Source organism: Rhizobium sp. 01T444, assembly GCF_056398305.1.
Genome location: NZ_JBFTPD010000001.1, coordinates 57672 through 113360, shown reverse-complemented (window position 1 = coordinate 113360; position 55689 = coordinate 57672). Strand labels below are relative to the sequence as shown.

54 protein-coding genes and 2 tRNA genes (2 of these 56 running past the window's edge) are annotated in these 55689 nt (G+C 60.4%); 33 read left to right on the top strand and 23 right to left on the bottom strand.

The window, feature by feature from the left end; genetic code table 11:
- Positions 1-1480, bottom strand: the 5' portion of a protein-coding gene (locus AC1DTN_RS00515; protein WP_477919546.1) for an AsmA family protein. 419 nt of this gene lie to the left of the window's left edge; the window shows 1480 of its 1899 coding nt (coding positions 1-1480); its start codon is at positions 1478-1480; its stop codon lies off the left edge, out of view.
- 162 nt (positions 1481-1642) lie between these two features.
- Here AC1DTN_RS00515 and AC1DTN_RS00510 point away from each other — a divergent pair, with 162 nt between their 5' ends.
- Entirely contained in the window at positions 1643-3595 is a 1953-nt protein-coding gene (locus tag AC1DTN_RS00510; protein ID WP_477919544.1) for an acetoacetate--CoA ligase, read from the top strand.
- Positions 3596-3871: 276 nt separating this feature from the next.
- On the opposite strand, the gene AC1DTN_RS00505 is transcribed toward AC1DTN_RS00510, so the two are convergent.
- A complete protein-coding gene (locus AC1DTN_RS00505; RefSeq protein ID WP_477919542.1) occupies positions 3872-7606 on the bottom strand; it encodes an ATP-binding protein in 3735 nt (1244 codons plus the stop codon).
- 215 nt (positions 7607-7821) lie between these two features.
- Here AC1DTN_RS00505 and AC1DTN_RS00500 point away from each other — a divergent pair, with 215 nt between their 5' ends.
- The 5 genes from AC1DTN_RS00500 to AC1DTN_RS00480 all read left to right on the top strand — a co-directional run bounded on the left by AC1DTN_RS00500 (position 7822) and on the right by AC1DTN_RS00480 (position 9681).
- Complete coding sequence (locus AC1DTN_RS00500; RefSeq protein WP_113324872.1) at positions 7822-8271, top strand: phasin; 450 nt, start codon at positions 7822-7824, stop codon at positions 8269-8271.
- 131 nt (positions 8272-8402) lie between these two features.
- Positions 8403-8479, top strand: a tRNA-His gene (locus tag AC1DTN_RS00495).
- A gap of 224 nt (positions 8480-8703) precedes the next feature.
- Positions 8704-8943: a helix-turn-helix domain-containing protein gene (locus AC1DTN_RS00490; protein WP_113324871.1), complete on the top strand. Its 240-nt coding sequence runs from the start codon at positions 8704-8706 to the stop codon at positions 8941-8943.
- Between the two features lie 111 nt (positions 8944-9054).
- Positions 9055-9492: a DUF4174 domain-containing protein gene (locus tag AC1DTN_RS00485; protein WP_477919540.1), complete on the top strand. Its 438-nt coding sequence runs from the start codon at positions 9055-9057 to the stop codon at positions 9490-9492.
- Positions 9493-9522: 30 nt separating this feature from the next.
- Entirely contained in the window at positions 9523-9681 is a 159-nt protein-coding gene (locus AC1DTN_RS00480) for a hypothetical protein (protein ID WP_192728093.1), read from the top strand.
- 59 nt (positions 9682-9740) lie between these two features.
- Here the strand turns inward: AC1DTN_RS00480 and AC1DTN_RS00475 are convergent, their stop codons facing one another.
- Together AC1DTN_RS00475 and AC1DTN_RS00470 are read right to left on the bottom strand one after the other, a co-directional pair.
- On the bottom strand, positions 9741-10622 hold the full coding sequence (locus tag AC1DTN_RS00475) for a LysR family transcriptional regulator (RefSeq protein WP_477919538.1): 882 nt from the start codon (positions 10620-10622) through the stop codon (positions 9741-9743).
- Positions 10619-10933, bottom strand: coding sequence for a putative quinol monooxygenase (locus tag AC1DTN_RS00470; protein ID WP_113324868.1), 315 nt, complete (start codon positions 10931-10933; stop codon positions 10619-10621). The genes AC1DTN_RS00475 and AC1DTN_RS00470 overlap by 4 nt, the downstream gene beginning before the upstream one ends.
- Before the next feature lie 173 nt (positions 10934-11106).
- Between AC1DTN_RS00470 and AC1DTN_RS00465 the strand changes: the two genes are divergently transcribed.
- The 8 genes from AC1DTN_RS00465 to AC1DTN_RS00430 all read left to right on the top strand — a co-directional run bounded on the left by AC1DTN_RS00465 (position 11107) and on the right by AC1DTN_RS00430 (position 19466).
- Positions 11107-12603 carry a CoA-acylating methylmalonate-semialdehyde dehydrogenase gene (locus AC1DTN_RS00465; protein WP_477919537.1) on the top strand — a complete coding sequence of 499 codons (1497 nt, stop codon included), beginning with the start codon at positions 11107-11109 and terminating at the stop codon, positions 12601-12603.
- Positions 12604-12768: 165 nt separating this feature from the next.
- Positions 12769-13248, top strand: coding sequence for an iron-responsive transcriptional regulator RirA (rirA, locus tag AC1DTN_RS00460; protein WP_113324866.1), 480 nt, complete (start codon positions 12769-12771; stop codon positions 13246-13248).
- A 347-nt stretch (positions 13249-13595) separates the two neighbouring features.
- On the top strand, positions 13596-15191 hold the full coding sequence (locus tag AC1DTN_RS00455) for an ABC transporter substrate-binding protein (protein WP_113324865.1): 1596 nt from the start codon (positions 13596-13598) through the stop codon (positions 15189-15191).
- 87 nt (positions 15192-15278) lie between these two features.
- Complete coding sequence (locus AC1DTN_RS00450) at positions 15279-16283, top strand: ABC transporter permease subunit (protein ID WP_113324864.1); 1005 nt, start codon at positions 15279-15281, stop codon at positions 16281-16283.
- A 9-nt stretch (positions 16284-16292) separates the two neighbouring features.
- Positions 16293-17183 (top strand): ABC transporter permease subunit, encoded by an 891-nt coding sequence (locus tag AC1DTN_RS00445; RefSeq protein WP_113324863.1) that lies wholly within the window; start codon positions 16293-16295, stop codon positions 17181-17183.
- Position 17184: 1 nt separating this feature from the next.
- Positions 17185-18036 (top strand): ABC transporter ATP-binding protein, encoded by an 852-nt coding sequence (locus AC1DTN_RS00440; protein WP_113324862.1) that lies wholly within the window; start codon positions 17185-17187, stop codon positions 18034-18036.
- Positions 18036-18875 (top strand): dipeptide ABC transporter ATP-binding protein, encoded by an 840-nt coding sequence (locus AC1DTN_RS00435; protein WP_439014132.1) that lies wholly within the window; start codon positions 18036-18038, stop codon positions 18873-18875. Before AC1DTN_RS00440 ends, AC1DTN_RS00435 begins: the two co-directional genes overlap by 1 nt.
- Before the next feature lie 45 nt (positions 18876-18920).
- A complete protein-coding gene (locus AC1DTN_RS00430) occupies positions 18921-19466 on the top strand; it encodes a gluconokinase (protein ID WP_477919535.1) in 546 nt (181 codons plus the stop codon).
- A 251-nt stretch (positions 19467-19717) separates the two neighbouring features.
- On the opposite strand, the gene AC1DTN_RS00425 is transcribed toward AC1DTN_RS00430, so the two are convergent.
- The 3 genes from AC1DTN_RS00425 to AC1DTN_RS00415 form a co-directional block, all read right to left on the bottom strand.
- Positions 19718-20965: an NAD(P)/FAD-dependent oxidoreductase gene (locus tag AC1DTN_RS00425; RefSeq protein ID WP_477919534.1), complete on the bottom strand. Its 1248-nt coding sequence runs from the start codon at positions 20963-20965 to the stop codon at positions 19718-19720.
- A 76-nt stretch (positions 20966-21041) separates the two neighbouring features.
- A complete protein-coding gene (locus AC1DTN_RS00420) occupies positions 21042-21545 on the bottom strand; it encodes an isoprenylcysteine carboxyl methyltransferase family protein (RefSeq protein ID WP_477919533.1) in 504 nt (167 codons plus the stop codon).
- The gene (locus tag AC1DTN_RS00415) at positions 21542-22594 is read right to left on the bottom strand and encodes a type III polyketide synthase (protein ID WP_477919531.1); all 1053 of its coding nucleotides are present in this window, start codon (positions 22592-22594) and stop codon (positions 21542-21544) included. Before AC1DTN_RS00415 ends, AC1DTN_RS00420 begins: the two co-directional genes overlap by 4 nt.
- Before the next feature lie 172 nt (positions 22595-22766).
- Here AC1DTN_RS00415 and AC1DTN_RS00410 point away from each other — a divergent pair, with 172 nt between their 5' ends.
- The 3 genes from AC1DTN_RS00410 to AC1DTN_RS00400 all read left to right on the top strand — a co-directional run bounded on the left by AC1DTN_RS00410 (position 22767) and on the right by AC1DTN_RS00400 (position 24811).
- On the top strand, positions 22767-23303 hold the full coding sequence (locus AC1DTN_RS00410; protein WP_113324856.1) for a tetratricopeptide repeat protein: 537 nt from the start codon (positions 22767-22769) through the stop codon (positions 23301-23303).
- Positions 23304-23414: 111 nt separating this feature from the next.
- Complete coding sequence (locus AC1DTN_RS00405; protein ID WP_113324855.1) at positions 23415-24020, top strand: RNA polymerase sigma factor; 606 nt, start codon at positions 23415-23417, stop codon at positions 24018-24020.
- Positions 24017-24811 carry an anti-sigma factor family protein gene (locus AC1DTN_RS00400; RefSeq protein WP_477919530.1) on the top strand — a complete coding sequence of 265 codons (795 nt, stop codon included), beginning with the start codon at positions 24017-24019 and terminating at the stop codon, positions 24809-24811. The genes AC1DTN_RS00405 and AC1DTN_RS00400 overlap by 4 nt, the downstream gene beginning before the upstream one ends.
- Before the next feature lie 30 nt (positions 24812-24841).
- On the opposite strand, the gene AC1DTN_RS00395 is transcribed toward AC1DTN_RS00400, so the two are convergent.
- The 3 genes from AC1DTN_RS00395 to AC1DTN_RS00385 all read right to left on the bottom strand — a co-directional run bounded on the left by AC1DTN_RS00395 (position 24842) and on the right by AC1DTN_RS00385 (position 27429).
- The gene (locus tag AC1DTN_RS00395; RefSeq protein ID WP_477919528.1) at positions 24842-25492 is read right to left on the bottom strand and encodes a hypothetical protein; all 651 of its coding nucleotides are present in this window, start codon (positions 25490-25492) and stop codon (positions 24842-24844) included.
- A 243-nt stretch (positions 25493-25735) separates the two neighbouring features.
- Positions 25736-26296 carry a hypothetical protein gene (locus tag AC1DTN_RS00390; protein WP_477919526.1) on the bottom strand — a complete coding sequence of 187 codons (561 nt, stop codon included), beginning with the start codon at positions 26294-26296 and terminating at the stop codon, positions 25736-25738.
- A 149-nt stretch (positions 26297-26445) separates the two neighbouring features.
- The gene (locus tag AC1DTN_RS00385) at positions 26446-27429 is read right to left on the bottom strand and encodes an aldo/keto reductase (RefSeq protein ID WP_477919524.1); all 984 of its coding nucleotides are present in this window, start codon (positions 27427-27429) and stop codon (positions 26446-26448) included.
- A 70-nt stretch (positions 27430-27499) separates the two neighbouring features.
- Here AC1DTN_RS00385 and AC1DTN_RS00380 point away from each other — a divergent pair, with 70 nt between their 5' ends.
- Positions 27500-27895, top strand: coding sequence for a MerR family transcriptional regulator (locus AC1DTN_RS00380; RefSeq protein WP_477919522.1), 396 nt, complete (start codon positions 27500-27502; stop codon positions 27893-27895).
- Here AC1DTN_RS00380 and AC1DTN_RS00375 read toward each other — a convergent pair.
- The 3 genes from AC1DTN_RS00375 to AC1DTN_RS00365 all read right to left on the bottom strand — a co-directional run bounded on the left by AC1DTN_RS00375 (position 27886) and on the right by AC1DTN_RS00365 (position 29958).
- Positions 27886-28914 carry an NAD-dependent epimerase/dehydratase family protein gene (locus tag AC1DTN_RS00375; RefSeq protein ID WP_477919520.1) on the bottom strand — a complete coding sequence of 343 codons (1029 nt, stop codon included), beginning with the start codon at positions 28912-28914 and terminating at the stop codon, positions 27886-27888. The two genes, AC1DTN_RS00380 and AC1DTN_RS00375, sit on opposite strands and share 10 nt — an antisense overlap.
- Positions 28915-28941: 27 nt before the next feature.
- A complete protein-coding gene (locus AC1DTN_RS00370; RefSeq protein ID WP_477919518.1) occupies positions 28942-29538 on the bottom strand; it encodes a TetR family transcriptional regulator in 597 nt (198 codons plus the stop codon).
- Positions 29539-29884: 346 nt separating this feature from the next.
- A tRNA-Gln gene (locus AC1DTN_RS00365) sits at positions 29885-29958 on the bottom strand.
- A gap of 246 nt (positions 29959-30204) precedes the next feature.
- On the opposite strand from AC1DTN_RS00365, the gene AC1DTN_RS00360 reads away from it, so the two are divergent.
- The 3 genes from AC1DTN_RS00360 to AC1DTN_RS00350 are packed head-to-tail and all read left to right on the top strand — an operon-like array spanning position 30205 to position 32920.
- The gene (locus AC1DTN_RS00360; RefSeq protein ID WP_113324851.1) at positions 30205-31758 is read left to right on the top strand and encodes a Ppx/GppA phosphatase family protein; all 1554 of its coding nucleotides are present in this window, start codon (positions 30205-30207) and stop codon (positions 31756-31758) included.
- Between the two features lie 2 nt (positions 31759-31760).
- Positions 31761-32480 carry an RlmE family RNA methyltransferase gene (locus AC1DTN_RS00355; RefSeq protein WP_113324850.1) on the top strand — a complete coding sequence of 240 codons (720 nt, stop codon included), beginning with the start codon at positions 31761-31763 and terminating at the stop codon, positions 32478-32480.
- Positions 32481-32536: 56 nt separating this feature from the next.
- A complete protein-coding gene (locus tag AC1DTN_RS00350; protein ID WP_113324879.1) occupies positions 32537-32920 on the top strand; it encodes a VOC family protein in 384 nt (127 codons plus the stop codon).
- An 8-nt stretch (positions 32921-32928) separates the two neighbouring features.
- On the opposite strand, the gene AC1DTN_RS00345 is transcribed toward AC1DTN_RS00350, so the two are convergent.
- On the bottom strand, positions 32929-34353 hold the full coding sequence (locus tag AC1DTN_RS00345) for a DHA2 family efflux MFS transporter permease subunit (RefSeq protein WP_477919515.1): 1425 nt from the start codon (positions 34351-34353) through the stop codon (positions 32929-32931).
- Positions 34354-34607: 254 nt separating this feature from the next.
- Here AC1DTN_RS00345 and AC1DTN_RS00340 point away from each other — a divergent pair, with 254 nt between their 5' ends.
- From AC1DTN_RS00340 to AC1DTN_RS00330, 3 genes are all read left to right on the top strand, one after another.
- Positions 34608-35600 (top strand): MBL fold metallo-hydrolase, encoded by a 993-nt coding sequence (locus tag AC1DTN_RS00340; protein WP_310378659.1) that lies wholly within the window; start codon positions 34608-34610, stop codon positions 35598-35600.
- 175 nt (positions 35601-35775) lie between these two features.
- Positions 35776-37260, top strand: a complete 1485-nt coding sequence (gene guaB, locus AC1DTN_RS00335) for an IMP dehydrogenase (protein ID WP_310378657.1) — start codon at positions 35776-35778, stop codon at positions 37258-37260.
- Between the two features lie 2 nt (positions 37261-37262).
- Positions 37263-37811 carry a hypothetical protein gene (locus tag AC1DTN_RS00330; RefSeq protein ID WP_477919512.1) on the top strand — a complete coding sequence of 183 codons (549 nt, stop codon included), beginning with the start codon at positions 37263-37265 and terminating at the stop codon, positions 37809-37811.
- A 64-nt stretch (positions 37812-37875) separates the two neighbouring features.
- Here the strand turns inward: AC1DTN_RS00330 and AC1DTN_RS00325 are convergent, their stop codons facing one another.
- Complete coding sequence (locus tag AC1DTN_RS00325) at positions 37876-38793, bottom strand: LysR family transcriptional regulator (protein ID WP_477919510.1); 918 nt, start codon at positions 38791-38793, stop codon at positions 37876-37878.
- 97 nt (positions 38794-38890) lie between these two features.
- Between AC1DTN_RS00325 and AC1DTN_RS00320 the strand changes: the two genes are divergently transcribed.
- The 4 genes from AC1DTN_RS00320 (at position 38891) to AC1DTN_RS00305 (ending at position 42068) form a co-directional block, all read left to right on the top strand.
- Positions 38891-39664 (top strand): SDR family NAD(P)-dependent oxidoreductase, encoded by a 774-nt coding sequence (locus AC1DTN_RS00320; RefSeq protein ID WP_477919508.1) that lies wholly within the window; start codon positions 38891-38893, stop codon positions 39662-39664.
- 100 nt (positions 39665-39764) lie between these two features.
- Entirely contained in the window at positions 39765-40181 is a 417-nt protein-coding gene (locus tag AC1DTN_RS00315; protein ID WP_477919507.1) for an MAPEG family protein, read from the top strand.
- Positions 40182-40297: 116 nt separating this feature from the next.
- Positions 40298-41173 (top strand): dienelactone hydrolase family protein, encoded by an 876-nt coding sequence (locus AC1DTN_RS00310; protein WP_477919505.1) that lies wholly within the window; start codon positions 40298-40300, stop codon positions 41171-41173.
- Positions 41174-41432: 259 nt separating this feature from the next.
- Positions 41433-42068: a TetR/AcrR family transcriptional regulator gene (locus AC1DTN_RS00305; protein WP_477919503.1), complete on the top strand. Its 636-nt coding sequence runs from the start codon at positions 41433-41435 to the stop codon at positions 42066-42068.
- Between the two features lie 6 nt (positions 42069-42074).
- Here the strand turns inward: AC1DTN_RS00305 and AC1DTN_RS00300 are convergent, their stop codons facing one another.
- A complete protein-coding gene (locus AC1DTN_RS00300) occupies positions 42075-43034 on the bottom strand; it encodes a LysR substrate-binding domain-containing protein (RefSeq protein WP_477919881.1) in 960 nt (319 codons plus the stop codon).
- A 206-nt stretch (positions 43035-43240) separates the two neighbouring features.
- Between AC1DTN_RS00300 and AC1DTN_RS00295 the strand changes: the two genes are divergently transcribed.
- On the top strand, positions 43241-43540 hold the full coding sequence (locus tag AC1DTN_RS00295) for a YjiS-like domain-containing protein (protein WP_477919502.1): 300 nt from the start codon (positions 43241-43243) through the stop codon (positions 43538-43540).
- Between the two features lie 86 nt (positions 43541-43626).
- On the opposite strand, the gene AC1DTN_RS00290 is transcribed toward AC1DTN_RS00295, so the two are convergent.
- The 5 genes from AC1DTN_RS00290 to AC1DTN_RS00270 all read right to left on the bottom strand — a co-directional run bounded on the left by AC1DTN_RS00290 (position 43627) and on the right by AC1DTN_RS00270 (position 48936).
- On the bottom strand, positions 43627-44499 hold the full coding sequence (locus AC1DTN_RS00290; protein WP_477919500.1) for a DUF937 domain-containing protein: 873 nt from the start codon (positions 44497-44499) through the stop codon (positions 43627-43629).
- A gap of 95 nt (positions 44500-44594) precedes the next feature.
- Positions 44595-45968, bottom strand: coding sequence for a glutamate--cysteine ligase (locus tag AC1DTN_RS00285; RefSeq protein ID WP_439014155.1), 1374 nt, complete (start codon positions 45966-45968; stop codon positions 44595-44597).
- A gap of 144 nt (positions 45969-46112) precedes the next feature.
- Complete coding sequence (locus AC1DTN_RS00280) at positions 46113-46850, bottom strand: 16S rRNA (uracil(1498)-N(3))-methyltransferase (RefSeq protein WP_477919498.1); 738 nt, start codon at positions 46848-46850, stop codon at positions 46113-46115.
- Positions 46851-46864: 14 nt separating this feature from the next.
- On the bottom strand, positions 46865-48361 hold the full coding sequence (locus AC1DTN_RS00275; protein WP_477919496.1) for an inorganic phosphate transporter: 1497 nt from the start codon (positions 48359-48361) through the stop codon (positions 46865-46867).
- A 62-nt stretch (positions 48362-48423) separates the two neighbouring features.
- On the bottom strand, positions 48424-48936 hold the full coding sequence (locus tag AC1DTN_RS00270; protein ID WP_007819215.1) for an NUDIX hydrolase: 513 nt from the start codon (positions 48934-48936) through the stop codon (positions 48424-48426).
- Positions 48937-49205: 269 nt separating this feature from the next.
- On the opposite strand from AC1DTN_RS00270, the gene AC1DTN_RS00265 reads away from it, so the two are divergent.
- A complete protein-coding gene (locus AC1DTN_RS00265; protein ID WP_477919494.1) occupies positions 49206-50084 on the top strand; it encodes a LysR substrate-binding domain-containing protein in 879 nt (292 codons plus the stop codon).
- Positions 50085-50175: 91 nt separating this feature from the next.
- On the top strand, positions 50176-51333 hold the full coding sequence (locus tag AC1DTN_RS00260) for an adenosylhomocysteinase (RefSeq protein WP_477919492.1): 1158 nt from the start codon (positions 50176-50178) through the stop codon (positions 51331-51333).
- Positions 51334-51453: 120 nt separating this feature from the next.
- Here the strand turns inward: AC1DTN_RS00260 and AC1DTN_RS00255 are convergent, their stop codons facing one another.
- Positions 51454-52440, bottom strand: coding sequence for a zinc-dependent alcohol dehydrogenase family protein (locus AC1DTN_RS00255; RefSeq protein WP_477919491.1), 987 nt, complete (start codon positions 52438-52440; stop codon positions 51454-51456).
- A 104-nt stretch (positions 52441-52544) separates the two neighbouring features.
- On the opposite strand from AC1DTN_RS00255, the gene AC1DTN_RS00250 reads away from it, so the two are divergent.
- Positions 52545-53396 (top strand): LysR family transcriptional regulator, encoded by an 852-nt coding sequence (locus tag AC1DTN_RS00250; protein WP_477919489.1) that lies wholly within the window; start codon positions 52545-52547, stop codon positions 53394-53396.
- 18 nt (positions 53397-53414) lie between these two features.
- On the opposite strand, the gene AC1DTN_RS00245 is transcribed toward AC1DTN_RS00250, so the two are convergent.
- Positions 53415-54311 (bottom strand): LysR family transcriptional regulator, encoded by an 897-nt coding sequence (locus AC1DTN_RS00245; RefSeq protein WP_113324150.1) that lies wholly within the window; start codon positions 54309-54311, stop codon positions 53415-53417.
- Between the two features lie 136 nt (positions 54312-54447).
- Here AC1DTN_RS00245 and AC1DTN_RS00240 point away from each other — a divergent pair, with 136 nt between their 5' ends.
- Positions 54448-55689: the 5' portion of an FAD-linked oxidase C-terminal domain-containing protein gene (locus AC1DTN_RS00240; RefSeq protein ID WP_477919488.1), read on the top strand. 198 nt of this gene lie beyond the right edge of the window; 1242 of the gene's 1440 nt are visible here — the first part of the coding sequence; its start codon is at positions 54448-54450; the stop codon falls past the right edge of the window.

The window sequence follows — 55689 nt, the reverse complement described above, 5'->3', positions numbered from 1 at the left end:
AGATCGCCTTCGGCGTCTCCAGCGAAAGATCGAGGGAGCCGGTCGCATGCGGCAGCGGCCCCTTGAGCTGCAATTTTTCGGCAAGTGCATTGAAATCCGCATCGCGGATCGAAAGCTGCAGCTTGCCGCCACCATCGAAATCGCGTCGGGTCGCCTCCAGATGGGCAGTCATTTCGCCGCCCTCGAACTGGCTGTCGCCAATATCGAACTTCGCTTCCTCGCCGGCGACGATCACGCTGGCGCCGACATCCGCAAGCGAAAAGATACCCATCTGCGCCTGTCGCGCGGAAAGCCGCACATCGAGATCAAGAAGTTGCAGCGGTCCAAGAGGGCTCGATAGCAGCAAGTCGCCAAGGCCGCCGGCGGCAAGTCTGAGCGCGAAGGCATCGAGGAACGGCTTGAGGTTCATCTGGTCGAAGGCAAGTGTCCCGCCGATCTTCGGTCGCTTGCCGGGTGCGACGGTGAAATCCATCACACCGGTGGCGCTCGCATCGTTCAGCGCCATACTGACATTGTTGAAGCGGAAACCGTTGGATACCGACGTCACATCCGAGGTCATCGACGCGCTCTTCAGCGACTCGATCCCCGGGATAGATCTGCCGAACCATTTCAGGAGGGCCTGCACATCCGGAAAGCTGGCGTTGATGTTGCCTGAGACCGAGGAGAGGCTCACCATGCTGCCGACACCCTGGAAACGCGCGGTCATCAGGTTGGAAGCGATCGAGGCCTTCATCTCGGCATTCTTGCCGCCGAAGACCAGCAGCGGCGCGGCAGAGGCAAAATCGACCTTCAGGTCCTCGCCGTTGAACCGGGCAATGAGGACGGCTGAAATGGCCCTCGACAGCTTCGGCCAGGCGATATCGGCTGCGACGCTGTCGAAGTGGTAGACATTGCCTGTCTGCGTATCGGTCAGGGTCAGCGTGCCATCCTCCACCGTCACGGCACCGATGTCGGCGTCGAGCTTCGGATCGAGAACCTCGGCGCCGTTGTCATCCCGCACGCCAACGATGGCTCGTGCCAGAAGGCCGGTATAGCTCCAGTCGATCAGGCCATTCTCATCGCGCGTCAGCGCGAGGCTGGGCCGCAGCAGGTGAAATTCGTGGAAGCGAGTGCGGCCGCGCAGCGCATCGATCAGGCTGAAATCGGCTGAAAGGCTCTCGATGCGGCCGAGCAGTTTGTCGCCGCTTTCGCGCGGTTGGCGGATGGTGACGTCGTTTAGCGTAATGCGTGGCGTCGGCCAGAATTCGAGGACGGGGTTGCCCTTGATCTCGGCGTGATAGCCCGTCCATTTCGATAGGGCATCCTCGATGCCGGAGCGCACGAAGCCGGTGGAAATAAGATAGGGAGCGGCGATCCTGAGCGCGAGGAAGAAGGCAAGCCCGATTAACAATAGGATGGTGGAGACACGGGCAAATGCCGGCAGCCAGCGTGAGACGGGGCCGATCCTTTTTCGCCATCTGCCTTGTCTTGACGTACCCATGAGCTCCGCCGGAACTTCAGCCGGTTACCCGTTATTTTCTGATTTTGCCGGATATATGAAATACCGGGCATATGCAAATCCCACGCGCGGCGGATCGCGTCGCTGCACACTTTATAATGCAATGCAGCATGCTATAAGTTCCGCATTGGGGAGGAGGATTGAATGCAGGAAAATCAGCCGCTTTGGAAGCCCACGGAAGATGGGATCGAAAATAGCCCGATCCATGCCTTTATGCAGCACTGCAATGGAGACTTCGGTCTCGCCTTGAAAGGTTTTGAGGATCTGCATGCCTGGTCGATCGCCGATCGGGAGAGCTTCTGGTCGGCCTTGTGGGATTTCTGCGGCGTGAAGGGAGAGCGCGGCGCGGATATTCTCGTTAACGGCGACCGCATGCTGGAAGCACGCTTCTTTCCTGAGGCGCGCCTGAACTTCGCTGAAAACCTGCTGAGCGGAAGCGGGCAGGGCGATGCCATCATTTTCCGCGGTGAGGACAAGGTCGAAGACCGCTGGTCGTGGGATCGCCTGCGCGCGCTTGTATCACAGCTGCAGCAGGGCTTTCGCGCGCTCGGCATCGGCGAGGGCGACCGTGTCGCGGCCATGATGCCCAACATGCCGGAAACGATAGCTGCCATGCTGGCGGCAACGTCGATCGGCGCCATCTGGTCGTCCTGTTCTCCGGACTTTGGCGAGCAAGGCGTGCTCGATCGTTTCGGGCAGATCGCGCCGAAGCTTTTCATCGCATGCGACGCCTATTGGTATAATGGCAAGCTGCAGGACGTGCAGTCGAAGGTGGCGAACGTCGCCAAGAGCCTCGGTGTGCCGACGCTGATGGTCCATTATGCCGGCAACGTCGAAGAGGTCGCGCGCGAAACCGCCGGCGGCAAGACGCTTTCAGAATTCGTTGCTCCCTATGCGCCGAAGCCGATCGAGTTCGTGCAACTGCCTTTCGCCCATCCGGCCTATATTCTGTTTTCCTCGGGCACAACAGGCGTACCGAAATGCATCGTGCATTCTGCCGGCGGCACGCTGCTTCAGCATCTGAAAGAGCATCGCCTGCATTGCGGAGTGCAGCCTGGGGACAAGCTTTTCTACTTCACCACCTGCGGCTGGATGATGTGGAACTGGCTGGCGAGCGGCCTTGCCTCCGGTGCCACGCTCTGCCTTTTCGACGGATCACCTTTCGCGCCTGATGGCAATGTGCTCTTCGACTATGCGGCCGAGGAGAAATTCGCGATCTTCGGGACCTCGGCCAAATATATCGACGCAGTGCGCAAGAGTGGGCTGACGCCGCGCACGAGCCATGATCTGTCGAGCTTGCGGCTGATCACCTCCACCGGTTCGCCGCTGTCGCCTGAAGGTTTCGCCTTCGTCTATGAAGGTATCAAGGAAGACGTCCAGCTTGCCTCGATTTCCGGTGGCACGGATATCGTGTCCTGCTTCGTGCTCGGCAATCCGCTGCAGCCCGTCTGGCGCGGCGAGATCCAGGGAGCTGGCCTCGGCCTTGCCGTCGACGTCTGGAATGACGAAGGCAAGCCGGTTCATCAGGAAAAGGGCGAGCTGGTCTGCACCAAGGCCTTCCCATCAATGCCGGTCATGTTCTGGAACGATCCAGACGGCGCCAAGTACCGCGCCGCCTATTTCGAGCGCTTCGACAATGTCTGGTGCCACGGCGATTTTGCCGAATGGACCGAACATGGCGGCCTGATCATTCATGGCCGTTCGGATGCGACGCTCAATCCTGGCGGCGTGCGCATCGGCACGGCGGAAATCTACAATCAGGTCGAGCAGATGGACGAAGTCGCCGAAGCGCTCTGCATCGGCCAGGACTGGGATGACGACGTGCGCGTCGTGCTCTTCGTCCGCCTGGCGGCAGGCGTCACCTTGAGCGAGGATCTGATCAAGGCGATCAAGACCCGCATCCGTGTCGGCGCTTCTCCCCGCCACGTGCCGGCCAAGATCATCGCGGTCGCCGATATCCCGCGCACCAAGTCCGGCAAGATCGTCGAACTTGCCGTGCGCGAGGTCGTCCACGGCCGGCCGGTGAAAAATCAGGAGGCGCTCGCCAACCCCGAGGCACTCAAGCTTTTTGCCGGACTGGAAGAGCTAAAGGTCTGATAGCGGCTGCTAAACTACAAGCTTTTGCCGTTGATCAATTCCGCGTTTTGGAAACCTTTCGTTAAGAAAGGTTTGTCAAAGGTGAAACCAACTTGGAGACCATACATGAAGAGATGGTCTGGAACTGCGGTTCCCGAAACATGACGTTGATCGACTAAGCTCTTGTTTTACCAGCACCAACTCTCGAAGGCAGCCATTGGCTGCCTTTTCTTTGGCGAGTAATTCCAGCAAAAGTGTCCAGTGGTTTTGCGTCCGGAATTGCGCAAAAATAAGTGCTTAGCCCGCCAGCACGCGTTGCGACGGGAAGGTGATTTCCACCAGCGTGCCTTCGTTCGGCGCAGAATTGATCGAGAAAATCGCCCTGTTGGCATCGACCATTGCCTTGGTCAGCGGCAGGCCGAGACCGGTGCCGTCGCCGCGATGGCGTGACTGCGTGGACGACACCTGGCGGAATGGTTTCATCGCCTGGTCGAGCTCGCTGCGCGTCATGCCGATGCCGGTATCGCGCACCCGCATCGCGACGCTGCCGTTCGCCTCATAGGAAGTGGAAACGACGATCTGCCCGCCTGATGGCGTAAAGCGGATAGCATTCGACAGGATGTTCAGCGCGATCTGCTTGATCGAGCGCAGGTCGGCCACGACATCGGGCACCGATTGCGAAAGGGCGGTGCGGATGATGACCCGCTGGCTGTTTGCCTGCGGCTGCACCAGTGCCACCGCTTCCGAGATCGCTTCGTTGAGGCCGACGGAAGCGAAATCGAGATCCATCTCGCCCGCTTCGATCTTGGAAATATCGAGCAGGTCGTTGACGATGTCGAGGACGTGCCGGCCGGAACGGCCGATATCGTTGGCATATTCGATATAGCGCGGATGGCCGATCGGCCCGAAGCGCTCGCTCGCCATCATGTCGGAAAAGCCGATGATGGCGTTGAGCGGAGTGCGGATCTCATGGCTGACGCGCGCCAGGAAATCCGTCTTGTGGGCGTTGGCGGTTTCGGCCGCACCCTTAGCATTGCGCAACTCGTCTTCGGTGCGCTTCCACTGGGTGATGTCGCGGATGACGGCGCAATAGCCGTTGGATGAGGTCAGGCGGCCCATGGTCATGAACAGCGGCACGAAACCGCCGGCGGCCTCGCGGCCGATCACCTCGCGTCCGTCGTTCAGCACGCTTGCCACACCATGGCCGGAAAGCCCATGCAGATAGTCGAGAACTGCCCTCTGGCTCTCATGCGCAAACAGCATGACGAAGGGTTTGCCGCGTGTTTCCTGTTCGTCGTAGTTGAAGAGGGCGCTTGCCGAGCGGTTCATCGAGCGGATATCGCCTTCCGTGCCGATAACGACGACGCCGTCGGTTGCCGTCTCCAGGATCGAGCGCAGCTCTTCCACCTCGACCTGCAGCTTGGCGACCTTTTCCACCATCCGGTCGGAGCGTTGGTCGAGCCTGATAACCTCGCCCCTGCCTTCTTCTCGGTTTTCGACCGGCATCAGCGCCAGCATCAGGGCGTTGGAATCTTCCCAGCGAACCGATTGCAGACGGGCGGTGACCGGCACCAGCCTGTCGTCGGCTTTGACGAGCATCATCGTGCCCGAACCGTTTTCGAGGTCATGGCGCTGCAGCAATGCATCGATGCCGCCCACTTCGGAGAGGGCTTCGACGGAACCGTAGCCCGTCAGCCGCAGGAATTCCGGATTGCCGTGGATCAGCTGGTCGCCAGCATGGATCAGCACGGCAACGGGCAGCAGATCGACGGTCGCCGCCGAGAGCCCGTCCGTCATCTTCACGCGCGGCGGAATGAAGCTGGTCAGAACCTCGATCTGGCTGACCGTCTCCTGCAGACCTTCGGTCACGTCGTCTTCCGCTTCGGCTGCGGATGTTTCTTCGGCTTGCGGGGAAGCCTCTTCCGGCAGCGGTTCTGCTGCGGCTTCGTAGATCGCTTCCTGCGGTGCTGCCTGCTCGACGACAGAAGTTTCGGCAACAACGTCTTCGACTACCGATGCCTGTTCGACATCAGGTTCCGGCTGTGGGGCAGCGACCGGCTCTTCGTTGCGCGCGCCGAAGGCTTCGAGGCGCTTGGCGATCTCGCGGAAATTTGCCTGCTCGGCAGCCGTCAGACCGCTGCTGGCACTGTGCAACTGCACGATCTTGTCTGTGAAGCGGCGGCTCGGCGTTTCGGAAAGGCGTAGCGCCGGCGGCTCTTCCCGCTGCTCGGCAACATCAGGCTCAGCGACGGATTGCTCCTCGGCGACAGGTTCCGCTGCTGCCGTCTCTTCCGAAGTGGTTACCTCTGTCGCTGTTTCCACTTCCGGTCCGGTGTCTTCTTCGACATCGGGCTCTGGATTCACTGCATCTTCGGCCTGCGGCGCAGCTTCGGCAATTTCTTCAGATTGCTCTTGCGGCAGTTCAGCTTCTGCCGGTGCCGTCTCTTCCGGCGCGGTTTCATTGACCGGGCCAAGATAGGAGGCATCATGGCCGATGCCGTCAGGCCCGAGCGTCAGTCCGAGTGCCAGAGGATCTTCCTGCGCATCCGACAGGCGCACCACGCCGAAGCCGCGGAAACCATCGAAGTCGCGGTTGCGCGTATAGGTCGGGAGCGCTGCGAGATCGACAGGCACGACCAGGCTTGTGCCCTCGATCGGCCAGTAGATCGTCTTGCCGGACCAGGTATCGCGCCGCGCTAAGGCCTCGGAGAGCCTTGATTCCGGATCGAGGTTGAAGAGGGCGGCAACATCGGAGAAAGCGCTGCCGATGATGTTGCTCGCATGCGGGCCGACAGCCTCGGCGAATTCATGCGAAACTTCGCTGAAGCGGCCTTCCGCATCGATCTTCCAAACGAATCGGGTGGCACGGCTGTTCGGCTTGAAGACGAAGCTGCTCTTCGGTGCGCTTTCAGGCTCCTCCGGGACCACCGGTGTCGCCGCGAAGTTTTCGGCGACGGAAGTGGCCGGCTCAACCTGCTCCACAACCGGAGCCTCTGCGCTTGTCTCAACGGTCTCTTCCGTTGAGGCAAAAGTTTCGCTCGGCTGATCCACCTGCTGCTCGCCGGAGTCTTCGACGACGGCTGCTTCGGGCTCGGAAATGCTCTCATCTGCCGACGGCTCGAAACGGGCTTCGGCCTCGGTCGGTTCGCTGACTTCAACCGGCTCCTCGGCCTCGCCGGTGATTTCCTCCAGGGTCTCCTCAACTTCTTCGATGCCGGAAACGGCGTCTATCGCTTCGGCTTCTGTAAAGCCAGCCACAGGCGCGGCAACATCAGCAATTTCATCCGCTGCGGCTTCTGCAGGTGCAATTTCCTGCGGCGCAGGCTCTTCCACCTTGGCGGAGGGCTCGATGGGATCGAGATGACCGATCGACGTTTCGACGGCGAAGAGAAGGTGGAGTGCGGGCTCGTCGTTGAGTTTGCCGACGGCAGCCGGCAAGTGGCCGCGGCCGGTCGCAACCGGGCGCTTCACCAGCCGGTCTGGATGGGCGCCGGCAAGCGTGATGAGCGTCCTTGCCGCCTGCTGCGTGATGCCGAGCAAGGCGAAACCTGGCGATGCGGCAATGACTTCGCCCTCGGCCCCGATCACTGCCATATGCGTATCCGGGTCATCGAGGCCCTGCAGCATCTGCGCAGCACTTGCGCCAGCCGTCAGCGGACGTGTGGAGACCGGAACGGAAAACAGGATGGCCTTCTCACCAGAAGCGAGACGGATGAGCTCCGACGAAGCCGGAGCCTGAACGCGCTGGAAGCCCTTGGCGATGCGGATGATAAAAGTCTTCTGGTCACCGACTTCACCAAGCTGGCGGGCAGTCGCCTCGAGCTGGCGGAAGGTGATGTCGGCGCGGCTGACGCCCTGATCGAGCAGATCATAGACCGCAGCATGGCCAAAAAGCTCGGCGCCAGCACCGTTTGCCCACAGCAAGTGGGAAAGGTCGCCCGAGAACAGAACCATGGCCTCGCCACGCGAAAATCGTTCACGAACCCGCGCATGAACGGCAATGTCGATGAACGGATACTGGACTGCGGGCATGATCGAACCTGTCGCTTTCGGCCTCTTCAAATTAACTGCTTATTAATAACTGCAGGTCTGCGGCCGGTCCAGAAGAGCCGGGAGCTTTCGGGCGGCAAGGTTAACGCATTGTGCGGCGCACAATGATGTTGCAATGCACAATAAAATGCCCTATATAAGAATTATCCGATTTATCGCGGGCACAAGATCTGCCCATCTTAGAGGAACACGATCCGATGGCTACCATAAAGACCGACGACGTTTTTTCAATTGCCTCTTTCGACCCGAGCAAGCTGGCCGAGTCTTTCCGTGACTTCGCCGAAAAGGGTGCTCAGCAGTCCAAGGAAGCCTATGCCAAGCTGAAGTCCGCAGGCGAAGAAGCCGGCAAGACGCTGGAAGCAACGGTCCAGACCGCACAGGCTGGCAGCGTTGAAATCGGCCTTAAGGCGATCGACGCGCTCCGCGTCAATGCTGAAAGCTCGCTCTCGCACATGGAAGCGCTTCTCGGCGTCAAGTCCGTCGCCGAATTCTTCGAGCTGCAGACCTCTTTCTTCCGCAAGCAGGCTGAACTGACCGTCGAGCAGGCGAAGTCGCTGCAGGAAACCACCAAGCAGGTTGCCGAAAAGGTTGCAAAGCCTTCCAAGGAAGCCGCTGAAAAGGCCATGGCATCCTTCAAGGTTGCCTGATCTACCAGGCTCGATAGATAATAAAGGCTGGACCGCATGTTCAGCCTTTTTGTATATTGAGCGCAAATCGGGGCTTGAATAAAAGTTCAAGTCCTCGTATGTGACCCCCGTCGCGCCGTGCGTGACATTGTGCGGTTGTAGCTCAGTTGGTTAGAGCGCAGGTTTGTGGCACCTGAGGTCGGAGGTTCGAGACCCCCCAACCGTACCATTCTCTCCCATAAGTTGGTCTTCCTGTTCGGCAATGCACGGCATCAGCGCTTTTTGATGTCAAAATGATGCCTGCTCGCATTTTGCTATTGCCGTTAACATTAGTTTACCTATTTATGTGCGGTGCGATGCAGCAATTGCCCAATGTCTTCGTTGCGTTGCGAAATGCTGGCGGCTTGCCGCCTGGGGGTAGGGACAGTCCACCGAGGCATTAAGGAGAATTTGATGTCCATTTCTGTTCAGAATATAGAGGAATCGACCGCTGTTTCCCCGATTGACGTGGCAGCTGCGGTTAAGGACGCACGCAGTGCGGTTGGCTACAGCATTGAAGACCTCGCAGTCACCTGCGGTCTGGCCAATGGGGAAATCCTCGAAATCGAAAATGGTGAAAGCGCCGATCCGGCAAAGCTGAGGCGTATTGCTGCAGCACTGCAGGTTCCAGTTTCTGCCTTTTTGCATATCTGATGAGGCGACAAGGCCGATCAGCATTTTCTGATCGGCCGTCGTCCCCTTTTAAGGAACATGATTGGAACTCTTGCGCTCCCGCGCCGTTCAACGGTCGATGGGAGTATTTGTATGTCCAAGACCCTTCTTTACGGCGCAACGAAGATCGATGAGACGAATGCGGCTTACGCGGCTGTCGCCAGTCTCGAACAGTTCCAGTGGAAGAACCGCGTCTTCATTGTGATTGCCGACCAGGACAATTCCCGCGCAGCCCGCCAGGAAAACCAGTTGCTTGCCGATCGCGTCGCTCTTGAGGAGCGGGATATGGTCATTCTCAAGCTTGTCGGATCAAGCATAAAGCCGCTCTTCGGAAGCGGCGACGGGCTGGACGGCGAGGCGCTCCGCCAGGAACTGGACATGCCTGACACAGGCGAATTTGCCGCCTTCCTGCTTGGCAAGGATGGCACCGTGAAGCTGAAGGCCAGTGAGCCGATCACATCGGACGAACTTTTCGCCATCATCGACAGCATGCCGGTGCGCGCTGCCGAAACCGTCAGGCACGACAAATAATCCAATATCGCAATCGTAAAGGAGCCGGCCATGTCCGTTCCGAACGAACCTATTCCCGACCAGCCGCCAATGCCTTCACCGGGCTGGAAGCCGGAGCCGCCGGTCAAGGAACCGGAACCGGATCGCCTGCCGGATGAAACGCCGCTTCCCAACCCTGATGAGAACGAGGAACCGGCAAAGCATCTCTAGAGCAATTCCAGCAAAAGTGTGCAGCGGTTTTGTGTCCGGAATTGCGTAAAACATATGTATTACAAGAAGATCTGCCTTTCCTCATCGACGAGTTCCTGCAGAAAATCGATGACGCTGCGCACGCGCACCAGATCGCGCGCACTTTCGTGGTAGGTCGTCCAGTAGGCGCGGCGGATGGAAACCTCCGGCAGGATGCGCACCAGTTCCTGGTATTGCCGGGCGATATAGTCGTGCAGGATGCCGATGCCGGCGCCGGAACGCACGGCCTCGGTCTGGCCGATCGCCGTCGAGATCTCAAACCCCGCATCCCAGCTGCGCATCACCTCGCCAGAGAAATTCAGGTAGGCAGTGAAGATCAGGTCTTCGACATAGCCGATGCGCGGATGAGCCTTCAAGGCATCGACATCTTCGGGCTTTCCATGCTGCGCCAGATAATCCCGCGACGCGTAGAGACCGAGCGTATAGTCGGTCAGCTTGGACGAGACGAGCCGTCCCTGTTCCGGACGCTCCAGCGTGATGGCGATATCCGCCTCGCGCTGCGATAGCGAGAAGGAACGCGGCACCGGCACGAGCTGGATCTTCAGTTCCGGATGGCGTTCGATCAGCCGGCCCATGCGCGGCGCAAGAAAGGAAACACCGAACCCATCGGGCGCGCCGACGCGCACCGTTCCGGCAATGGCCGTATCGGTGTGGCCGAGATTGGCCTGTGCTGCAAGCATCTCCGTTTCCATTCGCTCAGCCGAGACAAGGAAGACGGCGCCTTCGGCGGTCAGCTCGCAGCCATTCGTCCGGCGTATGAAAAGCCGCGTCTTCAGCGCCTCTTCGAGTGAGGTCAGCCGGCGCGAAAGTGTGGCGTGATTGAGCCCCAGCCTCTTTGACGCAGCGAGGATCTGCCCTGTGCGGGCGACGGCCAGGAAAATGCGAACGTCATCCCAGTTCATAGCTTTGAACGCATCGCAATCGGATCGACGTCGATGAGCGTCAGCGCTGTCACCATGCCTGATGTCTCGGTTTTGTACTTAAGGAAATGCGGCGTCTGCAGATGAGCGTCGTATGCTTCCCTGTTGGCGTAGACCTCAAGGATACGGACCTTGTTCGGATGGTCCCTGATGGAAACGGCATTCAGGGAAAGGACACCGTCTTCCAGCGCGACGGATGCTTCGATTTCCTCGGTCAGCAGCGCGCGATAAGCTTCGAGCGTGGCTGGATCGATCTCCAGTTCCGCCATTCTGACGACAGGTTTCCTGCTCATCGCTTAGGCCTTCCCTTTGACTTGTCCGCGTGCCGTGCCAAGTTTTGAATCAGGAACACCGGCCACTGCGGTCGAACTATAATATACGCACAACGGTTGCTTATTATAGCGCATTGATTTGTGCAAATTGAAGTGCGATTGTTGCGCTATCCAAAAGATCAGGAGGAACACCCATGCGTGAGATTGGTCATTTCATCGGCGGCAAGACGGTCGCCGGCACCAGCGGCCGCACCAGCGACGTCTTCAACCCGGCGACCGGCGAAGTGCAGGCAAAGGTTGCGCTTGCAAGCGTCGAGGAACTGCGCGCCGCCGTCGAAAACGCCAAGGCCGCGCAGCCGAAATGGGCGGCCACCAACCCGCAGCGCCGCGCGCGCGTCTTCTTCAAGTTCGTCGATCTCCTGAACCAGCACATGGATGAGCTTGCGACGCTGCTTTCCAGCGAGCACGGGAAGACGGTCGAGGATTCCAAGGGTGATGTCATCCGCGGCCTCGAAGTCTGCGAATTCGTCTGCGGCATCCCGCATCTTGCCAAGGGTGAATTCACGGAAGGCGCCGGCCCGGCGATCGACATGTATTCGATCCGCCAGCCCGTCGGCATCGGCGCCGGCATCACGCCTTTCAACTTTCCGGGCATGATCCCGATGTGGATGTTTGCCCCGGCAATCGCCTGCGGCAACGCCTTCATCCTGAAGCCCTCCGAGCGCGATCCGTCCCTTCCGATCCGCCTTGCCGAACTGATGATCGAGGCCGGTCTGCCGGCCGGCATCCTGAACGTCGTCAACGGCGACAAGACGGCCGTCGATGCGATCCTCACCGATCCCGATATCGGCGCCGTCTCCTTCGTCGGCTCCACGCCGATTGCCCGCTACGTCTACGGGACGGCTGCGATGAACGGCAAGCGCGCCCAGTGCTTCGGCGGCGCCAAGAACCACATGATCATCATGCCGGATGCCGATATGGACCAGGCCGTCAACGCGCTGATGGGTGCGGGCTACGGTTCGGCTGGCGAGCGCTGCATGGCCGTCTCGGTTGCCGTGCCGGTCGGCGAGGAAACAGCGAACCGCCTCGTCGAGAAGCTGATCCCGAAGATCGAATCCCTGCGCATCGGTCCTTACACCGACGATAAGGCAGACATGGGCCCTGTTGTCACCAAGGATGCCTATAACCGCATCCAGGGTCTGATCAACAAGGGTATCGAAGAGGGCGCAAAGCTTGTCGTCGATGGCCGCGATTTCAAGCTGCAAGGTTATGAGGACGGCTATTTCGTCGGCGGCTGCCTGTTCGACAACGTCACGCCCGAGATGGAAATCTACAAGACCGAGATCTTCGGGCCGGTTCTGTCCGTCGTTCGCGCCCACAACTATGAAGAAGCGCTCTCCCTGCCGATGAAGCATGAATACGGCAACGGCGTCGCGATCTACACCCGCGACGGCGACGCTGCCCGCGACTTCGCCTCCCGCATCAACATCGGCATGATCGGCATCAATGTTCCGATCCCAGTGCCGCTCGCCTACCACTCCTTCGGCGGCTGGAAGGCTTCAAGCTTCGGCGACCTCAACCAGCATGGCACGGATTCGATCAAGTTCTGGACCCGGACCAAGACCGTTACCGCCCGCTGGCCATCCGGCATCAAGGGCGGCGCCGAATTCGTCATGCCGACGATGAAGTGACGCGAAAGCCATCGCATTTGGAAACGGGCCCGGGAAGGGCCCGTTTTCGTTTCAAACGCTGCGGCGAGCAGTCGCGGGAAACGTGAATGTGAATTTCATATTTTGGAATTGTTCAAAACTGTGAAAGCCACTATATACGGTTCACGAATGATTTAGGAGATCGGCATGCGGTTGACGAAGCAGACCAACTATGCGGTTCGCATGTTGATGTATTGTGCAGCCAATGAAGGACATTTGAGCCGGATTCCGGAGATTGCCAGAGCATACGGTGTTTCCGAGCTCTTCCTTTTCAAGATTCTGCAGCCTCTCAACAAGGCGGGCCTTGTGGAGACGGTGCGCGGCCGCAACGGCGGTGTGCGCCTTGGCAAGCCGGCGACTGATATCAGCCTTTTTGATGTGGTAAGGGTCACCGAAGACAGCTTCGCCATGGCGGAATGCTTTGAAGATGGTGTGGTCGAGTGCCCGCTGGTCGATAGTTGCGGCCTGAATTCGGCGCTGCGTAAGGCGCTGAACGCCTTCTTCGACGTGCTGACCGAATATTCGATCGATGACCTGGTAAAGGCGCGGCCGCAGATCAACTTTCTGCTGGGCCTCACCGGCGAACAGCACTATCGCAAGCCCGTCGTTCCGGCACCGGCCGCTTGATACTTGAATATTCTGATATCGTCATGAACCACGGCTGTTTTCGATAGCCGTGGTTTTTCATTTGCACTCACGGATTGTTGATATATCAGAGCCCGTTGAAACCGTTCTCAACGCCTTCCGCGACGCCAAATTGTACCAAAAGCGACAAAAATGCGGTTGAACGTGTCTCAATCTTGCAAATTTTGGCCTATTTTTGACCGAAAATTTCTAAAATTGCTTTTCTGGAAAAATTTTCTGCGGATGCCGTTGCGTTCAGCAAATAAATATCGTTCCATCGGCCCGCTGATCGGGGTAATGAGCGCCCGATCTCTAAAGATCAAAAAAGAACAAACCTGGGAAACGATATCATGAAAAAGTTCTCTGTCCTGCTCGCAGCGACAGCCCTGGCTTCGGTCATGGCCACCGCCGCGTATTCCAAGACGCTTGTCTATTGCGCCGAAGGATCGCCGGAAGGCTTCGATCCGAGCCTCTACACGTCAGGCACGACCTTCGACGCGTCTTCACGTACGGTCTACAGCCGCCTCGTTGAATTCAAGCATGGCGGTACGGAGATCGAGCCGGGTGTTGCCGACAGCTGGACGGTTTCCCCCGATGGCAAGGAATATACCTTCAAGCTGCATCCCGGCGTGAAGTTCCAGACCACCGATTTCTTCACCCCCTCGCGTGATCTCACCGCCGACGACGTGGTTTTCTCGTTCGAGCGCCAGATCAAGTCGGACAATCCGTGGAACAAGTATGTCGAAGGCGGTTCTTACGAATATGCCGCCGGCATGGGCTTCCCTGACCTCATCAAGTCGGTCGAGAAGGTTGACGATCTGACCGTCAAGTTCACGCTGAACCATCCGGAAGCTCCGTTCCTGGCCGACCTCGCGATGGACTTCGCATCCGTCGTTTCCAAGGAATATGCCGACAAGCTCGCCGCTGACGGCAAGATGGCCCAGCTGAACCAGCAGCCGCTCGGCACCGGTCCGTACACCTTCGTTGCCTATCAGACGGATGCCGTCATCCGCTACAAGGCCAACGAAACCTACTTCAAGGGCAAGGAAAAGATCGACGATCTCGTCTTCGCGATCACCCCGGACGCCGCTGTCCGCGCCCAGAAGCTGAAGGCCGGCGAGTGCCACCTCGTCCCGTATCCGAATGCTGCTGACGTTGCCGAGCTCAAGAAGGATCCGAACCTCACGGTTATGGAACAGGCTGGCCTGAACGTCGGCTTCCTCGCCTACAACACCCAGCAGGCTCCGTTCGACAAGCCGGAAGTCCGCCGCGCGCTGAACATGGCGATCAACAAGCAGGCAATCATCGACGCCGTCTTCCAGGGCGCTGCCCAGGTTGCCAAGAACCCGATCCCGCCGACAATGTGGTCCTATAACGACAAGATCCAGGACGACAAGTACGATCCGGAAGGCGCCAAGAAGGCTCTCGCAGCCGCTGGCGTCAAGGATCTGTCGATGAAGATCTGGGCAATGCCGGTTTCGCGTCCGTACATGTTGAACGCTCGCCGCGCCGCCGAACTGATGCAGGCAGACTTTGCCAAGGTCGGCGTCAAGGTCGAGATCGTCACCCATGAATGGGCCGAATACCTGAAGCTCTCCTCCGACGTGAAGCGCGATGGCGCTGTCATCATCGGCTGGACCGGCGACAACGGCGACCCGGATAACTTCATGGACACGCTGCTCGGCTGCGACGCTGTGGGCGGTAACAACCGCGCTCAGTGGTGCAACAAGGACTATGACGCTCTGATGACGAAGGCCAAGGAAACGGCTGACGTTGCTGCCCGCACGAAGTTCTACGAAGAAGCACAGGAAATCTTCAAGAAGGAAGCTCCCTGGGCTCCGCTCGACCACTCGCTGGTCTTCGTCCCGGTCAGCAAGAAGGTATCGGGCTTCCATATGGATCCGCTCGGCATCCACCGCTTCGACGGCGTTGATATCGCCGAATAAGAAAAATGATAAACTGCCCGGCTGAAACCGGGCTCGACCGGCGGTCAGGTCTCCACCTGACCGCCGGAAACTATTGGACAACCTGCTATGTTGCGATTTCTCATCGGGCGCCTCGCAGTCCTGATACCGACCTTCCTCGGCGTTTCGCTCATTGCCTTCTCGTTCATCCGCCTGCTTCCTGGCGATCCCGTCATGCTGTTGTCGGGCGAACGAACCATGGCACCCGAACGTCACGCCCAGATCATGCACGATCTCGGTTTCGACCGGCCCATGTACGTGCAATACTTCGATTATCTCGGAAAAGTGCTGCACGGCGATCTCGGTACCTCGATCGTTACCAAACGTGCGGTTCTCGGCGAATTCTTTACGCTCTTCCCGGCAACGCTTGAGCTTTCGCTCTGCGCCATCCTGGTGGCAATCCTTCTCGGCGTGCCGGCCGGCGTCTTCGCGGCCGTCAAGCGCGGAACATGGTTCGATCAGAGCGTGATGGGCGTTGCCCTTATCGGCTATTCGATGCCGATCTTCTGGTGGGGCCTGCTGCTCATCATCTTCTTCTCCGGCTATCTCGGCTGGACGCCTGTCTCTGGCCGCATCTCGCTGATGTATTTCTTCAAACCTGTCACCGGCTTCATGCTGATCGACAGTTTGCTCTCCGGCCAGAAGGGCGCCTTCGCCTCGGCCGTCAGCTATCTCATTCTGCCGACCGTGGTGCTTGCCACCATTCCGCTTGCGGTTATCGCCCGCCAGACCCGCTCGGCGATGCTCGAAGTGCTGGGCGAGGATTACGTGCGCACGGCCCGCTCCAAGGGTCTGGCGCCGCTGCGTGTCGTCGGTATTCATGCGCTCAGAAACGCTATGATCCCGGTCATCACCACGATCGGCCTGCAGGTCGGCGTACTGCTCGCAGGCGCCATTCTTACCGAAACGATCTTCTCCTGGCCGGGCATCGGCAAGTGGATGGTCGATGCTGTCTTCAAGCGCGACTATGCAGTCGTCCAGGGCGGTCTTCTCTTGATCGCCGGCATCATCATGCTGGTGAACCTGATCGTCGACCTGACCTACGGCTTCATCAATCCGCGTATCAGGCACTAGGAGCGGTCCATGAGCACGGTTACTGCAAAATCCGACCAGCCCTCCGCCCTTACGGAATTCTGGTACTATTTCTCGCGAAACAAGGGCGCCGTCATCGGTCTCTTCGTTTTCCTCGTCATCCTTCTGATGGCGATCTTCGCACCGCTCGTCTCGCCGCATGCGCCGACCGAGCAGAACCGCCAGCTTCTCCTGTCTGTCCCCTTCTGGATGGATGGCGGCAGCTTCTCCTATCCGCTCGGAACCGATGCCGTCGGTCGCGATATCCTTTCACGCCTGATTTTCGGCGCACGGTTCTCGCTGTTCATCGGTGTCGTGGTCGTCACGCTGTCGGTGCTTGCGGGCGTCTTGATCGGCCTCGTTGCCGGTTATTTCCGCGGCCGCGTCGATATCGTCATCATGCGCCTCATGGATATCATCCTGGCTTTCCCGTCACTGCTTCTGGCCCTCGTGCTCGTCGCGGTGCTGGGTCCCGGCCTGCTCAATGCCATGATCGCGATCTCGATCGTCAACCAGCCGCATTTCGTGCGCCTGACACGCGCCGCCGTGATGGGCGAGCGTGAAAAGGAATATGTGGTGGCCTCCCGCGTCGCCGGTGCCGGCACCTTCCGGCTGATGTTCAAGACGATCCTGCCGAATTGCCTCGGACCGCTGATCGTCCAGGCAACGCTTGCCTTCTCCGCCGCGATCCTTGATGCAGCCGCCCTCGGCTTCCTCGGAATGGGCGCTCAGCCGCCGACACCTGAATGGGGCACGATGCTTGCCGAATCCCGCGAGTTCATATCGCGCGCCTGGTGGGTTGTTACTTTTCCGGGTCTTGCGATTCTCATCACCGTTCTCGCCATCAACCTGATGGGCGACGGCCTGCGTGATGCGCTCGACCCCAAGATGAAGAGGTCCTGAGATGGCGCTTCTCGAAATTGAAAATCTCGTCGTCGAATTCCAGACGTCGACCGGTCCTTTCCGCGCCGTCGACGGCGTTTCGCTGAAGGTCGACGCGGGTGAGATTCTGGCGATCGTCGGCGAATCCGGCTCCGGCAAGTCGGTATCGATGCTCGCTGCCATGGGCCTTCTGCCTTGGACGGCAAAGGTGACGGCCGACAAGATGGTTTTTGACGGCCAGAACCTGCTCGGCATGTCCGGCGCCAAGCGGCGCGAAATCATCGGCAAGGATATGTCGATGATCTTCCAGGAGCCGATCGCGAGCCTCAATCCCTGCTTCACCGTGGGCTTCCAGATCGAAGAGGTGCTGAGAATTCACCTCGGTCTCGACAAGGCGGCGCGGCGCAAGCGCGCAATCGAGCTTTTCCAGGCGGTCGGCATTCCAGATCCCGCCGAGCGGCTTGGCCATTTCCCGCATCAGATGTCGGGCGGCCAGTGCCAGCGCGTCATGATTGCCATCGCGATTGCCTGCAATCCGAAGCTCCTGATCGCCGATGAGCCGACCACGGCACTCGACGTGACCATCCAGAAGCAGATCCTCGATCTTCTGATGCGCCTGCAGACGGAGCATCGTATGGGTCTGATCATGATCACCCACAATATGGGCGTGGTTGCCGAGACGGCAGACCGGGTGATCGTCCAGTACAAGGGCCGCAAGATGGAAGAGGCCGACGTGCTCTCGCTCTTCGAAGCGCCGAAGAGCGATTACACGCGCGCACTGCTCGCCGCCCTTCCTGATAATGCGACCGGCGACCGGCTGCCGACCATCGGCGAACTTTTCAATCCGAACAAGACTGTGGAGGGAGCGGCCTGATGACGCCAGTTCTCGAAGGAAAGAACATCGTCCGCGACTATTACCTACCGGGCGGCATGTTCAAGAAGGCGCGAACGGTCCATGCTGTCAAGGGCGTGAGCTTCAGCGTGGAGCAAGGCAAGACGCTGGCGATCGTCGGCGAAAGCGGCTGCGGCAAGTCGACGCTCGCCCGCATCGTGACGATGATCGACCCGGCCACGTCGGGCGAACTCTTCATCGACGGCAAGAAGGTCGATATCTTCCAGGGCGATCTGACGCCGGAAATCCGCCGGAAGGTCCAGATCGTCTTCCAGAATCCTTACGGATCGCTGAACCCGCGCAAGAAGATCGGCGACATCCTGATGGAGCCGCTGATCATTAACACCAATACGCCGGCTTCCGAGCGGCGCGACCTGGCGATGGCGATGCTGAAGAAGGTCGGACTGCAGGACGTCCACTTCAACCGCTATCCGCACATGTTCTCGGGCGGCCAGCGCCAGCGTATCGCCATTGCCCGCGCGCTGATGCTGAACCCGCGGCTCCTGGTTCTCGATGAACCGGTCTCCGCACTCGATCTGTCGGTGCAGGCGCAGGTGCTCAACCTTCTCGCCGACCTGCAGGACGAGTTGAACCTGACCTATGTCTTCATCAGCCACGACCTCTCGGTTGTTCGCTATATGGCAGACGAGGTTATGGTGATGTATTTCGGGGAGGCAGTCGAATACGGCACGCGGGAGCAGGTTTTCAGCGATCCGCAGCACAACTATACCAAGACCCTGTTTGCGGCGACCCCGCGGGCGGATGTCGATACGATCAAGGCACGTCTTGCACGCAAGGCCGCTGCCGTCTCTGCGGCCTAGTAAGGCCGCAGATATCTCACACTGCAACGATGACCGAGATGAGCGATGACCGAGAATAACGGAACTCTCCATGCAATCATCGTCATGGGCGTCAGCGGTTCCGGTAAATCTTCGATCGGCGAAAAGATAGCGGCAGGCCTTGGCCTGCCGTTTGTCGAAGGCGATGCGCTGCATCCCGCTGCTAATGTCGAGAAAATGTCGAAGGGCATTCCGCTCTCCGACAAGGACCGGATGCCCTGGCTCGACCGGATCGGCAAAGAGATGAAGGCGTCGCTTACCAAGGGCAAGGGCATCATCGTCTCCTGCTCGGCGCTGAAGCGCAGCTACCGCGACCGCCTGCGAGCCGCTGCTGGCGGCAACCTCTATTTCGTCTATCTCGAAGGTTCGAAAGAACTGCTGACCGAGCGCATGGGTCACCGCAAGGGCCATTTCATGCCGACCTCGCTCCTGGAAAGCCAGCTGCAGACGCTGGAAGTGCCGACCGGCGAGCCCGGTGTCGTCACCGTCGATATCGAGGACACAATCGACGATATCGCGGCAGAAGCCCTGAAAGCTCTCGCCGCTCTCGGTGTTAGAGCCTTTCCTGGCTAGATTGCAGCATTTTGTTGGCTCAAACGGAGTCGGATGGTCGACCGGCCGGCGCGCGTCGTAGCCCAGATCTACGGCCAAGCCGGCCGGTCGATCAGCCGGCCCGTTTCAGCCAACCCGAAGGGGCCGGCATCTTTCCGCCAGGATCAAAGGCGATCGGCTCGGACGTACCTGGAGGTATGCCCTTCGCCAATCGCCGTTGCCCTTACGAAAACCTGCTCCGGCAGAATGCTGCAATCTAGCCAGGAAAGGCTCTAAGGGTTGAAACGAGCGGGCGAATAAGCCGAAATATCGATGAACGGCGTCTCGCCGCTCATCAGTTCCGCCAGCACACGTCCCGTCACCGGCCCGAGCGTCAGCCCGTGATGGGCATGGCCGAAGGCAAACCACAGGCCCTGATGGCGCGGCGCCTTTCCTATGATCGGCATCATGTCGGGCGTGCAGGGTCGCGCGCCCATCCACGGTTCCGGATCCAATCTCTCACCCAGCGGGAATATCGTGCGCGCCACCGCTTCGGCCCGGTCGAGCTGCACCGGCGTCTTCGGCGCATCGAGCGTTGCGAATTCCGCCCCCGTTGTCAGGCGCACGCCCTTGTTCATCGGCGCCAGGAAATAGCCGCGCTCGGAATCGAGCGTCCAGTTGTTGAGCACAGCATTGCCCTGCACGCCATAATGCATGTGGTAGCCGCGCTTGACGCCGAGCGGGAAGGAATAGCCGAGGCGGCGCGTCGCGACCGCTGCCCAGGGGCCGAGTGCCAGCACGACATCGTCGGCCTCCAGCGACCCCTCCGATGTCATGATCTTCCAGCCCGATCCGGCCGGCCCGAGCGATGCCGCATCGCCGGTCACGAACCGGCCGCCGAGGCTTTCGAAATAGCTGCGATAGGCACGCGTCAATGCATGCGGATCGAGAACCGACCAGGGGTCGACCCAGCGCAGGCCACCGACGAAATCCCCGGTAATATTAGGCTCCAATCGAGCGATATTGGCCGAATTCAGGCTCTCGTAGCTGACACCGAACTGATCCTTCCAGAGGGCAGCTTCCACAAAGGCTTCGTCACGCTTGGCCTCGGTGCGGAAGATCTTCATCCAGCCATCCCTGCGGATCAGCGCTTCGGCATGTGATGCCTCGATCAGGTCCTTGTGCTCGGTGATCGAATTCTCGATCAGCGGCGCATAGGCCTTGGTGATCATCTCGTGCCGCTTCGGATTGGAGTTCCACCAGTAGCGGGCGAGGAAGGCGAGCTGGCTCGGCAGCGCCTTCAGGTGATAGTGCGCATCGATGCGGTTGTTCAGCGCGTAGCGCAGCAGCAGGCCGAGCTGCTGGGGAAAACCGTAGGGCATGACGCCTTCGCGCTGGATTAGGCCGGCATTGCCGAAGGAGGTTTCGTTACCCGGCTCCTTGCGGTCGATGAGTGTCACCTGCCAGCCGCGGCGTTGAAGATGAATGGCCGTCGAAACCCCGACGATGCCGGCGCCGAGCACGATTGCGTTTTTCGTCATTTTCCCCTGCATTCCGCTGTGTTTTAGAGCCTAAAATGCCCATCTCAATGCTGCGGCGCAAACGAAAAATCGCATTTCATTTCAAAATCATTGCGCTTTTGAGTGCGGCATTTTCGGCCCTGATGCGGATCGTCAGGACGGCGGCATTGAGGAGCGAAAAGACGAGCGCATAAAGTGGCATGCCGAAGGCAAGCGGCAGGGCGGCGATCTCGCCGATGACGATCATGTAGTTCGGATGTTTGAAGAAGCGGTAAGGGCCGCCTTCGACGAGCGGCGCACCGGGCAGGATGATGATACGCGTCGTCCAGCGCTCCCCAAGGGTGGTCAGCACCCACAGCCGCAGCACCTGCAGCAGCATGAAAAGACCAAACCAGAAGAGTTGGACCGGCTGTCCCGTCGCCAGCATCCATAGCCCGGCGAGCCAGCCCGTATGGAGCGCCACCATGTAGGGGTAATGATCGGGCGCGATCTCGCGCGCCCCCCTTGCGAAGAGCGCCGTCGTATTGCGGCGCGCGATAACCAGTTCCGAAAGCCGCTGGGCGGTCACGAAGGTCAGCAATGCGATGGAAGGCCACATCATGCAACCCTCCGCAAGGTCACGCAGCTTGCCGTAAAGCCCGGCCCCATGGCGATCATCGCGGCCCGGTCCGGCAGACCTCTGCTGATAGCGCGCTCCAGAACGAAGAGCACTGTCGGCGAGGACATATTGCCGTAATCTGCAAGCACCGACCGCTCGATGTCGAGCGTATCCGGCACCATGGAAAGCGTGCTCTCGATTGCCGCCAGCACCTTCGTACCGCCGGGATGACAGATGAAACGGTCGATATCATCGCGCTTGAGCCCGCTGCGCGCCAGGATGCCATCGATCGCCGGGCCGAGCTCCTTTTCCGCAAAGGGCGGCAGCGATTGCGCCAGCAGGATGCCGAGCCCGGTATCGTCGATCTTCCAGCCCATGATGTCGAGCGTATCGGGAAACAGGTGATCGCCCGCCGATTCCACTTCCGCCATACCGCCTTCGCCTGATCGCAGCACGCAGGCTGCAGCCCCGTCACCGAAGAGGGCGGTGGCGATGATGTTCGGTTTCGTCAGCTCATCCAGACGGAAGGCCAGCGTGCAGAGCTCTATGGCGACGAAGAGCACCACGGCACCCGGGCGGCTGCGCGCCAGCCGCGAAGCGATGCCAAAGCCGGAAACGCCGGCAGCGCAGCCAAGCCCGAAGACGGGTACACGCTCGATATCCGCGCGAAAGCCAAGTTGGCCGGCGAGCCGCGCATCGAGGCTCGGCGTGGTGATGCCGGTGGAGGAAACCGTTACCACGCAATCGACCTGATCGGCCGTCAGCCTGGCCTGATCGAGCGCGCGCGTTGCCGTCGCGACGAACAGCGAACCGGCGACCTCCTCATAGGCCTCCATCCTGTCTTGCCAGCCATGCGTCTCTTCAAACCAGGAGAGGGGACGGGCGGCATGCCGCTTTCCGATACCGGCATTATCGAACACGCGCGCGAGGTGGCGGAATTCCTTGAAGCGATCCGCAAAGAGGCGCGCGGAGGCCTCGGCGGCTTGGCTCTGGGTGATGATATGGTCAGGCACTGCAGTGGCGAGGCTTAAAAGTCTGACGGATTGAGTCACGGTATGCTCCTTGTCGTTCCCGGCGGAACGAGCGGAAAACACGTGGGCGCGAAGGTTTATTCAGTACGCTACTATTCACGAAGCAGTGATCGAAAAACGCGAAAGCCGGCCGAATAAACCTGCCAACAGCGGTGTTCACTCCTCGCAACGTCATTTTTCGAGGAGTTATCCCATGACGACCAAGACTGTTCGCATCGCTTCTCTCGTGCTCGGCAGCTGCATTGCCGCATCTGTCCTTTCCGGTCCCGTCTTCGCCATCGGCGACGATAGCAGCACCATGCCGGTCTGCAAGAAGGGCGAGATCTATGACAAGAAGGCAAAGAAGTGCGTCAAACAGCAGAGCGCCAACGTGACGGACGAAAACCGTACCGATTACGCCTACTCGCTCGCCAAGGCCGGCCGCTATGAAGAAGCGCTCGCCATGCTCGACACCGTCAAGGATCAGAACAATGCCGAATGGCTGAACTATCGCGGTTACGCCACGCGCAAGCTCGGCCGCACGGATGAGGGTATCTCCTACTATCTGCAGTCGGTGAAGCTCGATCCACAATATGCCAAGGTCCGCGAATATCTCGGCGAAGCCTATGTCATCAAGGGTGAGCTCAATCTCGCCAAGGAGCAGCTGACCACCATCAAGGCGATCTGCGGCACCGGCTGCGAGGAATATCAGGATCTCAACGCCGCCATCCTCGATCCGTCGAAGATCTAAAGCAATTCCAGCAAAAGTGTGCAGCGGTTTTGCGTCCGGAATTGCGTGAAACAAAGCTGTACACTTGCGTGAGGCAGAAGAGAGATAAGGTTGATTGAAGGGTATTTCCGGATGTCGGTCGCGCACACCACATTTCCTGCCTATAGTCGCGCCAGAACGGAATCGCCGGCCCGGCCGGCGATTCCGAAACAGCCAATACGCGCGGAGGCGGCCATCGCGAGCGAAGCGGATATCAGGAGCGGCCTGACGGAACATCTCGCCCGTCTGTGGCGCTATGGCCTCGTTCTTTCGCATCAGCGTGATGTGGCCGATGATCTCGTGCAGGCGACCTGCGTTCGCGCGCTGGAACGGGCCGATCAGTTTGTCGCAGGCACTCGGCTCGACCGCTGGCTGTTTTCGATCCTGCATTCGATCTGGCTGAATGAGATCCGTGCCCGCCGCGTCCGCCAGGGGCAGGGCTTCGTCGATGCCGACGAGACGCTGAGTTTCGATGGCGCCCATGACACAGAAACGCATGTCATGGCGAACCAGGTTTTGAAACAGGTGAATGCGCTGCCCGACGCGCAGCGATCGGCGGTTTTCCTCGCCTATGTGGAAGGGCTTTCCTATCGCGAGGTCGCCGCCATACTTGATGTTCCGATCGGCACCGTGATGAGCCGGCTGGCAGCCGCCCGCGCTAAGCTCTCCGAAACCGTATCGGCAGGGGGAGTTGAATGAGCACGAAGCACATAATGCCCTCCAACGATGAATTGACCGCCTTCATCGATGGTGAACTTGGGCCCGAAGAGGCTGCCCGCATCGAGGCTATGGTCGAGGTCGACGAGGCTGTCGCCGAACGGCTGGAATTCCTGGCGCGTGCAAGCCTGCCTTATCAGCAAGCCTTTGCGCCGTTGCTCGATGCCGCTCCGCGGGCAAAGCTCGAAGCCATGCTGTCGGCCATTCCCGCCGCCCGGCCTGCAAGACCGGCTGCCTTCATGAGCCGTCGAGGCTTTCTCGGTGCACTTGCTGCTTCGGTGGTTGCCGGCATTGCCGTCGACCGCGCCGTGATCGGTCTCGGCACGGGGCTCTCGGGCAAGGACGAAAACAGCGAATGGCGCGCCGTCGTTGCCGAATATATCTCGCTCTATACGCCGGAGACGCTCGCCGGTCCGGTCCCGCCCAGAGATGTGCAGGCAGCGCAGCTCGCCAGTCTGGACGGCGACCTCCGCCTCCAGCTCTCGCCAGAGCAAGTCGCCCTGCCGGATATCGATTTCAAGCGCGCCCAGATCCTGCAATATGATGGCAAGCCGCTCGCCCAGATCGCCTATCTGGATCCCGAAACCGGCCCCATGGCGCTCTGCATCGTCGCCTCCGGTGGCGGCCCCAAGGCCCCCGATATCGAAGGCCGCAAGGGCATGAATGTGGTCTACTGGGCGAACGCCACCCACGCCTTCATGCTCATCGGCCACGCCCCGGTCGACCGCATGACTGAGATCGCCGATGCGGTACGGAGCAAGATTTCCGTCTGACTGTAACTAACGATACTGGGCCGTAATCCATCAGTTCACCGCGCTCGCAAGCCGAAGATTTGCCTGTGATACGCCGCCATCTGTTGCCGGCGGCCGGGCGTTGACCTCGATGACACCAGAGGTTTTCGACTTCAGGGCCGGCCGTGGCGCCTTGCTGGGCAACGGCGCGCCCGCCGCCTTGCCGGGTGAGCAATTCCCTGATGTGCTGCTCGCGAAGTGCGGCTTGCCGTCAGCGCTGCTGAAATAACGGACGCGGCGGGTGCAGACGCTGTTGCCGGACATGGTCGAAACCATCGAATAGCCCTGCATGCCGGACGGCAGCCTGTTGAGGCCGACATCAGTTGGATTTCCCGGAGATGCCTGCATCATGCTGTCGGCCTGTTGCATCATCGCAGCAGCCTCGCGGTCCATCGCCGCGGATATCAGGTCCAGATCGGCAAAGGGAGCGGAAGGCCAGAACGGATCGAAAAGGCCGGAATCCGGCTGACTGTCGAACCGGATTTGCGGCGGTTGGTCGCCGGCGTAACGAATGCGCTCGAGCGAACCATCCGGCAGTCGCACGACGAGCACATGGGTATCAGTTGATTTGTGGGCGACGGTCTGAGCCTCCGCCGGGCCGACAAGCTCGACGGCGGCGATTGCCACGGCGCTCATGAGAAATGCGATACGAAGCCTTTGCACAATGGCCTCCTGAAATGGGAAGAACACCAATCCAATTGCCCGCGCGAATGAAGTGCGGCGGGCACGGCTAAGATGATCATTGTGGCGCAGGCCAAATTTGTGGCGCAGCGCTGCGGCGTGGCGACGCAGAAAGCGGGAGCCGAAAGCATGTCGCGCAAAAGTGTTCAGCGGTTTTGCGATCACGACATGCGTAAAATGAGGAGGTTAAGCGCTGCGAGCGAATCGGAAGGATCGCAACACGCGCTAGAACGGCTGAGTCTTGTCCGAAACCTGGCTGGCCTGATTGGCGGGGACGAGCCGGTTCAAGCAATTGACGTAGGTCGTATACATCTGCTGCAGCCGCGACAGCGGCACCACCCAAGGCTCTTCATTTCCTGCAAAATCCAGTTCCATATCCGGCGTGCCGATAAAGGAATTCTTGAGCATCTTCTTGATCTGCGCGACGCCTGTCTTCTCAGAGGCCGGCAGGATGCGAAGCGTCTTGCTGTCGAAGGCCTCGGCCGGAACAGCCTTGGTGCCGGAATACCCGACAAGTGTCACCTTGGTCGTGGTGCCCTCGGGAATATCCCAGCCATCCTTCGAAACGAGCCACATGACGCTGTCGAGGCTCTGGCGGAATTCGACCGTCTTCCCGAGCTCATTGTTCCAGACCAGCCGGCAATAGGACGGCTTCTCACCGACGAACCCGACCGACCACTGCCGCGCATCGCCCATCCATTCCGTCTCGCTCCCCCGGGCCGTCTCGCTCTGGGCCGTCGCCGGAATGAGAAGTGCCGCCAGCAATATCGCAGAAAAGGTCTTCATGGCTCGAATTGCCTCCAAAGAGTTGGGGTGATTCTACGGGGGGAAGGTTGAGGTTTTGCTACCGGGGCTCCAGTCAACTGGAGGATTAAGCGGCAACAATTTCCGCTTCGGGTCGAGTGCGCGACCCCTTGGCCACATATCGAAATGCCTCATACAGCAACACCCTGCACCGCTGCAGCAAGCGGCTCCAGCATAGCCATTTCCTCCGTCGAGAGGCTGATCGAGGCCGCGGCAACGTTTTCTACCAACCGGTTGCGCTTGCGTGTTCCGGGGATCGGAACCGTCTTTGCGTTCAGTGTGCCGGACTGGGCATAAAGCCACGCCAGTGCGAGCTGGGCGGGCGTGGTATCCTTGCCAGCCGCGATCTCCTCGATCTTGGCAACTAGCCGCATGTTGGCCTCACGGTTTTCAGCAGAAAAGCGCGGGAAGTTCTGGCGGGCGTCGTCACCCGCCAGTGCGCCCGCGAACGCCTGTCCGGTCAGCATTCCGCGGCCCAAAGGCGAATAGGGCACGATAGTAACGCCAAGTTCGGCGGCAGTCGGCACTACATCCGTTTCGATATCGCGAGTGAAGATCGACCATTCCGATTGCAGCGCCGCGATCGGATGAATGACATGAGCGGCGCGCAGCTCGGCGGCACTGACCGCGGACAGGCCGAGCCGTTTCACTTTTCCTGTCTCAACAAGATCGGCCATCGCGCCGATGGAATCCTCCAGCGGAACGGCATCGATCCGGCGATGCATGTAGTAGAGATCGATGACATCCACACCGAGCCGCTTAAGCGAGCGGTCTACGGCGGCCCGGATGAACTCGGGGCGGTTGTCGATGCTCCAGTCATTCGGGTTCTCGGGCGTGCGCGTGTAGCCGAACTTGGTCGCGATGACGACCTTGTCGCGGTTGGCGGCAATGAAGGGTGCCAGGAATTCCTCGTTCGCACCGACACCATACATGTCGGCGCTATCGAACATGGTCACACCAAGTTCCAGCGCGCACTCGAGCGTGGCACGGGACTCGATCTCGTCCGTCGCGCCGTAGAATTCGCTCATGCCCATGCAACCCAGCCCCTGGGCGCCGATCAAGGGGCCATCTTGGCCAAGCTGGACCTGAGGGATGATTGTGATTTCGCTTGTCATATTGGATCTCCACATTTCGACAAGCACCTCTTATAAGTATTGAGTATAGTCCATGGTCAAGGGTTGAATCATGCTGATCTCGGAATTTGCCAGAGCCACTAATCTTCCGGTCGATACGATCCGCTTCTACATCGCCAAGGGGCTGTTGAAGCCCGATCGTAGTTCCAAGGGCGGATCGAACCCGTACCAGATGTTCCGGTCGGAAGACGTTACGGCTGCCAGGATGATCCGCCTGCAGCAGACACTGGGATATTCTCTCGGCGAGATACTGGCGCTCAACGAGGAATATCGCGCGGGGGAGCATTCGCCGGAACGGACGACCGAGGTCCTGCAGTCCCAGATCGAAAGGCTGGAGGAGCGAAAGGTCGCCCTGGATGCGGCCTTGTCATTTCTTCGTGGCAAGGTGGACTGGATCAAGGCTGGCAAGCCGGACGGCGCCCCCCGCCTCGAGGCCTATCAGTGCTGAGCTGATCGTAGCTCTTCCAATCCCTGTTCCCGCGAGATCACCGGAGAATACCTAAGTTCATGCCGGGCTTTGCTGATATCGAGCGAAACCTCAACGGCTGAGGTCGCATAGGACTGCAGCGTCAGCGGCGGAACGATTCTGCCGCCAGAGATCGTGGCTAGCAGGTCGCCGATCGCGGCCACGCTCCGGACGACTGTGCGCGGAACAGTCTTATCGGGGACAGCCAGTCCCTGTGTTTCCAGCAGTGCCGATACGATGGTCCGGAATTGCATGGGCTCCCCATCCGAGATGAAGTAGACCTCGCCGCTGCGTCCATGGAGGAGCGCCAACTCGACGGCTGCACAAAGATTGGCGATGTGGGTGGTCGAGGTCAGATATCTGCCGCCGCTGATCCAGGCAAACTTGCCGGAGCGAACCGCTTCCGTGAGTGCGGGAAGTGCTGTCGTATCGTCGCGGCCCCAGACGAAACGCGGGCGCAGGACCACGACGGCAAGGTCAGACCCGGTGGCGGCAAGCGCAATGCGCTCCGCCGCCGCTTTTGTGCGGGAATACCCGCCCGCCGGCTTCACGGGTAGAGGCATGGTTTCGTTCACGTTGACCAGCGGCTTGCCAGTGGCGAGAACGGATTCCGTGCTGAGATGGATCACTTTGCGGATGCCGGCGGCGCGGGTGGCATCGAGAACGGCGCGCGTGCCATCCTCGTTTACGCGCCGCTGCCTCTCCTTGGCAGGGCCATGGTCGGTATCGGCAGCGGCATGGATCAGGGCATCGCAACCGGCCATTCCGGCCGCGAGACCACCATCAAAGATGTCGCCTCGGAACAAGGTTGCGCCCAGCGCCTGGACGCATTCAGCCGACACGTCGCTGCGCACCAGTGCTGTGACCGCGACCCCGCGGGCAATGAAATGGCGGATCAGGTTGCGGCCGACATAGCCGCTTCCTCCTGTCAGGAATATGCGTTGGAACGGGACGAGTTTGCCCGTGGCCGCGGCTTGTGCGGCAATACTGCTGTCGGTCATGCCATTTACCTGATGTGTTTGGGAGGGTCAGTTCGCCGGATTGACGGTGAGATCGACCTCTCCTGGATCGGTTGTGACGAGCCAGTTGATTTCGCGAAGAACCCTGTCGCGCTCTTCGCGCGTGAAATGGTGGAAATCGAGATGCTCGAGGAATTTCAGCCCTTCGAGCGCCAGATAGGCCAGCAACGCCCCGCGCGGCCATTGCGATGTCTCGTGAATGCGGGCGATCGTCCGCGCCTGGTTGTCCTGCATCTTCCCTCGCAGTCCCGCATCCAGTGCCAGAGCGGCGCTGAGGTTGAGGGCAACTGCCCGGAATTCCTCCGGTGGCGGTCCGGCGGCCGCGAGGATTCGGCCGCGGATGGCTCGATTCTTGGGGTCGTCGATCCGTTCCTCCATCCCGGCATGATGGGCGTTGTCGCGCTCGAAGGCACGGTCGACGACGGCTTCGATCAGCGCCTGCTTAGACCTGTGGTCGTAGAGTACGCTTGCCTTGTTGACGCCCGCTTCCTTCGCGACGGCGTCGATCGTCAGATTTGCGGCGCCGTCGCGCCCGACGACGCGTTCGGCGGCATCGAGAACAGCCTGTTGATCAATAACCCGCTTCCTGCCCATGAAACCATCCATTTTTATTTCCAGCCAGATGGTTATAAATAATGAACTTCGATAGTGTCAAGACTGCGAGGGCGTATTGCCGGGACATGGGGAAATACGGCCGGGATCCAACTTCCATCTCGTTTGGCCGCGGCATCGGAAGTCTGCTGCCTGTGACGCCGTAAAAGGCTGGATGATGTCAGCGGTTGCGGAGGTGATCGGTGAATGACTGGACTTGGGCGATGAGCAAGGGAGGAGGATCCTCAGTCATCTTTTATGTGACTGTAAGATTGCGTCGTCGCCGGAAAACCATAAGCGTTCCGCCGATTGCACAAATCTACAAATGCAGCGAAATCTAAGCGGATCTTAGCAGAAAATTTGGCTGGGGAACCTGGACTCGAACCAAGATTAACGGAGTCAGAGTCCGTCGTTCTACCATTGAACTATTCCCCAGCAGGCGCTGCCGAAGCGTGGCTTGGCTGCCGTGCGGCGCTTATAACCAAAACCGGGCGGATTGCAAATACCCGTTTTGAAAAAATTCGATCCCTCCACGCGGCGTGAAAATCGGGTGGCTAAAATCTGGAATCAAAAAGAATTTGGTGATTTCGTCGGTCGCTGATATCTTCGCGCCAACGCAAAAATCGAATGAGCGCCTGCTGCATACCTTTCTGGACTTGCGCGGCGCGATGGAAAACGAACGTGGAAGACCCCGAAGGCGGCGCAAGGCCGCAATTTGACGGGGCGTCGGCGGTAGGGCGCAAGGACGGCAAGAAGTCCAGGCGTCGCAAGGGCAAGCGTGGCGGGCAATCCCGCGGCGCCGCTCATCCCGCTTCGCATGATCTCTCCGGCCATGCCGGGGAGGCAGCGCGCCCGAAGGAAGACACGGAAAGCCCGGCCCGCAAGCGGAAACGCCGCCGTCGTGGTGGGCGTGGCGCATCTCAGCCCGATACGGTCGTCCAGTCATTGCCTGTGGTTCAGGCCGTCGCTCAAAGCCATGGCCCGCGCCCCAATGGTGATTCGCCCTCCAGCCGACGTAACCGACGCAAGCATCGCAGCAAGCGGGGCCTGCAAGGCAGGCCGCTGGCTCCTGTGCAAGCGCCGCCGTCCGCAAGGCCCGAACATCGCGCTGAAGCGCAGTCGCGCCCTGTGCTGCGCGAGGTGCAGGATGCCGAAGCGGCAAATCGCAGGAGCCGTCAGCCAGGTCATGAAGACGAACGGGCAGGGGGCGAACATCCCTGGCCGGACGAGCTCTATGCCGCGCTCGATCTCGGCACCAACAATTGCCGCCTGCTGATCGCTCAGCCGACGCGTCCCGGCCAGTTCCGCGTCGTCGATGCCTTTTCCCGCATCGTACGCCTTGGCGAAGGGCTTGCCGCCAGCGGCAGGCTGTCCGACGAGGCGATGGAGAGGGCTGTCGATGCGCTCAGAATCTGCGCCTCCAAGCTCCGGAGCCGCGAGATCCGCCGCATGCGGCTGATTGCGACCGAGGCCTGCCGTCAGGCGGCCAATGGCGAGGAATTCCTGCAGCGCGTCGTGGTCGAGACTGGACTGGAGCTTGAAATCATCGATCGGGAAACCGAAGCGCGGCTTGCCGTTTCCGGTTGCTCCTCGCTGGTCGGGCGCGAGGCGCGCTCAGTCGTGCTTTTCGATATCGGCGGCGGGTCCTCGGAAATTGCCGTCATCCGCATCGGTGATAACCGCTTCGCCCGCCTTGCCAATCACATCACCCACTGGACCTCGCTGCCCGTCGGCGTCGTCACCCTCTCGGAGCGCCATGGCGGCCGCGATGTGACGCCTGATGTTTTCGAGGGCATGGTGAGCGAGGTTGCGGGCATGCTGTCGAGTTTCGATTGCCCGGAGATCGAGATTGCCGAGGATGGCGATTTCCATCTGATCGGCACCTCGGGCACGGTGACGACGCTTGCCGGCGTGCATCTCGACTTGCCGCGTTATGACCGCCGCAAGGTCGATGGCATATGGCTGTCCGATGACGAAGTCTCCGCCATGCAGGCAAAGCTACTTTCCTGGAATTTCGAAAGCCGCGCTGCCAATCCCTGCATTGGGCCGGATCGCGCCGATCTGGTGTTGGCCGGCTGCGCCATTCTGGAGGCGATCCGCCGCCGCTGGCCGAGCCCGCGCATGCGTGTTGCCGATCGTGGCTTGAGGGAAGGCCTGCTCACCGACATGATGGCCGATGACGGCGTCTGGCGGCGTCATCGCAACCGCCGCGGCCAGCGGGGAAACAAGGGGTAGGCATGACCAAGCCAACGATCGCGGGAAACCGCACCGGCCGCAAGCTCGGCCAGCGCGTCAAGAAAAAGAAGATGAAGGCCTCTTCGCGCCAGTGGCTGGAGCGCCATATCAACGATCCCTATGTGCAGCGTGCCCAGCTCGAGGGCTATCGAGCCCGCGCGGCTTTCAAGCTGCTGGAGATCGATGAGAAGCACCACATCCTGAAGGGCGCTAGGCGCATCATTGACCTCGGGGCCGCTCCCGGAAGCTGGTCACAGATCGCCGCGAAGGTGACGGGGTCGACGGACGAGGATGTCCGCGTTGCAGCAATCGACTTTCTGGAAATGACGCAGCTACCCGGCGTCACGGTACTGCAGCTCGATTTTCTTGATCCCACAGCCCCGGAAAAGCTGATGGAGGCCGTCGGCGGCACGCCGGACCTGGTGCTCTCGGACATGGCGGCACCGACGACCGGTCATCACCGCACCGATCACCTGCGCACCATGCACCTTTGTGAGGTCGCAGCTCACTTCGCGATCGAAGTGCTGGGCGAGGGTGGGCACTTCCTCGCCAAGACCTTCCAGGGCGGCACCGAGCGGGATCTGCTTGCCATGCTGAAGCAGCATTTCCGTCAGGTTGTGCACGTCAAACCCGCCTCATCGCGCGCCGAATCGGTGGAGATGTTCCTGCTGGCGAAGGGTTTCAAAGGCCGCAAGGTCGAGGCGGAGCCAGAGGACGCTTGATCTTTGCGCCAGTCCTGCGGATGATGATTTCCCAGGACTGGATACCCACCGATCCCATGCTTCTTTACGTTACACTCGGAACCAACGATCTCTATCGCGCCCGGCATTTCTATGATGCCGTTCTGCCGGTGCTCGGCTACCGGCGCCAGCGCTATTCGGAGGAGGAGATCGGCTATGCCGCCGATGGCGACACTCGCTGCCGCTTCTGGGTCGTAACCCCCTTTAACAGGCGCCGGGCCACGAATGGCAACGGCTCCATGGTCGCCTTCGAGGCGGAAACGCGGGCGGCGGTTGATGCCTTCCATGCGGCAGCAATTGCTGCCGGCGCTATCGATGAAGGCGAACCGGGACTGCGCTCCTATCACGCGCATTTCTACGCAGCCTATGTCAGGGATCTCGACGGCAACAAGCTATGCGCGGTCTGCGAGAAGGCTGAATAGCCGCCTGCTTATTTGACCGGCTGCTGCTCGGCTGCGATCGTCGCGGGTGCCAGGCGCTTGGCGCGGTGGCCGGAGACGGAGGCGCCGGCATCCTTGGCCATGCGGGCAAAGGGGATGGTGGCAAGCACCGTCAGGCCGGCAATCACGAAGAAAGCGATGTGGAAATCGATCACCTGCAGCTCGGCTCCCCGGAAATAGATGGAGGTTTCCAGGATCGAGGCGGCAAGGGCAACACCGAGCGCCAGGCTGATCTGCTGCATCACCGAGGCCATGGATGTCGCCTGGCTTGCCTGCGCATCGTCGATATCTGCAAAGGCCAGCGCATTGACGCCAGTGAACATGAAGGACCGGGAGAAGCCGCCAAGCAGCAGCACACCGATGATGACAAGGTGCGGCGTCTCCGGCGTGAAGAGGCCGGTCACAGCCGTCACGACCGTCGTCACCGCACCGGCGCAAAGAAGCGTGGTGCGGAAGCCGATCGCCTTATAGACGCGCCGTGCGATGAACTTCGTGGTGATTGCCCCGATCGCGCCGGCAAACGTAATGAGGCCTGACTGAAAGGGCGTAAGGCCAAATCCGAGCTGCAGCATCAGCGGCGTCAGAAACGGCATGGCGCCGACACAGATGCGGAACAGCGTGCCGCCGCTCGTCGAAGCGCGGAAGGTCGAATTCTTGAACAGGTTGAGATCGAGGATCGGCGTCGGGTAGCGCCTGGCGTGGCGCACATAGAGCACGCCGCAGATGATGCCGATGGCGGTGGCCGTAATACCGATGATCGGCGGCAGGGCCGGAAGACTGACGACCGAGAGGCCGAAGACGACGCCTGCAGCCGCAAGGCTGGTCAGGATAAAACCGCTGAAATCGAGCTTCGGCGGAGCCGTCGCCTCTATCTCCGGCAGGTAGATTGTCGCAAGCCACACGCCGATGATGCCGACAGGCACGTTGATCAGGAAGATCCAGTGCCAGCTGAAATAGGTGGTGATGAAGCCGCCGAGTGGCGGGCCAGCAAGCGGGCCGACAAGAGCCGGGATCGTCAGCAGCGCCATGGCGGAGACCAGTTCGCTCTTCTGCGTCGTCCGCACCAGCACCAGACGCCCGACAGGCGTCATCATCGCGCCGCCCATGCCCTGCAGGAAGCGTGCAAAGACGAATTCGATGAGATTGGAGGAGAAGGCGCAGAAGATGGAGCCGACGACGAAAACACAGATCGCCAGCCGGAAGATATTCTTCGCACCGAACCGGTCCGCCATCCAGCCGCTGATCGGAATGAACACCGCAAGCGCCACCATATAAGAGGTCAGCGCCAGTTTCAGCGTGATCGGTCCGACATGCAGATCGGCCGCAATCGCCGGCAGGGCCGTCGCGATTACAGTCGAGTCCATCTGTTCCATGAAGAGAGCAACGGCAAGGATCAGCGGGACAATGCGGTTCATAGGCGAATGCCTTGATGGATGCGGATGGGGCTTGGGAAGCCCGTGCTGTGTAGTCCCAGTTACGGGCTGTGCCAATCCCTCAATCGGTTTCCATTACACGTTTGGATCACGACTGCGTGAGACGACTTGCCCGACACTTTCGCCTCTCAAGATTGACATATGCTTACCCGGCCGGGGCCAGAAATCCTCTATCAATCCGGCTGGAATATCGGGGGTCGTGCGGCGACGCACCGCACAGTGTCGAGGATGGATATATGACGATTTTTCATGGAATAAAGCGACGCGCGCTTTTTGCCGCAGGCCTCGGTCTGCTCGCCGCGCCGGTCATCCTGAGAGGAACGGCCTATGCGGCCGCAACTGGAGAAACAGGCAATATGGAAGTTACCCCGCAGCCGCAGATCAATCAGTTCAAGCTCGGCTCCTTCAAGTTCACTGCCGTCCGCGACGGTTTCAACGTGCTCGAAAAGCCCTATGAGACCTTCGGTTCCAACCAGGACCCGCAAACCGTCCAGGCGCTTCTCGCCGCCAATTTCCTGCCGACCGACAAGTTCGCAAACAGCTATGCACCCGCGGTAGTCGATACGGGTTCCGACGTCATCGTCGTCGATACCGGCTTCGGTGCGGCCGGCCGCGAACGCGGCTTGGGCCATTTCACCGCCGGGCTGAAGGCGGCAGGTTATTCACCTGACGACGTCACCGTCGTGGCCCTGACGCACCTGCACGGGGACCATATTGGCGGTCTGATGGAAGGTGGTGCTCCGGCCTTCAAGAATGCCCGCTATGTCATCGGCCAGGCCGAATACGATTTCTGGTCGGATAAGGCGCGGGAAGGCACGCCTGCCGAAGGCGGCCACAAGGCGGTGCTCGCCAATGTCGTGCCGCTCGCCGAAAAGGCGACCTTCGTCAAGGAAGGTGATACGATCGCGCCCGGTCTGACCGCGATGCTCGCAACCGGCCACACGCCCGGCCACATGGTCTTTCATGTCGAATCCGAGGGCAAGCGGCTGGTCATGACGGGTGATACGGCAAACCATTACATCCTGTCGCTGCAGCGTCCGGACTGGGAGGTGCGTTTCGACATGGACAAGGCGCAGGCGGCCGCAACCCGCAAGAAGGTGTTCGACATGATCGCCACCGAGAAGATCGCCTTCCTTGGCTACCACATGCCGTTCCCGTCAGTCGGTTTTGTCGAAAAGCAGGAGACCGGTTACCGCTTCGTGCCGAAGACCTATCAGTTCGACATTTGAACGAGACGCATGGCTGCCATACCAAGCCCGGCCACGTGCCGGGCTTTTTTGCTATTTCCTTCCTGTCATAGACGTGTTACCAGCCCTCGCCAACTTCCATAAACTCATGCACACCGCCGGTGCGGACGATTCGTACCGGGTGGAACGCATTTTTCTTTCTTGAAGGAATTTGGCCATGGCTCGCATCATTGAAACGCCAACCGGACTCGACGCACTCACCTTCGATGACGTGCTGCTGCAACCCGGTCATTCCGAAGTCCTGCCGGGTCAGACGAGTGTCGCAACGCGCCTCGCACCCGACTTCGAGCTGAATATCCCGATCATATCAGCAGCGATGGACACCGTCACCGAGGGCCGTCTGGCGATTGCTATGGCGCAGGCCGGCGGCCTTGGCGTCATTCACAAGAACCTCACTCCCGTCGAGCAGGCCGAGCAGGTTCGTCAGGTCAAGAAGTTCGAAAGCGGCATGGTGGTCAATCCCGTGACCATCGGCCCGGATGCTACGCTCGCCGATGCCCTGGCGCTGATGAAGATGCACGGCATCTCCGGCATCCCGGTTGTCGAGAAATCCGGCCGCCTCGTTGGCATCGTCACCAACCGCGACGTCCGCTTTGCATCCGACCCGACCCAGAAGATCTACGAACTCATGACCCATCAGAATCTGGTGACGGTCAAGGAAAACGTCGATCAGCAGGAGGCCAAGCGCCTGCTGCACTCTCACCGCATCGAGAAGCTGCTGGTCGTCGATGGTGAGGGCCGTTGCGTCGGCCTGATCACCGTCAAGGATATCGAAAAGGCACAGCTGAACCCGAACGCCTCCAAGGATGCGCAGGGCCGCCTGCGTGCTGCCGCTGCCGTCGGCGTCGGTGACGATGGTTTCGAGCGTGCCGAACGGCTGATCGATGCCGGCGTCGACCTGCTCGTCGTCGATACGGCCCATGGTCATTCTGCTCGCGTTCTGGAAGCCGTTGCCCGCGTCAAGAAGCTCTCCAACTCCGTTCGCATCATGGCCGGCAATGTCGCGACCTATGACGGCACCAAGGCGCTGATCGATTCCGGCGCTGACGCCGTCAAGGTCGGTATTGGCCCGGGCTCGATCTGCACGACGCGTGTCGTCGCCGGCGTCGGTGTTCCGCAGCTTGCTGCGATCATGTCGGCGGTCGAGGCGGCGAATGCGCAGGGCATTCCGGTCATCGCCGATGGCGGCATCAAGTTCTCGGGCGACGTGGCCAAGGCCATCGCGTCCGGTGCATCTGCCGTCATGATCGGCTCGCTGCTTGCCGGTACCGATGAAAGCCCCGGCGAAGTCTATCTCTACCAGGGCCGCTCCTTCAAAGCCTATCGCGGCATGGGCTCCGTCGGTGCCATGGCGCGTGGTTCGGCAGACCGCTACTTCCAGGCGGAAGTGCGCGACACGCTGAAGCTCGTGCCTGAGGGCATCGAAGGTCAGGTGCCGTACAAGGGCCCGGTCTCCGGCGTCCTGCATCAGCTCGCGGGCGGCCTCAAGGCTGCCATGGGCTATGTCGGCGGCAAGGACATCAAGGAGTTCCAGGAGCGCGCCACCTTCGTGCGCATCTCCAGCGCCGGCCTGCGTGAAAGTCATCCGCATGATGTGACGATCACCCGCGAAAGCCCGAACTATCCGGGCGTCGGCGTCTAATCATGGAAACGGGCAGCCGGGTTCCGCTCTGGATCATCGCGCTGCTCGCAGCCCTCTGCCTCATCGTCCTCGGCTGGACCACCTTCGGCTACACCGTGCCCTTCGAGCATGAGACGGGGCAGGCGGTGCTAGACACGTATTTTGTAGGCTATGACGAGTCCGCTGTCTTCCATATGGAGACGTTGCTCGATCAGAACGTGACGGCAAGCCACATTCTCCGGGCCATGTATTTCGGCCCGGAGCTCATCTTTCCGGCTCTGCTGACAGCCCTTCTGTTCGTGATTTTTCTGCGGCTTGGCCCGATCGAGACATGGCGCGGCCGGCAGGCGCCCCGCCTGCTCGGCCGGATCACTTACATCCTCCCATTCATTTACGGCTTCGCCGATTACGCAGAAAACATCTCAAGCCTCGTTGCCTTCAGCGACAGTGGTGCGGCAGGCTTTGCCGCGCAGATCCTGCCGTGGATGACGAAGCTGAAATTCGCAAGCCTTGCAATCTGCGCCATTCTGATCGTGAGAGCCGCAATTCTCCACCAAACGCGCGAAAACTGAGTGCTTGCAGCACTTCCTTTTGCAATTCCGGACGCAAAACTGCTGCACATTTTGCTGGAATTGCTTATCGCGGCCAGCGCCACACCGGCTGTGAGAGCTTTGCCGCGAGGAAATCTCCGAGTGCTTCCACTTTCGCCGGCCGGGCACGCGCTGACGGCGTAACGAAATAAAGGGCGCCCTTTGGCAAGGTCCAGTCCGTCAGGATCGCCTTCAGGCGTCCGTCGCTCAGGTATTCGTAAGCCATGAATTCCGGCAGTTCGACGATGCCGAGGCCGCGCAACGCCATCGGGATCAGTGCTTCCGAATTGGTTGCCCTCAGCGGTCCTGTCGGCACCACGATCTCCTCTTCCCCCGCCTTGTTGCTGAAGCGCCAGACATCCTGCCGCGGCCGGTAGGCGTAACCGAGGCAATGATGGGCCGCGAGGTCTCGCGGGTGCCGTGGACAGCCGTATCTTTCGAGATAGGAGGGGGCTGCGAGAATGAACGGCGTGACAGGTGTCAGCCTCTTCGCCACGAGGGAGGAATCGGGCAGCACCGCGATACGCAGTGCCGCATCGAAGCCTTCACCCACGAGATCGACCACGGCATCACTCATATGCATGTCGATGGAGATATCGGGATAGAGTTCGAAGAAGTCAGGCAGGATCGGCGCCAGCCATTGCCGCCCGAAGACCATCGGTACGGCGAGACGGATCAGCCCGCGTGGCTGGCTGGAAAGTTCGCGCGCCGCATTCTCGGCCGCCTCCGCCTCCGCATAGATGCGTTGGGCGCGGTCGACGAGCCGCAGCCCGAAATCGGTGAGTGCCAGCTGCCGGGAAGTGCGGTTGAAGAGCCGCGCACCGAGCCGGTCCTCCAGCCGGCTGACCGCCCGCGACACCGTCGGTACGGAAACGCCGAGCGTCTTGGCCGCGCGGGCGAAGGAGCGCTCCTCCGCCACTTTGGCGAACATGGCGAGGCCCTCGAAATCCGGAAAACTCATCATTTCATTCCTGCAATGATATCTTTCATTTCTTTCTATTCAGAAATGAAAGACCCGTCCACATCTTCAGTTCAGTCGAACAGAACAGGAGACGACGACAATGAACCAGACACTGAATGGGACACGGAGACTGAACGGAAAGATCGCGGTCATCACCGGCGCCACGTCGGGCATCGGCCTTGCCACCGCAAAGCGCTTCGCAGCCGAAGGCGCACGCCTCTTCATCACCGGCCGCCGCAAGGAGGTTCTTGATGCGGCTGTCGCCGAGATCGGCGGCAATGTCACCGGCATCCAGGCCGACTCGGCAAAGCTTGCCGATCTCGACCGCCTCTATGAGCAGGTGAAGGCAGAGGCCGGCCGCATTGACGTGCTCTTCGTCAATGCCGGTGGCGGCTCGTTTGCGCCGCTCGGCGCAATCACCGAAGAACAGTATGACGATACCTTTGGGCGCAATGTGAAGGGCGTGCTCTTTACGGTGCAGAAGGCGCTGCCGCTGCTCGGGCAGGGTTCCTCTGTCATCCTGACAGGCTCCACGGCGGGGGTATCGGGCACGCCGGCCTTCAGCGTCTATGCCGCCTCCAAGGCAGCGATCCGCAACTTCTCCCGTAACTGGATCCTCGACCTGAAGGACCGCGGCATCCGCATCAACACGCTGAGCCCTGGTCCGACCGAAACGACAGGTCTCGCTGAACTTGCGGGCCAGGACAAGGCACAGCAGCAGGGCCTGCTGGACTATATGGCATCACAGGTTCCGATGGGTCGCGTCGGCCGCCCGGAAGAAATCGCCGCAACGGCCCTCTTCCTCGCGACAGAAGATTCGAGCTTCATCACCGGTGCGGAGATCTTCGTCGACGGCGGTATCGCCCAGGTCTGACCCCGAAGACGGCCCGCTCCTCGGCGGGCCGTCATGGCTCTGGTATCTGTCCGGTCTTTCCGCTACTGCTCCCGCCGTCGCCGAAGTGAGAGGAATGATGATGACCGGCTTTGAGATGTTCTGGCCTCTGCTTGCCCACGTCCTGTTGGTCTACATCCTTTACGGAGTGCTTGGTCTGCGCCGTGGCAAGGCGGTTCGTGAGGGGCGGATGAAGAAATCGGGCTATCGCGAGAACCGTGACGAACCGCCCGAATGCCTTTTCGTCAAGAACAACCTCGCCAACCAGTTCGAGCTGCCGGTGCTCTTCTATGCCTGCAGCATTCTTCTTTATATCACCGAGGCGGATAATCTGGTGGCCGTCGTGCTTGCCTGGCTTTTCGTCGTCCTGCGATATGCCCATGCCTATGTGCATGTCACCAGCAACGATCTGCGCTATCGCAGCCCGCTTTTTGCTGCTGGTTTTGTCGTGCTGGGAGCCATGTGGGCCTGGCTTGCCGGCTGGATGCTGTTCTCCTGATCCGGGCGATTTCCTCCAGATAAGCCGGTAACACAGTTTTGTTCCTGCGTTACCGGCTGCTGACCTAAGTTCCCCCTTGCTCATTGGGCATGGGGTGGGAACTGAGGAGGACTGTTATGGAAAAGCCCGTCATTACGCAGGCAATGATCAATGCCTATGATGAATATACGCACCTGACGCTGGATCGCCGCAGCTTCATGGACAAGCTCACGAAGCTTGCCGGCTCGGCAACTGCGGCCGCGGCAATCGCGCCGCTGTTGGCGGCCAACCAGGCAGCCGCCGAGGTCGTCGCCGAAAACGACGATCGCCTGACCGCCCAGGATATTACCTATCCCGGCAGCGGCGGTGACATGAAGGGTTATCTGGTGCAGCCGAAGAATGCGTCCGGCCAGCTCGGCGCCGTCATCGTCATCCATGAGAACCGCGGCCTCAACCCGCATATTCGCGATGTCGCCCGCCGCATGGCGCTCGAAGGTTTCGTAGCGCTCGCGCCCGATTTCCTTTCGCCGCAGGGTGGCACGCCTGAGAATGAGGATCAGGCGCGTGACGTGTTTAGCAAACTCGATGCGGCCACGACCGTCGCGAACGGCGAGGCGACTGTCGTCTACCTCTCCAAGCTCGAGGCTGCGAACGGCAATGTCGGCGCGATGGGCTTTTGCTGGGGCGGCGGCGCGGTCAACAACCTCGCGGTCAAGTCACCCGAGCTGAAGGCAGGCGTGGCCTATTACGGTGCGCAGCCGCCGGCCTCTGACGTTCCCAAAATCAAGGCGGCGCTGCTGCTCCACTATGCCGGCCTCGACGATCGCATCAATGCTGGCATCGACGCTTACAAGAAGGCGCTAGAGGAGAATGGTAAAAAATTTGAGATCTACGTCTATGAGGGGGTCAACCACGCCTTCAACAACGACACATCCGCCGCCCGCTATGACAAGGCGGCAGCCGATCTCGCCTGGAGCCGCACGGTCGAATTTCTGAAGCAGAACCTCGCCTGACCAGGCCTGGAGAGTGTGCCGCAAGGCGAAAAAGGCAGGGTGACAAGTGCTCAGCCTGCCTTGCTGAATGAAGTGTTAAGACTGACTTTTGCACAGGCCAAAACGGGGCGTAACGCCCCTTTGCCCCTGCGCTCTTGTCATTGCTTAAAATCCGACCATTTCCCTTTACGACGGATGAATACCTGCATGTCATATCCGCCCGACGCGCCGGTATGACACATCATTTCCGCCGCTCAATAACGAGACAGATGGGAACCACATGGGCGCGGACATTTCGGATCGTATTGCTCTTCGCAGGAAGCCGAAACAGGAGCGAAGCATCCAGCGGCTGGATCTCATCCTCAACGCCGCAGCCAGCATCATCGCCGAAAAGGGCGTCAGCGCCATGCGGATGACCGAACTTGCCGTCGCCGCAAAAGTTCCGATCGGTTCGGTCTATCAGTATTTCCCGGAAAAGGCGGCGATCGTCAAAGCGCTGTTCGACCGCCATACGCAGGCGATCCAGCAGAAGACGGCCGAGATGTTCGCGGATGTTCGATCCCTCGATGAAGCGCTCGACCTGATCTCGGCGATGATCGACTGGTATTATGCCGAATACCGCAACGATGCCGCCTATCTCGGCGTCTGGATGGGTACGGAGACGGATCAGGATCTCTTGCGCCTGAACATCGAGCATAGCGGCCAGGTCGCCGAGATCTTCCAGGAGGCTGTGCGTCGTCTGGCGCCGGAATTCTGCGATGAGCAGATGAAAGCGCGCACTTACCTTTTCAGCCACCTGATCGGCGCGGCGATCCGCCTTGCGGTGCTGAGCGAAGATGGCGAGCGCATCCTCGACGAATGGAAGCGCGTGATCCGCGCTTCCCTATTTGCTCCGACGTCCGCTTCGGCAGCTTGAGACTACCTACCAGCTCGGCATCATGCTCGTCGCAGCCTTGAGCCGCGGATAGTGGCGGGCGTAGCCTGTCTTGCCATCCTGCTCCAGCCCATCTTCGATGACGGTCGGCGTGATGTTGTCGAGGCAGGCGGTAATATGTGCCGTAATCGCGTTCATCAGCGACAGCGAAACGCCGGGCCGCTTCATGATGCCGATCTGCACCGGCGGCAGTGCCGGGAAGCCGTCTGCCTGGCTCAAGACCTTCATGCCTGTCCGGAGTGCTGATTCCGGCATGACCGAGACTGCCATGCCGGCGAGCACTGCGGAGGCGACCACGGTGCAGGACCAGCTGGTGAACAGAACCTGATATTCGCGCCCGACGGCATCGAGTGCGGAGCAGGCGAGCTGGCGCCACTGGCAATCGCGCCGGCCGACGGCAAGCGGGACCGGCGCATCGTCGCGGATCGGATGGTTGGCCGAACTCACCCAGCAGAGCGGCTCTGTCCGCACCACATCCGAAATGCGCTCGCGCGGATTGTGGGTGACAAGTGCGATATCGAGCTCGCCCTTGTGCATGCGTTCGGCAAGGTCGACCGAAGGTTCGCAGACGATATAGAGTTCGACATTCGGATGCGTCTTGGCAAAGCGGCCGATGATCTCGGGCATATAGCGATCGGCATAATCATCGGGCGTGCCGATGCGCAACGTGCCTTCCAGCCTGTTGTCGTCGAAGGCGGCGATCGCCTCATTGTTCAGGCGGATGATGCGGCGCGCGTAATTGAGCAGCTTTTCGCCTTCGACCGTCAGCCGGTTGCCACGGCCGTCCTTGATGAAGAGCTGCTTGCCGATGCGTTCTTCCAGGCGCCGCATCTGCATGGAGACGGCGGACTGTGTCTTGTAGACCTTGTCGGCCGCCTTGGTGAAGCTGCCGGAGTCCACGATTGCGATGAAAGTCTGCAATTGGTCGATATCAAGCGGCGCCGACATGATCTTGTCCATCCATAAAGATCTCTGATGTTAATCATTAGAAACATTCGTTGGACTGATCAATAGGTCTTTGGCATCTTCGGGATGCAAATCAAGCAAAGTGAAGGACAGACACCCTGCCTGTCCAGCCTGTGACCAGCTGACCCTTCCTGCACGACCTCGCAGGCGGGGCGGGCTGTTCTGCGCCCCGAAGAAAGGAGAGTTCGATGCGCACTCATGAACAGACACTAGAACTCGACTGCGGCAAGCTCGCCCCGACGTTCATGCAGCGTCTTATGGCTGGCCTTGCGCCGCTGGCAATCGCCCTTCGCATTGTGCGCAATCGCTCGCAGGTGAATGGGCTGCACGATCTCGATGATTATCAACTGCAGGATATCGGCCTGACGCGGGCCGATGTGACCTCTGCATTTCTCGCTTCGACCTTCTTTGAAGATCCGTCGGAGCATCTGACGCAGGCGGCCAAGCGCCGCTGGCGTATTGCGGTCATGCGCCCCTACAGGGACTGAACGCACGCGTTTCCCCGCAGGGTGATAGCCAATAGCCCTGCTGCTTAACCCGGTGATCGGCTTTCCCAAGCCATCTCCGGGTTTTTTTATTTCTTGGCGGTGGGAGCGGGCTCTTCGGGGGAGGGCGCGGATTTGGGCCGATAGGCCTCGAAGATGGCTTCAAGGTTCTTCTGATAGCTTTTCTGCACTTCGAGACCGCTGTCGAACATGGCGTTCAGCATCTCAGTATAGCTGTCGCCGGCTTTCGGTTCTTCCTTCGGCGGCTCCGGAGCCTTCGCTGTCGGTTGCTGGAAACCGGCCATCATTTCCTGGAAGGCCTTGGCAAAGGGGTTGTCGAGGAAAGGATTAGCAGGCTGCGGCGCCGCTTCCGGTTTCGGCACGCTGAACATCAGCTGCATGGCCTGTGTGAACGGATTATCGAAAATGCTGGGCTCGGGTGCTGCCTTCGGCTTCGGCGCAAAACCGGTGCTCTCAAGCCATTGCTGGATCGTCTCGCCCATGGCGGTATTGACGAAGGGATTGACCGGTGTCGCCATCTGCCCCATCGATTGCTTAAACAACCCGCCCATCAGCGTGCCCGCCATGACCGGCAGCATCTGCTTGTAGATTTCCTGGCCAATGCCGGTCATCTGCGCCGCCTGCGCGGCAATGGCGCGCGAGACCTCTTTGGAGCCGAAAAGCTGGGCGAGGATATTGTTGCCGTCGGAAATGCCTTCAGGGGTAAAGGCCCTGTTCATGTCCTCGAAATATTTGGCATAATTGCCCGACGCCACGGCCTGCATAAGGCCGACGAAATCATAAGGGTTGCTGGTGCTGCGCTTGAGGCCGGCGGAAAAGGCCGGCGTCAGTGCGGCCATCGCCTTTGTTGCCTGTTCCTGCGCGAGGTTGAACTGCTTGGCAACGGCGTCCATCGCCGCCCCGTTCTGCGCCTGCATCATCATGTCGAAGAGTGGCAGCATGAAAGTCCCTTTCCCGGAATAGCGGCGCATATTCGCGCCACTATAGCTCGAAATGGGATTGCGCAAACGGCTTTTTGGAAGGGGCGGCTTGCCTCTTAGTATTGATATTCCTGGAAGACCGGCTCGACCGAGCCGTTCCAGCGGCCGTGATAGAGCGCCAGCAGATCCTCTGCGAGCGTCGCCTTCTTGGCCAAAACCTCGTCGAGTGGTGCCAGGAAGATGCTCTCGTCGACGCCGTCGCCATTCAGCCTGTTGCGTGCTTTCAGGCCGGCGCGGGAAATATTGACGACCTCGCGCGCCGTGTCGATCAGCGCATGTCCGCGGAACTCGGCCTTGAGACCTTCTTCCGGCACCGCGTTGCGCAGCGTATTCACTTCTGCAAAGCCCCAGTCCTTGGTCAGTTCGTCGGCGGCCTGGAGAGCGGCGTCATCATAGAGCAGGCCGACCCAGAAGGCCGGCAGGGCACAGATGCGCCGCCACGGCCCGCCATCCGCGCCGCGCATTTCCAGGAAGCGCTTCAGGCGCACATCTGGGAAGAGCGTCGAAAGATGGTTCGTCCAGTCGCCCATCGTCGGCTCATAGGCAGCGATCTCGCCTTTCAGCGCGCCGTTCATGAACTGGCGGAATGTGACGTGGGTCGCCCTGTGATAGTGCCCGTCGCGCATGACGAAATACATGGGTACGTCGAGCGCCCATTCGGCATAGTCCTTGAAGCCGAAATCGTCGCGGAAGGTGAAGTCCAGGAGCCCGCTGCGCCTGTTGTCGACGTCGCGCCAGACATCGCCGCGCCAGGAGAGCATGCCGTTCGGCTTGCCTTCGGTGAAAGGAGAGGAGGCGAAGAGCGCGGTCGCCAGCGACTGCAGCTTCATCGAGACGCGCATCTTGCGGCGCATATCGTCTTCCGAGGAGAAATCGAGGTTCACCTGGATCGTACAGGTGCGATACATCATGTCGAGACCACGGGTGCCGACCTCAGGCATGTAGCTGGTCATGATTTCGTAGCGCGACTTCGGCATATGCGGGGTTTCCGCATAGGTCCATTTCGGGCTGCCGCCGATGCCGAGGAAACCGATGCCCATGGGCTCTGCGATCTCGCGCACTTGCGCCAGATGCTGGTTGGATTCCTTGCAGGTCTGGTGAATGTTTTCAAGCGGTGCGCCCGAGAGCTCGAACTGGCCGCCGGGCTCGATCGAGATGGCACCCATGCCGCTCTGCTCGCCAAGACCGATGATATTGTCGCCGTCCGTGATCGGCTCCCAGCCGCTCTTGGCCTGCAGGCCCTTCAGCAGCGCCGAAATGCTGGCTTCGCCGAAATAGGGAACCGGGCTGTTGTCTTTGCGGAAGAACACGAACTTCTCATGTTCCGTGCCGATGCGGAACCGGTCCTTCGGCTTATTGCCGGCGGCAAGATAGTCGGTCAGCTCCTGAACCGAAGAGATCGGCGTCTGGTCGGTGGTGTCGCGAGCCATGAAAGTACCTGTATTCGGGAAGGCGCCGGGGCCGGGGCAATTGGAAGGGTGATTAGTGCCCAAGCCAGCTAAGTTGCAAGTGAAATTGTTTCAACAGGTCATCAAAAAAATAGCAGCACTTTCCTTTCAATCGGCCTTCGGCAGTTAATTCCAGTCGCCGATGGCAGCCTGTATCACGGCCATAGCTGCGACCGCTGCCGTGTCGGCGCGCAGGATGCGCGGCCCGAGGGGGATAGCGGTCACGAAATCGAGGCTGTGCAGGCGCGTTCGTTCCTCCTCCGAAAAGCCGCCTTCAGGGCCGACCAGCAGCGCAATCTTCCGTTCGGTCACTTTGGAAAGCAGCGGCAGCGGGTTCTGCCCCGCGTCGCCCTCATCGCAATAGATGATGCGCCGGTCCGCAGGCCAGCGGTCGAGCAGATCGGCAAGCCGCACGGGCTCGGCCACATCGGGAATGCCGAGGATGCCGCACTGTTCCGCCGCTTCGATGACATTGGCGCGGATCTTGTCGAGATTGGTGATCTTGCCTTGCACATGCTGAGTCATGACCGGCTGCAAAAAGCCGGCGCCCATTTCCACCGCCTTCTGCACCAGATAATCCATGCGGCCGACCTTCAGCGGCGCAAAGAGATAGTGCAGGTCGGATGGGGCAGGCTGCGGCCGGGTCTCTTCCGTCGCCGTGAGCAGGATGCGCTTGCGGGTGGGGAAGGTGAGGCTCGCCTTCCATTCGCCGTCGCGGCCGTTGAAGAGCAGAATTTCCGCACCCTCTTCCATGCGCAGGACATTGGCGAGATAGTTGAACTGCTCCGAATTGGCCTCGACGGCGGCACCTGTTGACAAGGGAGCATTGATGAAAAGCCGCTGCATGCGGAAATTGGCGCGCATCTTAAGACCCTGACTCACATGAAGAGCGCGAACATAGCCCAATAAATCACCGCCGCAAGCGCGGCCGAGACCGGCACTGTAATGACCCACGCCCCGACGATCGTCATGAAATGCGACCGGCGAACCAGATAACGCCGTCGGGCTTCATGAACGTTCGGCTCCGGCTCGTCGATCTCGAAGCTTTCAGTCTTGCGGCGTATGAATTCGATACGGCGCTTCGAATTGCGCGTGTACCACTCGCGGAAAAAGCCGACGCCGAACACCGAGCCGACGGCGATATGGGTGGTGCTCACCGGCAGGCCGAGCCAGGAGGCGACGATGACCGTGAAGGCGGTCGAGAGCGCTACACAATAGGCGCGCGTCGGATTGAGCTTGGTGATCTCCTCACCGACGAGCCGGATAAGGCGCGGCCCGGAAAGCAAAAGGCCGACCGAGATTCCAAAGGCGCCGATCAGCATCACCCAGAGCGGCGGGTGGCCGATCATGCTGTTGTCGGCAATACCGGCAGAGTGAACGATCGCCGAAAGCGGACCGACCGCATTGGAGACATCGTTTGCGCCATGCGCGAAAGAGAGCAGGGCGGCCGAACCGATCAGCGGAAAGTGGAACAGTGTGCGAAGCGAGCTGTTGCGGTTTTCGAGATTCTCTGCCTGCCGCAAGACGACCGGCCGCACCACGAGCCAGCTGACGAGACCGATCCCGATGCCGATCAGGAGGATCGTCAGCGACGAGTATCGGCCCCGCGGCGCGAGCTGCAGCACCATATAGGCCATGAAACCGCCGGCCATCACGGCGATCATGATGGGAACCCATTGCCTGGCGGCGGCGATCTTGTCCTCGCGATAGACGATGAGGGTCTTGACCAGATAGAGGAGCCCCGCGGCGACCAGCCCGCCGATCAACGGCGAGGTTATCCAGCTCGCGGTGATTTCCAGCATGACCCGCCAATTGACCGGCTCGAATCCGACCGCTCCCACGCCGGCACCGATCACAGCACCGACGATCGCATGCGTCGTCGAAACCGGCGCATTCATCCAGGTAGCGAGGTTGATCCAGAGTGCGGCAGCCGTGAGCGCCGCCATCATGATCCAGCCGAGTGTTGCCGGCGGGACCTGAACCGTATCGACGATACTGGAGGAAATCGTCTTGACGACCTCACCACCGGCAATCGTCGCGCCCAGCACCTCGAAGATCGCGGCGATGATGAGCGCCTGTTTCATGGTGATGGCGCGTGCACCAACCGCTGCGCCCACATTGTTGGTCACGTCGTTGGCGCCGATATTCATCGCCATGTAGGCGGCAAGTGCTGCAGCCGCAATTGCCAGCACCGCACCGGGCCTGTCGAACACATAGACGCCGGCAAAAAGCATCGCCAGGCCGAGAAAGATCAAGCCAAGCCCGGGCGCCACCAGCCGTCGCGAGACATATTTGACCGCATCCTCGACATGGGTGACCTTGTCGAGATCCTTATCAAGCGTGCGTTTCGTAAGGACGGCGTTGCGTTGCGGCATTCTGTTTCCTGGCTAAGTCCTGCTTTTGCGCCGCCTTTTCTAGCGGCACAAGATGGCAAGACTTATTCCGCCGGAATTTGTTTCGGAATGCCGCCAGAAAGTTTTTCAGCCATGCGCCGTTTAAAGGCGAGGAACAGGTTACGCAGTTCGGGTTCCTGGACGCGCTTGACCGCCTCGTCGCAGGAAACCCACTCGACGGTCCGCTCGCCCTTTTCTTTGAAATTCTTCGCCACACCAGTCACTTCGAGGGCATAGACCTGAACCTTGCAGGTCACCTTCATGCCGTCGCGCAAAACCTTGGGGTAGGTATAGTCGCCGAGCGTTTCTGTCTCCACCGTGCCGCGTACGCCAGCCTCTTCCAGGGCTTCCTGTGCCGCAACTTCATAGGCACATTTGCGGTTCATCGGCCAGCCCTTGGGGATCACCCAGCGCCCGGTATCGCGGCTGGTCATCAGCAGAACTTCGAGCTCACCCGTCTTCTTTTTGACCCGGTAACAGAGCGCAGCATATTGCTGTCGCGGCGGACGCCGAAACATGAGTTGCACATCAGAAGCCAGGCGGGCAAGAAGGGTCAATTGTCGGGTCACCTTTACGATCGTTAAGCTGAGTCGTTATTATATTAGTATGATATGAAAAGCTTGCGCGATCCATACGTGCAAAACGGACCGAAAAACTATTTTATCCACTGTACATAGGAAAAATCGAGACCAGGCAGGTTCGGAAATCTCGCCATTTCCTGTCCTGAATGCGTCGTTTTGCACAGCTGTACAATATGGCCCGACCTTGCTTTTCATTCAATGGCGAGATCTTCTGATCCACCGTGATTTTCTACAATGTGGTAACCATGCGACTCCCACCCCTCAACGCGATCCGCGCCTTTGAAGCTGTCTGTCGTCACGGTAGCATTTTGAAGGCGGCCGAAGAGCTGGGCGTGGTGCGCGGCGCCGTGCGCCAGCAGATATCGACGCTCGAAGATCACCTCGCCAGCAAGCTCTTCGTGCGTGACGGCCGCAGGCTGGTTCCGACCGAGAAGGCAAGCGCCTTTGCCGAGGCCGCCGGTGCTGCCCTGACCATATTGAAACGCGCCGCCGATGAATTCGAAGAGGCGGGCAGGCAGCGCATCCGCCTTGGCGTGCCGTCGGCTTTCGCCATCTGGTGGCTGATGCCGCGAGCGGCCGACATGCAGGCAAGCCTTGGCAATATCGAGATCGATATCGTGCCGATGACGGTAGTCGAACCCTTGTCGCAACATCCGGATTTCGACGCCGTGATCATGGGCGGCGAGATCAGATCTTCTGCCGGTATCACCGAAACACGCTTCATGGAGGATGAATTCGGCCCGGTTGCAACGCCCTCAATGGCCGCCGGACTTGCAGGCGACGCCGCGGCCTTGGCGGAAGCAAACATCCTTGTCAGCCGCAGCGCGCCGAAACTCTGGACCGAATGGTTTGCAGAAAGCGGTACGCCCCATGTTGCCTTTTCCCGTCTTCGAGAATTTGAGGATCTTCTTCTGGCAGTGGGCGCTGCCCGTGCGGGCCTCGGCGTTGCGCTGGCGCCGAAAGCTTCGATCGAGGACGATCTCGCCCGCGGCATTCTGGTCGCCCCTTACGGCTTCATCCGTCGGCCGGCTGGCTACAGCCTCTGCTGCCGGACATCAGATGCGAAACGGCCAGCCTTCGCGGCGCTCTGCAACTGGCTGCTGCGCTCGGGCGGCGCGTCCTGAAAGGGCAGTTTTTCTGCCCTTTCATCAGAAATATCTCCATGCCCGCCCTATCTTTGCCTCGCTAGAACAGAGGGGAACGAAAGGGCATGAGATGGAAAAACCTGCGACACGCATAGACTGGATCGGCAATAGCTGCCGCCTGCTGAAGGCAACGGCTGCGGAATTCGAAAAGACGCGCCCGTTTGCCGGTCTTTCGATCGGCACCGGCATCCATCTGGAACCGAAGACGGTCGCTCTGCTGATGACCCTGCGGGCCGGTGGGGCGCGCCTGATCTGCACCGGCAACCTGAACAGTACACAGCCAGCAACCGTGGAATTCCTGCGCGCGCAGGGCATCACTGTCTTCGCAACCCAGACGACCGATCCCGTCGCCCATCACCGGAACCTTGAAGCCGTCGTTGCCGAAAAGCCCGATCTCTTGCTGGACAATGGTGGTGATCTCTTCGCGATCGCAGCCGAGAGGCCCTACGCCAATCTGCTCGGCGGCACAGAAGAAACGACCTCCGGCCGAACCCGCCTGCTGCCGATGCGCGACCGGCTCGCCATGCCGATCCTCGTCATCAACGACAGCCCGATCAAGCAATTCGCCGAAAACAAGCATGCCGTCGGCCAGAGCCTGTTCGAAAGCTACATGCGCTTCACCAACCGCTCCACCAATGGCAAGCGTGTGACCGTCTTCAGTTACGGCGCCTGTGGCAAGGGCACGGCCGCCGCCTTCCGCAACGCCTTCTCGACGGTAAGCGTCGTCGATATCGATCCTGTTACCAGCCTGGAGGCGCATCTCGACGGCTTCATCACGCCGCTCCGCGAACAGGCGATCCGCTCGGCGGACGTGATCGCCACCGTCACAGGCTTCCCCGGCATCGTCACTGCCGCCGATCTGCCGCTGATCAAGGACGGGGCGATCCTCATGAACGGGGGTCATTTCCCGCATGAGATCGATGTCCCAGCCTTCCGCAGCCATCCCGATGTCGTTGATATCGATCGGTACGAGGCCGATTTTATCGAGACCTTCCACCTGAAGGACGGTCGGTCCTTCCACGTGCTCGGCGGCGGTCATATGGCCAATCTCGCCGGCCCACGTCCGCTCGGCAACTCTGTCGAATCCATGGACCTCGGCTTCACCCTGCAGGCCCGCTGCCTGGAGCGGGTGGCAAAGCGCAGTGTCGGCGCCGAATCCTGCATCGTGCCGGTGCCCGCGGATATCGACGCAATGGTCGCGAGCGCCTATCTCGATCTGGCGCGCTAAAGCAATTCAGCAAAAGTGTATAGCGGTTTTGCGTGTGGAATTGCGTAAGCAAGAAAGCAATTCAGCAAAAGTGCGTAGCGGTTTTGCGTCCGCAATTGCGGGAAACGAACAGACAGAGCGTCAGATTTCCACGACGACCTTGCCTTCGGCCTGACGGCTTTCGAGCAGCCGATAGGCTTCTCCCACGTCTGCGAGCGAAAACTGCCGCGGATCGAGATTTGGCATCAGCATTCCGGCTTCGACACGCTGTGCGACCTGCTTGAGGATTTCGCCATGGTGGGCGCGGTCTTCGCCGGTCAGCAGCGGTGCCAGCGTGAAGACGCCGGAATAGCTGGCGCCCTTGAAGGAAAGCGGCGCCAGCGAATGCGTGCCCCAGCCGAGGCTGCTGACAACATGGCCGAACTTGGCGACGGCCTGGAAGGCAGCATCGAGGCCCCTTCCGCCGATCGTATCGTAGACGATGTCGAATCCTTTCCCGTCGGTATATCGGGCGACAAAATCTTCAGTCGACTCCTTCGCATAGTCGATCGGCGTTGCACCAATACTGAGGATGTATTCGGCCTTCGAACTGCTATCGACGGCATAGACCTCGGCACCGGCGGCGACTGCCATCTGCACAGCGATATGGCCGACGCCGCCACCACCACCGATAACCAGGACCTTCTGCCCGGCCTTCACCTGAGTGCGTTCTTCCAGACCTTCCCAGGCGGTGATGGCGATCAACGGCAGGGCTGCGGCTTGGCGCATTGATATATTGCGCGGTTTATGCGCGACGAGATCGGCATCGACGGCGGCAAATTCCGCCAGCGATCCCTGCAACCCGCCGACGCCACCCGTCATGCCATAGATTTCGTCACCGACGCGAAAACTGGTCACGCCAGGGCCAACCGCCTCGACGATCCCTGCCATGTCGATGCCGAGAATGGCGGGCAGGGGATGGCGTGCATGGGCGGCCTCGCCGGCTCGGATCTTCATATCCAGCGGATTGAGCGCAGCGGCCTTGATGCGCACGAGAATCTGACCGGCTTCCGCGACGGGCTTTGCAATATCGGCAATGGTGAATTCGGCATTCTGCGCTTCGACGAGCGCTGCTTTCATGCTGCTCATGGAACTTCTCCTTGATCTGTTGGACGCAGAATGCCGCATTGAATTCTGAATGGAAATCAAAGATAACGCATATAGATCATGCATTTTTGTTTGAGGCTAAGCCCTTGGAATGGAGCGATCTCAAACTCTTTCTCGCCATCGCGCGGCTCGGAACGCTGGGTGCTGCCGCCCGCAGCCTCGGCCTGACGCAGCCGACCATGGGCCGGCGGCTGCGTGCACTCGAAATCTCGCTCGGCCAGACGCTCTTTCAGCGTACCGCCGATGGTTTCATCCTGACGGATGAGGGTACGACCGTCTTTGCCCATGCAGAACGTATGGAAGAGGAAGCGCTCGGACTGGAGCGCGAGCTTGCCGGCCAGAACAAGCAGCTCGACGGCCTGCTGCGCCTGTCCTCGTCCGACTGGTTCGGCGCGCATGTGCTTTCACCTGTCTTGGCGGAGTTCTCGGCCGCCTATCCGAAAGTCGTCATCGAACTCCTGACCGATAGCCGCCTCATGAGCCTCGCGCGCCGCGAGGCCGATATCGTCTTCCGCATCGCCCCATTCACCGAGACGGAGGTCATATCCCGCAAGCTGCTGCATATCGATTACCGCCTCTATATCCGCCGCGGCCTGCCACATCCCGAGGCCGGTGATGGGGCCGGCGCCCGGCTCGTCACCATGGATGAGGCCTTCGGCGGCATGCCCGATGTCAGCTGGCTGAAGCGTCTGCTGCCGAAGGCTGATATCGCCATGCGCAGCAATAACAGAGATGTGCAGGCGACCCTCTGCGCCAACGGCGCCGGCCTTGCCGTCCTGCCGTGCCCGCTCGGCGATGCCATCCCAGCCATCGAGCCCGTCGATCTCGGCGAAGCGCCGCCCGGCCGCGATACCTGGGTCGGCTATCACCGCGATATGAAACGGCTGGCGCGGCTTCGGGCGCTGCTCGATCTCGTCATCGAGCAGCTGGCGGATTAGTCGCCTGCTCGCCCGAACTCAGCGCTCCCAGTAGGGAACCGGGCCGTAGAGCTCGGCCAGAAAATCGATGAACAACCGAACCTTGGCCGGCAGAAACTGCCGGCTTGGGTAAACCGCCGAGAGCGTGACGTTGTGCGAACCCTCGTAGGCCGGCAGCACCTGCACGAGCTTGCCGTTCTTCAGCTCTTCGCCGATGTCCCAGGTGGAACGCAGCGCAATGCCGAGGCCGGCAATGACTGTTTCGCGGATCACCTCACTGGAATTGGTGATCAGCATGCCTTCGGGCCGCAGGCTGAAAGCCCCATCCGGCCCGTCCAGCCGCCAGACATCATTGTTATGGGCTGGCAGACAGCGGTGCTGCTTCAATTCTTCGATATGTTTGGGCATGCCATGGGCAGCGAGATAATCGGGTGAGGCGCAGAGCACTCGGCGCACAGGCGCCAGCCGGCGGGCGACAAGGCTGGAATCGGTCAGCTCCGCGATCCGAATGGCGAGATCGAAGCCGCCGCCGACGATATCGCTGAACTCGTCGGTCAGCACCAGATTGATCGCCAGCTCCGGATGGGCTTCCATGAAAGCCTTGAGATGAGGGGCGATATGCATGCGGCCGAAGGAGGTGGGCGCCGAGATCTTCAGCGTGCCGTGCATCTGCGCCGAACGCCCGGAAATATAGAATTCCGCCTCCTCGAGCCCTGCCAGGATGCCAAGAACGCGATCGTAAAAACCCTGGCCGGATTCGGTGAGCGAAATCTGCCGTGTCGTGCGCTGGAGGAGCCGCGTGCCGAGCCGGTCCTCCAGCCGCTTGATGCGCTTGGAGACGACGGCAGGGGAAAAGCCGAGCGCGCGGCCGGCGAGCGACATGCTGCCGGTTGAAACGACCTTGGCAAAGATTTCGAGATCACCCAGATTGGTCATAAGCTTTTATAACTTTTTCCCTTTTGGCATAAGTGCTTAACATTTGCGCCGGTTTCGGGAAAGTGCTAAGCCGAAAGAACCGGTTACAAGGAGGATTTGTCACCGGTTTCCGTCATGTTGGCCGAGGGAGAACGCCATGTCCGACGCCATTTCGTTCCTCGCTCCACGCCCCGACGTTCTTGCGCGCCGTAAGGAAATTGTTGCCGATCTCGTCGATCTCCTGCCGCCGGAATGCCTGATCCACGAAGCGCGCGAACTCGTGCCCTTCGAGACCGATGCATTCGTCTCCTACCGCCGCCTGCCGCTCGCCGTTGCCTTGCCGCGCTCGACCGCGGAGGTGGCAGCCATCATGAAATACTGTCATCGCTACGGCATTCCGGTCGTCCCTCGTGGAGCCGGCACCTCGCTTTCGGGCGGCGCCATCCCGCAGGAAGATGCCGTCGTGCTCGGCCTGTCGAAGATGAACCGCATCCTGGAGATCGACTTCGCCAATCGCTGCGCCGTGGTTCAGGCCGGGGTCACCAATCTCAACATTTCCGAAGCCGTCTCGGCGGACGGTTTCTTCTATGCGCCCGACCCGAGCTCGCAGCTGGCCTGCACGATCGGCGGCAATATCGGCATGAATTCCGGTGGTGCCCACTGTCTGAAATATGGTGTCACGACCAACAACCTGCTCGGCGTCAAGATGGTGCTGACCGACGGCACGGTGATCGAACTCGGCGGCAAGGCTCTGGATGCGGCGGGCTACGATCTGCTCGGCCTCGTTTGCGGTCATGAGGGCCAGCTCGGTATCGTCACCGAAGCGACGGTACGCCTGATCGCCAAGCCGGAGGGGGCCCGGCCGGTGCTTTTCGGTTTCGAAAGCTCCGAAGAGGCAGGCCGCTGTGTTGCCGACGTCATCGCCGCTGGCATCATTCCCGTCGCGATCGAATTCATGGACAAGCCGGCCATCGAAATCTGCGAGGCCTTCGCCCATGCCGGATACCCGCTCGATGTCGGCGCGCTCTTGATCGTCGAGGTCGAGGGATCGGAAGCGGAAATGGACGATATGCTGAAAAGCATCGTCGACATCGCCCGCAAACACGGCGTCAGGACGGTACGCGAATGCCAGTCGGCAACCGAGGCGGCGCTGATCTGGAAAGGGCGCAAGTCCGCCTTCGGCGCCACCGGCCGCATTGCCGATTACATCTGCATGGATGGTACCGTGCCGCTGAGCCAGCTTTCGCACGTGCTGCAGCGGACGTCCGAGATCGTCGCCGGTTACGGCCTGCGCGTCGCCAATGTCTTCCATGCCGGCGACGGCAACATGCACCCGTTGATTCTCTTCAATGCCAATGACCCCGAGGATGCCGCCAAGGCCGAGGCGGCCGGCAACGAT

Excerpts from the sequence above, each read along its gene's own strand:
- AC1DTN_RS00510 (WP_477919544.1), top strand. The coding sequence starts at position 1,643 with ATGCAGGAAAATCAGCCGCTTTGGAAGCCCACGGAAGATGGGATCGAA.
- AC1DTN_RS00505 (WP_477919542.1), bottom strand. The coding sequence starts at position 7,606 with ATGCCCGCAGTCCAGTATCCGTTCATCGACATTGCCGTTCATGCGCGG.
- AC1DTN_RS00500 (WP_113324872.1), top strand. The coding sequence starts at position 7,822 with ATGGCTACCATAAAGACCGACGACGTTTTTTCAATTGCCTCTTTCGAC.
- AC1DTN_RS00490 (WP_113324871.1), top strand. The coding sequence starts at position 8,704 with ATGTCCATTTCTGTTCAGAATATAGAGGAATCGACCGCTGTTTCCCCG.
- AC1DTN_RS00485 (WP_477919540.1), top strand. The coding sequence starts at position 9,055 with ATGTCCAAGACCCTTCTTTACGGCGCAACGAAGATCGATGAGACGAAT.
- AC1DTN_RS00480 (WP_192728093.1), top strand. The coding sequence starts at position 9,523 with ATGTCCGTTCCGAACGAACCTATTCCCGACCAGCCGCCAATGCCTTCA.
- AC1DTN_RS00475 (WP_477919538.1), bottom strand. The coding sequence starts at position 10,622 with ATGAACTGGGATGACGTTCGCATTTTCCTGGCCGTCGCCCGCACAGGG.
- AC1DTN_RS00470 (WP_113324868.1), bottom strand. The coding sequence starts at position 10,933 with ATGAGCAGGAAACCTGTCGTCAGAATGGCGGAACTGGAGATCGATCCA.
- AC1DTN_RS00465 (WP_477919537.1), top strand. The coding sequence starts at position 11,107 with ATGCGTGAGATTGGTCATTTCATCGGCGGCAAGACGGTCGCCGGCACC.
- rirA (WP_113324866.1), top strand. The coding sequence starts at position 12,769 with ATGCGGTTGACGAAGCAGACCAACTATGCGGTTCGCATGTTGATGTAT.
- AC1DTN_RS00455 (WP_113324865.1), top strand. The coding sequence starts at position 13,596 with ATGAAAAAGTTCTCTGTCCTGCTCGCAGCGACAGCCCTGGCTTCGGTC.
- AC1DTN_RS00450 (WP_113324864.1), top strand. The coding sequence starts at position 15,279 with ATGTTGCGATTTCTCATCGGGCGCCTCGCAGTCCTGATACCGACCTTC.
- AC1DTN_RS00445 (WP_113324863.1), top strand. The coding sequence starts at position 16,293 with ATGAGCACGGTTACTGCAAAATCCGACCAGCCCTCCGCCCTTACGGAA.
- AC1DTN_RS00440 (WP_113324862.1), top strand. The coding sequence starts at position 17,185 with ATGGCGCTTCTCGAAATTGAAAATCTCGTCGTCGAATTCCAGACGTCG.
- AC1DTN_RS00435 (WP_439014132.1), top strand. The coding sequence starts at position 18,036 with ATGACGCCAGTTCTCGAAGGAAAGAACATCGTCCGCGACTATTACCTA.
- AC1DTN_RS00430 (WP_477919535.1), top strand. The coding sequence starts at position 18,921 with ATGACCGAGAATAACGGAACTCTCCATGCAATCATCGTCATGGGCGTC.
- AC1DTN_RS00425 (WP_477919534.1), bottom strand. The coding sequence starts at position 20,965 with ATGACGAAAAACGCAATCGTGCTCGGCGCCGGCATCGTCGGGGTTTCG.
- AC1DTN_RS00420 (WP_477919533.1), bottom strand. The coding sequence starts at position 21,545 with ATGATGTGGCCTTCCATCGCATTGCTGACCTTCGTGACCGCCCAGCGG.
- AC1DTN_RS00410 (WP_113324856.1), top strand. The coding sequence starts at position 22,767 with ATGACGACCAAGACTGTTCGCATCGCTTCTCTCGTGCTCGGCAGCTGC.
- AC1DTN_RS00405 (WP_113324855.1), top strand. The coding sequence starts at position 23,415 with ATGTCGGTCGCGCACACCACATTTCCTGCCTATAGTCGCGCCAGAACG.
- AC1DTN_RS00400 (WP_477919530.1), top strand. The coding sequence starts at position 24,017 with ATGAGCACGAAGCACATAATGCCCTCCAACGATGAATTGACCGCCTTC.
- AC1DTN_RS00390 (WP_477919526.1), bottom strand. The coding sequence starts at position 26,296 with ATGAAGACCTTTTCTGCGATATTGCTGGCGGCACTTCTCATTCCGGCG.
- AC1DTN_RS00385 (WP_477919524.1), bottom strand. The coding sequence starts at position 27,429 with ATGACAAGCGAAATCACAATCATCCCTCAGGTCCAGCTTGGCCAAGAT.
- AC1DTN_RS00380 (WP_477919522.1), top strand. The coding sequence starts at position 27,500 with ATGCTGATCTCGGAATTTGCCAGAGCCACTAATCTTCCGGTCGATACG.
- AC1DTN_RS00375 (WP_477919520.1), bottom strand. The coding sequence starts at position 28,914 with ATGACCGACAGCAGTATTGCCGCACAAGCCGCGGCCACGGGCAAACTC.
- AC1DTN_RS00370 (WP_477919518.1), bottom strand. The coding sequence starts at position 29,538 with ATGGATGGTTTCATGGGCAGGAAGCGGGTTATTGATCAACAGGCTGTT.
- AC1DTN_RS00355 (WP_113324850.1), top strand. The coding sequence starts at position 31,761 with ATGACCAAGCCAACGATCGCGGGAAACCGCACCGGCCGCAAGCTCGGC.
- AC1DTN_RS00350 (WP_113324879.1), top strand. The coding sequence starts at position 32,537 with ATGCTTCTTTACGTTACACTCGGAACCAACGATCTCTATCGCGCCCGG.
- AC1DTN_RS00345 (WP_477919515.1), bottom strand. The coding sequence starts at position 34,353 with ATGAACCGCATTGTCCCGCTGATCCTTGCCGTTGCTCTCTTCATGGAA.
- AC1DTN_RS00340 (WP_310378659.1), top strand. The coding sequence starts at position 34,608 with ATGACGATTTTTCATGGAATAAAGCGACGCGCGCTTTTTGCCGCAGGC.
- guaB (WP_310378657.1), top strand. The coding sequence starts at position 35,776 with ATGGCTCGCATCATTGAAACGCCAACCGGACTCGACGCACTCACCTTC.
- AC1DTN_RS00330 (WP_477919512.1), top strand. The coding sequence starts at position 37,263 with ATGGAAACGGGCAGCCGGGTTCCGCTCTGGATCATCGCGCTGCTCGCA.
- AC1DTN_RS00325 (WP_477919510.1), bottom strand. The coding sequence starts at position 38,793 with ATGATGAGTTTTCCGGATTTCGAGGGCCTCGCCATGTTCGCCAAAGTG.
- AC1DTN_RS00320 (WP_477919508.1), top strand. The coding sequence starts at position 38,891 with ATGAACCAGACACTGAATGGGACACGGAGACTGAACGGAAAGATCGCG.
- AC1DTN_RS00315 (WP_477919507.1), top strand. The coding sequence starts at position 39,765 with ATGACCGGCTTTGAGATGTTCTGGCCTCTGCTTGCCCACGTCCTGTTG.
- AC1DTN_RS00310 (WP_477919505.1), top strand. The coding sequence starts at position 40,298 with ATGGAAAAGCCCGTCATTACGCAGGCAATGATCAATGCCTATGATGAA.
- AC1DTN_RS00305 (WP_477919503.1), top strand. The coding sequence starts at position 41,433 with ATGGGCGCGGACATTTCGGATCGTATTGCTCTTCGCAGGAAGCCGAAA.
- AC1DTN_RS00300 (WP_477919881.1), bottom strand. The coding sequence starts at position 43,034 with ATGTCGGCGCCGCTTGATATCGACCAATTGCAGACTTTCATCGCAATC.
- AC1DTN_RS00295 (WP_477919502.1), top strand. The coding sequence starts at position 43,241 with ATGCGCACTCATGAACAGACACTAGAACTCGACTGCGGCAAGCTCGCC.
- AC1DTN_RS00290 (WP_477919500.1), bottom strand. The coding sequence starts at position 44,499 with ATGCTGCCACTCTTCGACATGATGATGCAGGCGCAGAACGGGGCGGCG.
- AC1DTN_RS00285 (WP_439014155.1), bottom strand. The coding sequence starts at position 45,968 with ATGGCTCGCGACACCACCGACCAGACGCCGATCTCTTCGGTTCAGGAG.
- AC1DTN_RS00280 (WP_477919498.1), bottom strand. The coding sequence starts at position 46,850 with ATGCGCGCCAATTTCCGCATGCAGCGGCTTTTCATCAATGCTCCCTTG.
- AC1DTN_RS00275 (WP_477919496.1), bottom strand. The coding sequence starts at position 48,361 with ATGCCGCAACGCAACGCCGTCCTTACGAAACGCACGCTTGATAAGGAT.
- AC1DTN_RS00265 (WP_477919494.1), top strand. The coding sequence starts at position 49,206 with ATGCGACTCCCACCCCTCAACGCGATCCGCGCCTTTGAAGCTGTCTGT.
- AC1DTN_RS00260 (WP_477919492.1), top strand. The coding sequence starts at position 50,176 with ATGGAAAAACCTGCGACACGCATAGACTGGATCGGCAATAGCTGCCGC.
- AC1DTN_RS00255 (WP_477919491.1), bottom strand. The coding sequence starts at position 52,440 with ATGAGCAGCATGAAAGCAGCGCTCGTCGAAGCGCAGAATGCCGAATTC.
- AC1DTN_RS00245 (WP_113324150.1), bottom strand. The coding sequence starts at position 54,311 with ATGACCAATCTGGGTGATCTCGAAATCTTTGCCAAGGTCGTTTCAACC.